Raw genomic sequence first — 57,671 nt, forward strand, 5'->3', positions numbered from 1 at the left:
AGGCAGTGCGTATTTAATGTCATCACGCAGCGTTTTATAGAAACTGATTGCCTCCTGCACCAGGTTAAAATTAGCCTCAGAAAGTTCAGCTAAATGCCCACTCTGATGTATGCGTAGCAACATCGCCGATACCTGATTAAAGATGACTTCCTGCTCATCACCATCGCGCATTGGATACGACCAAATAGCCGCCTGTTCAGGGGTAACTGCCGTTGGCGCATTGGCAGCAATCGTGGCGTATTTCAGATAATCTTCCTGGTCGCTGGTCGACTGAATTGAACAGCGGCTTAACAACGCGTAATCCATGCGTAACCCACCACTACCGCAGTTTTCAATTATCAGTTGTGGATGGCGGGCGAACACATCATCCAACCAGCTCAGATAAGCGCGATTGTGTTTCAGCAACCCATCACCAAAGCTGTCAGCTCCTTGCTCGGTACCAATTCCTGGCTCGATGTTGTAATCCATTTTGATGTAACCAACGCCATAAATATCCACCAGACGATTAATCACCTCATTGGCATGTGCAATAACCGCCGGGTTTGTGAAGTCGAGTTGATAGCGGCTTCGATCAAAGACCCTTTTCCCGTGGCGCATGAAGAACCAGCTATCATCAGTCTCCGCCAGTTTTGGCGACTTCACGCCCATGACTTCTAACTCTAACCACAATCCCGGGGTCATTCCTTTATCGCGAATATAGCTAATGACGAACTCAATACCTTCCGGGAAACGTTCTACGGACGGCAACCATTGGCCAACGCCGTTCCACCACTCACCTTTGTCATACCAGCCACAGTCAATACAGAAATATTCCGCACCAGCCGCAGCCGCAGCATCAATTAACGGTAATAATTTTTCGGTGGTCGGATCGCCAAACAGACAATTCATATAATCATTGAAAATAACGCCGAGTTTCTGGTTATCCTCGTTAATCCGACGAATGCGACGGCGATACTGCGTCAATACGCCCATTGCATGGTCAAAACCTTGAGCAGTCACCCCAATAGCAACAGGAACGGAGGTAAACGATTCGCCAGAGTTTAATTGCTTAAACCAGTGACTATAAAATTCGTTAGGCCCACCTAGTTGCAAATACAAGTGATCGGCCTGGTCACCTATTTCCCAGTGCCAGGATCCATTGTTTTCAATTTGCCAGAATAGTCCCGTGTTGTTATGACTATCATGCAAATAAGCCATTGGTAAATATTCTTTAGTGGACCATGCGCCGGTATTAGTAAAGTGCATTGGTTTTGACGAACGCTGCAATCCTTTTTGAATACACGGCGTAAAACCTAACTCATCAAAACTATATTTTCGCCATTGTAATTCTCTCGTCCAGCTATTGTGCGGAATGTGGAGTGAGAAATTCTTCTCCCACTCTGGAGAACTATCTTTTTCTATACCATTAAGGACAAAGCTTGATAAATACTCTAATGTTTGCGGGATGCTTCCTTTATTGGTAATAACCGTCCAGCTACGAATAATTGATAGCTCACTGTAAAATTGATAATGCACCTCAACGCTGATTTCACTGGCTGTATCTGTCAGTAAAAAAATAAGCTTGCGCCCTTGATCATTATGGTTATCACTAAAGGAATCGAACTGTAATGTATATCCCGGCGCTGTTGCTGTAAAACCTGCACCGTGACGTTCCAGTGGCTTATCAAGCCCGGACAAATTCACTTCCACCAGATTAAAGCGCGACTGAGCATCACTATTATCAGTAATGTTTTCTGGGTTAAAAAATTCAGTCGAAAAGTGTAATAAACGGGCGCGCTCCGCCAAGTCGAAAACCATAATAATACCGTTTTCGACGATAGTTAATAAGTCAGACATGAAAACCTCAATATAAATTAGTGTGCAGGAATAAGTGGCTGAACCCGTTTATGCGATAAAGTGAATACTGATATAACCGTAAATATCAGAGCGACAAGACCAAGGATAGTGTAAGACTCTTTAAAGCCCAGCACGTCATACATACCGCCAATAGTCGTGCTCATAAATATTTGGCTAAACTGTTTTGCAAACTGGAAGCCGATTAAATAGACCGTGGCAGATAATTTCCAGTCGAAGTTAGCAGAAATATATTTCAGGGTGGCAATAATAAGAATTGAACTTTCAAAACCATGCAAAAGTTTCATGGTTGAGATCAATACTGGTCCCGTTGCCATTGCGCTACCAATAATACGGAAAGTCATAATAAATCCGCAGTATAGTAAGGCATTTTTCGGGCCAATTCGGTTAACGATGGCTGGCGCAAAGAACATTGTCATGGCATCAAGGAAAATCTGCGCGGTATATAAATAACCAAAGACTTCAGCGCCACGCGCTTTGCTTTCAAAGAACGTGCTGTAGTAAACCGCAAATTGCTGATCATATGTTTCATAAACAGCACCGACACCCACCATATACAACACCAGAAACCAGAATCTTTTGGTGCACAGCAGATCGAAAATATCGCTCTTATTCACCTTCGCACGTTCAGAACTGACGTTACCAAGGAAATTTTTCCCCGGGCGAAACACCAGCAAGATCAACGCAAGACAAACACCTGCTGCGCTGGCCATAATAAAGATGTAATCCGGGTTGACGACAAATAATTTACCGGAGAGAAACGTACCTACGGCGGCACCAATCCCCCCCCACATACGCGCACGGCCAAATTCAAATCCATCGAGACGTGAAACTTTATCAATATAGGCTTCACAGACCCCGCAACCACATCCGAAAGCAAGGCCGATAAAGATACCGCCGGCGGCCGCTCCAGCAATTGCACTGACTTTCAGTAGTGGTGCAAAGACCCAAATCCACCACGGTGCGAATGCAATCATCAGGATGACCAGCATCCACATCAGATGTTTTCGAAAATGTAGTTTATCGGCAAGAATGCCAAATATCGGTTGGAAGACGACGGCGACGGTAGCAATGCAGGTATAGACCATACCAACTTCAGCAGAGTTGATACCGATTCTTTCAGTAAGCCATAAAGATAAATAGGGAAAGCAAGACCCCCAGCAGATAAAGAAGAACAGAAACCATAAGCTTGATAAAAGGTAGTTCTGTTTTTGTATCCCGTTTCCTGACGAAGACATAGACACCTCATTATTTTTTAGTAAACAAACCAAGGCCACCTTAGTGATTAAAATTAACCCTGCAAAGATCACTGTTTCTTGAAGCGTGACAAGCATCACACCCTCTGTTTTTTGAAGCCATTTAATGTGATCTACGCAATAAAAAAACAACAAAAGATATTGTGATATTCCTTAGGCACTCATAAATCAGTCATGGAAATGCTATTTTTAGTAATCAAAAAAAATAACACTGAAAAACATGTTGAGGAAAAATATGAAAAGATTAGGTCTGGATATTGGCGGAACCAAAATTGAAGCGGTGGTGCTTGATGAGCAAGGTAACGTTGTTTACCGTCAGCGGTACCCTACCTGTAAGGAAAACTATCCGGCTTTCCTGAACAGCATCAGTGGAATCATTCAGGAGGCAGAAAAGCATGTTTCGGAAACTCTTAGTATTGGCATCGGTTTACCCGGCACACCGGATCCGCAAACCCATCTGATCAAAAATTCGAATATTCAGATTATTAATAAACAACATTTTGTTATTGATATTACTGAATTAATTGGCAAACCTGTTGCTGTAGCAAATGATGCAAACTGCTTTGCCCTTTCCGAAGCTATCGATGGGAGTGGTGCGGGTTTTCATTCTGTGTTTGGTGTAATTCTGGGAACAGGCTGCGGAGGAGGTTTAGTCGTTGGGCAGCACTTACTGACTGGGCCAAATGCCTGTAGTGGAGAATGGGGCCACAACCCCCTGCCTCATTACAATCCGCAACGTGATGGCATTACATCTCGCTGCTACTGTGGTCAGGATAATTGTCTCGAATCATTTATTTCTGGTACCGGCCTTGAACGTCAATACCATCAAAATTATAGTAAACATGGTAAAGTCCCTGACATAATTTCTCTTGTCAGAGCTAACGATGTTACGGCGATGCAATGTTGGGACAACTTTCTTGATCAAGTTGCCCGGGCATTAGCCAGTGTGGTGAATTTGTTGGACCCTGATGTCATCGTTATTGGTGGCGGGGTATCAAATATTGCCGAGCTTTACACATCGTTACAGCAACGTATGGCAAAGTATGTATTTGGCAACAGCTGTTGCACCCCGCTGATTGCGGCGAAATACGGTGACAGCAGTGGTGTAAGAGGTGCTGCGTGGCTTGGCCATCAAAAGATTAACCAAGCTTTTCAACGCAACAAGGAAGATGCGAATGAACGCTACGGTGCATCAGGAAATTAAACGGGAGAGGCATGACTAAACCAGTAAGAATCAGAGATATTGCGCAGGCATGTGGGGTATCCGTCGGTGCAGTTTCACGTGCGCTAAAGGGCCAACCGGGCCTGAAAGAAGAGACACGACAGCGTATTGTGGCCATCGCCGAAGAGCAAGGATATGACTTTTCGCGACTGCACAGCGATAAGATAAAACGGGTTCTCTTCTTGCTACATCGTCAGCATGATATTGCGCGTGCTCTGCCCTTCTATTCGTCATTGCTACTTGGCGTCGAAGATAATTGCCGCGCGAAAGGAATTGCGATGAGTTTTTTGGCAATCGGTCCGGATGATGCGATTAATGATCAGGTTCTTCTGCATCACCCTGATGCGCTAATTTGTGCGGGATACTTTGAACCGCAACTCATTGCTACGCTCGCGCAGATGAAATTACCTATGGTGCTGGTCGACTTATGGTCACCTGGCCTGCCGTGTGTTAACCCTGATAATGTTCATGGTGGTTATTTAGCCACCCAACATTTGATTAAACTGGGTCGAAAACGTATCGCTTTTTTAGCCAGTACACTCTCCCATTACAGTATTCGTCAGCGTGAGAAAGGCTATCGCCAGGCGCTGTATGAAGCACAAATGTTGATGCCGCCTGAATATGAAGTGATTGCGTCCCCACTGGTTGATACAGAGCAATCGCTGATTTATGCGATGAACGAACTGTTAAACCTACCCACTCCCCCTGATGCTATTTTCGCTTACAACGACGTCACCGCGATGATTGCCATTAATATGTGCGAACAGCGTGGATTAAAGGTGCCTGAGGATGTGGCGATTGTTGGATTTGATAATATTGAAACCGCAGCTTGGGGACGTCCTTCATTAACAACAGTTGCCGTCGATAAACATAAATTAGGACATCAGGCAGTCAGCTTATTACTCTCTAATGCATTACAGGAGAAAAACCAGCTATTGCCAGTGAAGTTGGTTATTCGAGAAAGCAGCGGTAAAGAAAAGTAACGCTGAGCACACCAGCCTGACCAGGCTTTAATCATTAGGCTTGAGCGAAATATAAGGCTTCTTTAAATAATAAGAAGCCCTGACTTTGTTGTTACAACTCTAAAAATGGTAATCGCCTGCGCGCATTAGCTGCTGACTCAAATATCCCTTTTGCCATAGCTTCTCCAATTTCCGCACAGACAGTCAGCCCCTGAACGAAGGGTTGATCGTGCATCAGATATGGCAGCGCCCCAAAAGCAATGCGCCCACGAACAGATTCCGGTTGTAATAATATGTAGTCCTCACCGACATCCGGAATATCATCGCCGCCAGACTCGAGCTGTTTTCGTAGGCCAGGAAACGGTAGATCTTTAGTCTTAAGCGGCCTTTGCCCGCGGGCATCAATAAAAACGTCAAACTCATAAACATTTTGCCCGACGGAAATCGCCGTCTGTTTCTCTTTTACATCCATCTTATAATCCGGCCCGAGCGTAAGAATGCTGATTATCCCGGCCTCGCGTAACGCCAGTAAACGGCGAATAGATTGCGATGGTATTGCTGCGTAATTGTCGATAAACACTCGTGCAAGGCCCACGTTAAAGCGTTCCCGGTCCTGCTCGTCCAGATAAGGCACAATCAACTGGACGGCTTCATGTAACCGAAGGATCACGTAACGCCAGGGAACCGTTCGCTTGTCGCGCTTATTGCGTTCAACTTCATAAAGATTGGCTTCAGCCCAGTGAAACGGGTCGTTCATTTTCCTGTCAGCAAACCAGGCTTCAGCAAAACTATCCGCATCCAACGTATTGAGCGCCAGGTGTTTGCTCCATGCCGGGTCTGCACGTTCAATTTCCTCAACCATAAGGCCGAAAACCCGATTGAGAAGACCATCGGCCCCTGCTGAAATTTCGTGATTTATCGCCTCTTGCGTCACGACAGTTAGTGGCTCGTAAGGGATTGGGCAGTAGAAATCAGCTTCCGGCAGAATCCCCGATCGGGACATAAGCACAATGTTAAGCTTTTCACTCCCCTCATCGCGATTGAAATGGATTTGCTCTTGTTCCGATTCAACAAACTCTCCATGCTGGATGACCACTGCCATCGCGGCATCCAGAGCACTCAACGATGTCCCCATAATTCCGACCTTACACGCAGCAATTTTAGCCTCCATAAGCCCTGACCATGGGCTTGGGAAAAAGGTGCGGGTCGACTTATCCTCATCAGGCCATACGTGCCCGGTGGCAATCACGGCGAGATCAAACAATGCTGGGGAAGGTTCACCTTCTGCCCACAGTTTTACTCCCTCGGTAGTCGCCGCCAGATCGGTGACCTGGCAAGATTCATGAACCTCCACGCGGAATCCTTGCTCTTTTGCCTGAACAACCAGCTCCAGAAACTGATCGCGGAAGTACTCGCCAAGAAGGATACGCGGTAGAAACTGTCGGATATGAAGTGAGTCATGGCGAACACCATAACGCGCCAGATGATCTTCACTTTGGCTGCGCAACCAGTCGATGTAGGTCGAAAAAATAGGCGGGATTTCGATACTGGCAATATTGGCCAGCATCATTCGGGAGTTTTCTTCATCACTGTAAGGCATACCCACCCCTGCCTCACTGCCCTGCTCATAGATAGAAATGGACAGTGGCACTTGCTTCTTCAGAAGGGAGAAAAGAGTGTAAATGCCCGTAGGGCCTGCGCCGACAATAGCGATTCTTTTCATCAATCTGCACCCACCGTTGTTATAAAGTCTTCCATCTCTATGTTGAGATTAGGCTCATTCAACGGTTTCTGGCAATTTATCTGCCAAACAAACTCGTTTTACCTGGCATGGGTTACCCGCAGCAATAACCCCGGCAGGAATATCATGTTTCACCACGCTTCCTGCACCAATAGTGCTGCCTTTACCGATAGTTACACCTGGCAAAATAATAACTCCCCCACCGATCCATACATCATCGCCAATATTTATCGGGCGTGCGCTGCCAATATGTTGGTTTCGCGTATCAGGGTCCAGCGGATGCTGCGCGGTATAAATTTGTACGTCAGGAGCAATAAATACGTTATTACCAATAGTCACTGGCGCACAATCCAGTAGCACAAAGTTGAAATTAATAAATACATTATTCCCGATATGGGTATTACAGCCGTAATCAATACGCATCCCTTTTTCGAAATGAACATTTTCGCCAACGCGGCCAAATATTGTGCGAATTAACCTCTCTTTCTCGGTAACGGCACGGGCACTTAATGCATTAAATTCATCAACGATATCGCGTACCCGGTAACGGATTTCACGTAACTCTGGGTCATTAATATTATAATTTTCACCACTCACCATTTTGCTAAATTCGCGCATTCTTAACTCCTCACAGGCAATTGATGTTGTTAAATCATATTTTTTAGAACTGATAAATAACTACCTTTCGTAAACTGCATAGTCAGCACAAACGTCAATATATTCAGTTGTTTCTTACAACACCGAAAAGTAGAACAAAATTTATCCATATCAAATATTTGCATTGTTATGACCACACCTGATAAAAACCTCTAAAGTCTCAAGCTATCTGGTTGTTATTTATGTATTTATATTGTCATTCACTGAATTTATCAATTATGTCGCACTCATCACACAAATGATCACCACAGCAAAATAATCCATATATCTGCCTGCCTGGAGTCAGACGCTTTCTGGAAAGATCTTATAAAGTGCAGTCATTGGTTTTCGGAAACTACATTGAGCTTGCGGGATTTTGGAGATTTATTATGTCTAATGAAGTACTGCCTGGTTGCCCCAGTCACCTCAATACCAGAGCGCGCGACTCGCGCCGAATGACACTGTTTGTTTCCGTTTCTGCAGCGGTAGCGGGCCTGTTGTTTGGACTTGATATCGGAGTGATTTCTGGCGCATTACCCTTTATTACTCAGCATTTTACTTTAAGTAGCCAACAGCAAGAGTGGGTTGTGAGTACCATGATGTTAGGCGCAGCAATCGGTGCTCTTGCAAACGGCTGGCTCTCATCTGCGTTGGGTCGCAAATATAGTCTTATGGCAGGAGCGATATTATTTATTATCGGCTCACTCGGCTCTGCACTCGCGCCAACGGTAGAAATATTGATGGTCTCGCGCGTTGTCCTTGGGATGGCGGTGGGGATTGCTTCATACACCGCCCCTCTTTATCTGTCTGAAATGGCAACGGAAGATATTCGCGGGAAAATGATCAGCATGTATCAGCTGATGGTTACGCTGGGTATTTTGCTGGCATTCTTATCAGATACAGCCCTGAGCTACAGCGGCGACTGGCGAATGATGCTAGGCGTGCTGGCAATTCCTGCATTCCTGCTGCTGATACTGGTTGTCTTTTTGCCCAATAGCCCACGCTGGCTGGCGGCTAAAGGGCGCCATATTGAGGCAGAAGAAGTATTAAGTAAGTTGCGAGATACCTCGGAGAAAGCGCGCCAGGAATTGCAGGATATCCGTGAAAGCCTCAAGTTAAAACAGCACGGTTGGGAGCTGTTCAAAATGAACAGCAACGTGCGCCGTGCCGTATTCCTTGGCATGTTGTTGCAAGCGATGCAGCAGTTCACCGGCATGAATATCATTATGTATTACGCGCCAAAAATCTTTGAAATGGCGGGTTTCACGACCACGCATGAACAGATGATGGCAACCATTGTTGTCGGCCTGACGTTTATGCTCGCCACCTTCATTGCTATTTTCATGGTCGATAAAGCAGGACGTAAACCGGCACTGAAAATTGGCTTTAGCGTTATGGCTGTTGGCACGCTGGTGTTGGGCTATTGCCTGATGCAGTTTGATAATGGCAATGCTTCAGATGGTTTGTCTTACCTGTCTGTCGGTATGACTATGATGTGTATCGCAGGATATGCGATGAGTGCCGCACCTGTGGTTTGGATTCTGTGCTCTGAAATCCAACCGCTGAAAAGCCGTGATTTTGGGATTACCTGTTCAACCACCACGAACTGGGTGTCGAACATGATAATTGGTGCCACATTCCTGAGCCTGTTAGATGCAGTTGGCCCGGCAGCCACATTCTGGATGTATACCGCGCTTAATATTGCATTTATTGGCGTCACTTTCTGGCTAATTCCAGAAACGAAAAATGTCACACTGGAACACATCGAGAAGAAACTTATGGCGGGTGAAAAGCTACGTAATATTGGGCAGTAACTCTTCCAGTACAATAACCCCTGACCTCATCAGTCAGGGGTTATCTAATTGTTCTGGCAATTAAAGTGAGTTATCCATGCCGAATGGGTAACTCTCAATACAGTTGCGACCATTATTTTTTGCCTGATACAACATTTGGTCTGCTTTGTTAATAAGCCGCTGGTAATCAGGGTGGTTATCGAATTCGACCAAACCGGCACTGATGGTGACATTAAATGAGGTGTCTACATCGACTTCAATCATCTGGCTGGCAATATGGCTGCGCAGTCGCTCCGTCAGGACTTGAGCCTGAGACAGTGTCGTTTCCACCATCAACAACATAAATTCTTCACCACCGTAGCGGAAAACATAGTCACTACTGCGCACATACTCATGCAACCAGACCGCAATATTTTTTAGTGTGTTATCACCGACGGCGTGACCATAGTTATCATTGATTTTTTTGAAGTAATCTATGTCCAACAAAGCGATTGTAAAAGGTTTACCGGAGCTAATGGATAAACCAATCTCACGTCTCATAATCGTAGGGATAAAGCGACGAGTGAGTAGTTTGGTCATTGGATCTTTACCATTCTCACTTTTCACTATCTCTTCGAAGATAGAGCTAAGAATCATATTAACCTGTTCAATATCTTGCCTTAACAGGCGTAGCAAATGAATGCGACTTAACGTATTTGATGATTCTTTAGCAAACTCAGTGGTAATAAGCCTATCTATTTTTTGGATCAGTGCATCAACTTTCTTAATTAAATCTGGCTGCCTGAAAATATGCTGGCCTTTATGAGCAAACCATAGCCCGAATTCAGAATCACTAAGTAGCACACGTTCTTCAAATGGCAATTCAGTCGCAATATTATAAATAAACTGATTTTCCCAATCTTTTAATGCCCCTAACTGACGTTCACGTTCCACGCTCATATCGTCATAAACAGTTAGCAGGCGAAAATGTTCTTGATCGTGCATCATTTTTTGATGTGAAGGTGTAAAAGCAATAGTCATCACTTCAATTGCCGAATCTATTGCCATGCCACTAAAGAAGATAGCATCGTTAATTTCTTTTGCAGAGAGTTGTGTTTTATTTAATAGCAATTGAAAAAGTTCATACTTCAGCTTTCTGGCGCCACGGGCAACAAGATCGATAGGCAACCCAATCCGAGCATGAACCTCACCAACATTGCGCTGATGAGTAATTAACGCGGCTAAATCTTCACACGAACTCCCCAGCACTTTGCGCAACCAGTTATTCATACTGGCACTAAGTCTCTCTTCAACCTGGGTCGTGCTAAGGAATAATTTCGCCTTCTCATCCTGCAACATATATTGATAATACGCATCAACCAGCTGCCTGACCTCCTCATCACTAAGGCTCATAAGGGTCTGATGAGTTGCAGCATTTGTATTATTAATTAACAACTGCCACTCATTTTTAATAATGTCGTAATTAAGAGGTTGGATGTTTTTCATAAGTGTAACATTTATTCTTCGCGAGATATTATTTCTATTAAGGAATTCCCCTGTGAGTTGAATATTATCTCAACTGCTCTTTTTTGTATAACTTTATCATTTCCAGATATATATAATTCTCTTACTTAAAATTTCCACATTTAAATACATTCAACTGCTTTAAATACGTCAATACTTCTGCTATGCAACCCAATATTGCAGCAATAGCGAAAAACTTTGCGCCAGATAAAAAAGATTACTTTAAATTCCCCAATTGCTTGCGGATATGGTGCTGTAGCACCGCCAGCATGCTGGCACCGGACAACCCAATCATCAGCGCACCATTCACCGCTTCCAGTGGGCCGAGCAGCTTCCATTTTGTACTCATCACGATATCGCCATAACCCAACGTGGCAAAATTGACGCCAGAGTGATAAACAGCCTCTTGCAGTGAGGAAAACTCCCCCAGCCACAAAAACAAGATCCCCCACAGCATTATTTGCAGCAGATTACCCACCAATACAATGATGATGATGCCGAACAATGCCAATACGCCATAAAACATCCCTTCCTTCTGGTGAAAGCGCTTGATGTAAAAGCGAATGCACCAAACAGACATAAGTGATTGCAGCAACATATTGCACAGGATGACAGGCATCCCAGTTATCAAGACCAGCAACATTTTAACCCCCTTAATCGGTTTCGGCTGCTGGACGACCAGCCAGATGCCAGCGTTCAAGAACCACCACACACGCCCAGCCATACAGGGCAACAGCAACATATAGAGAACAGCGCATCAGCGATGCCAGCCAGACATCTTTACCGGAAGCACTGTCCTGAATTGCTGGGCCAAACAGAATCAGGCAGGTGACCCAGGCATTATTCCAGAAAGAGGGGGTGAATCGGCTAGTCGCCAGTCGCACCAAACGGCGCGCAACCCAAAGGCTAACGAGAGCCATCCACAGCACCAGCATCAGGAATGAAGGCCAGATGCTAAGCCCAAACCACAGCACTACCGCCAACAGCGCCCCCATCAAAGTCGATAGCACCAACTCTTTCCCGACCTGTTTTGCCGCAAGCGTGTTGGTTTGCTTTGCCAGCATCACGGTTTTCATCACTGCCGGGATATAAAACGCAGGGTTGCTTAATGCTAACAACCACACCGGCAATACAATAAGCACTGCACGTAAAGCCAGCTGGTGTGGAGATTCAGGAGGCAGTAGAGCCTTAGCTGCTGAGGCAGGTGTGGCCTGCGGCGGGAACAGTACTAACGCAAACCGGTTAACCACCGTACCAATGATGATGCCAAGCCCCATCATTTGAGCAATACCAATAGCTAGTGACTGCTCGATGAGTCCGGCAATCGGAATGATGGTAATGGCCGTCGTCAGTAGCATGGCCTGGGTTCCCTTCCCTCTAAGCCCCATCAGCATCAGCAGATAAAGCAGCAGCGCCGTAAACAGCAATGCAGATAACGGGTAGTGCGTCAGTAAAGGCACCATCAGCACGCCACCAATCATGGTCATCGTTAGCACTAAGCCAACAATAATCCCCTTTTTGACGGGCAAAGGTTTCCCCTGACACAACACAATCCAGGCCATAATGCAGCCCAAATGCGGCATCGGTAGTGCAAGACCGTAGCAGACCAGCGCCGCAATGGCCGATCCCACTCCAATTCTCAGTACCGCACGATCCCCGTTATGCATGGCCTACCTCAGTAGATATACGAGAACCAGCTCATCAGTCGTATGTAGATGCTACCGAAGAAGCTCATTACGCCAGCGCCATTGGCATAGACCAATACATCCGCCTGCCCACCGACCCGCAAGTTTTTAACCGGAGGGAAATCGTCTTTAACAAAGGCTATTTTCACCGGGAACCGCTGCGCCTGACGTAGCCAGTCACGGCTATTATCGACCGTAGGCAGAACACCTGCGGGCTGGCTTTGTGTAGCACTTACGCCATAACTGATGCTGCGCACCTGGCCTTTGAAAATATGCCCCGGCATGCTGTCGAGCAAAATGGCGACTTCATCACCGATATTCACGTTGCCAATGTTATTTTCGGTCATATCCGCGCTAATCCAGACATCGTTTATCGCCACCAGCGTCATAACTGGTGCCCCTGCGCCAAGAAACTGGCCGATATCAGTCCGCAGATCCGTCACCAGCCCGCGGTTGGTCGCAACAACTAGGGTATTTTTCCGGTCCAGCTCGGCCTTTTGCACCGCTGAACGAGCGCTCAGCAGTTGTGAGTTTTTTTCCCCGGATACGCCCGCAGCTTCCGTCGCTCGGCGCACATCAGCGGTGGCGGCTGCCATCTGGCTACGCGCGGTTTCCCGCGTGGCTTGTGCCACTTCGAGGCGACGAACTGAGATGGTGCCAGGATCTTCACGATACAAACGCTCCTGACGTTCAGCGTCTTTAGCCGCATTTTGATAAGCGGCTGTTGCCGCCTGTAAACCCGCTTTGGCCGCGGCAATGGTTTCATTATTGGCTTTGACCGAACTAAGCACTGTTTCATAGTCCGAGCGAGCCTTAGCCAACGCGATGTCATAAGGCTCAGGATCAAGCTCAAACAGCTTATCGCCCGGCGAGACCTCCTGATTATCGCGGACATAGACCTTTTGGATTTGCCCTCCCACTTCCGCAGCAATGGGGATAACAAATGCCTGAATCCTTGCCTGAGAGGTATAAGGCGTGAGGCGGTCCGCCGCCAGATACCAGCAAAGCAATAAAATGATGACCACGAGGAGACCTATCACTCCACGTCGACTGGCTTGCCCCGCCGGAGATGAGGATTCTGTCATTGCTGTTTACCTTCTTTGGGTAACGTTGCTGATGGCAAAGGGGCATCCAATAAAGGCACCCAGTTATCACGCTGGCGTAAATGAGCATCGGTTTGCTTATCAACCAGTGGGCGCTCACGCCCTTTCTCCCAACCGCCGCCCAGAGCTTTATAGAGCGTAATCAAGTCACGCATCAGGGCACCCCGGCTATTCACTAGTCGTTCCTGCTGATTGAACAAGGCTCTTTGTGAATCCAGTACACGCTGGAAGTCAGCCATACCCTCACGATATTGGGTGTTGGCGATATCCAAAGAACGGTTTGCCGCCTGCCCGGTTTGGGTCAGCAGATCGATCTCTTGTTTATCATTGGCGTAAGCAACGGCTGCATCATCCACTTCACGTGCGGCCTGAAATACCGTATCCCGGTAGCGTTCATGCATTTGCAGGAACCGCGCATCTTGTACCAACACCTGGTTACCCAGCCGCCCTTGATCAAGCAAGTTCCAGCTAAATGTCGGCCCCGCCGCCCAGGACAGCGTGCTACTTCCGCCGTTTCGGGCGCTAATTCCCACGCTGCCGATAAGAGAAATAGACGGATAGAGTTCAGTTTCTGCCACGCCTATCAAGGCTGACTGCGCCGCTAATTGCCTTTCAGCCGCTCGCACATCAGGTCGGCGGCGCAGCAAATCTGCCGGTAGTTCCGACACCAGCTCGAGGTTGCCCTTCGGAAGGACCCCTGTGTTATCGACCATTTCGGGTAACGGGCCAGGTTTTCGCGCCAGCAGCACGCTCAATGCGTTCTGGCTCTGACGCAGACTTGTTTCCAGTTGAGGAAGACTTGAAAGAGTTGATAGGTATTGGGTTCTCGCCTGCTGTACATCCAGCTCAGCACTGTTGCCACTGAGGAATAAACGTTCTGTGATTTGCAGGCTACGCTGCTGAATTTTGGCGTTACTGCGGGTAATTTGCAGGCGCGCTTCAAGCGTACGGATATTCACATACAGCTGGGCGACTTGTGCCGCCATCAGCACCTGAATATCGTCATATTGCGCAAGTGTTGCGAAGTAACTCGCATCGGCAGATTCGACACCACGTTTGAACTTGCCCCAGAAATCTATCTCCCATCCCAGGTTAAAGCCCGCGCCATAGTTGGTGCTAGCGATGTAACGGTCATTATGTTGTTGACCGCCAGTAATGACTTGCCCATCGCCAATGGTTGCCTGAGGTGAGAGTAAGCTTTCTGCAATCCCCAACTGTGCTCGTGATTCAAGCAGGCGCAGACCGGCAATTTTGACGTCAGGATTTTTCCGTAAGGCCTCGTTGACGAGCAAGGTAAGCGTCGGGTCATTAAGCTGTATCCACCACTGGTCATAACTGCTCTGAGATACGCCAGATGCCATACTCTTCGTCGCTGGCTGCCATTGCGCCAGCTCCGGAACTTGTGGAGTTTTATAGTCAGGCCCCAGAGTGGTACACGCGCTCAAGACCAGGCTTGCGCCCCCCGTTATCAGGAGGCGCCTGAATCTGTCTTCACAGAGCATCTTGCCCGCTCAACGTCGGGCCTGACGGACCTTCTTTAACCCAGGCCATGAAGATTCGGTAACCAATAGATAGCAAGGTCGCGCCAATAAACATGCCGAGAATACCGTTGGTCGCCATACCTCCCAGCGCCCCCAATAGCACCACAGGCATTGGCACATCTACACCACGCCCCAACAACAAAGGTTTCAGCACATTGTCCGCCATACCGGCGACAATCAGCAGAATGGTGAAAATGATATTCATCACGGTTCCGTTGTCGCCTGTCATCCACATAATCGCGATAGCCGGGGCGGTAACCAGTATCACCGGAACCTGGGCAATACCCAGAATCAGAGCCAGAACGAAGAAAATCCCCACGGCAGGAATACCAGCGAACGCCATCACAATACCGGCCAGCAACGCCTGAATGAAGGCAACACCAATAACCCCCATCGCTACGGCACGAATGGTATTGGTGCAAAGTTTAGTCAGGGCCGGGCCTTTTCTTTCATCGGTGATGCGTGTGGCGATACTCGTAGCACTTGCCGCACCTGAAGCACCCCAGGCCATCATGATACCGGCGACGATAAAGGAGAATACAAAGCCAATCAAACCGCCACTCATGCTAGCCAGAATGGTAATAACCTGGCGGGTAATCTCACCTAGTTGCGGGCCATAACTTTTAACTAAACCCGGTAAATCTGTCGCGGCCCTCATCCACACAACATAGATTTTTTCACCCACAATCGGTATTGCCACCAGGCGATTCGAAGGTTGCGGAATGACCAGGCTATCACTGGTGACTTTTGAAATAAGTGCACTGACGCTATCACCCAGGGAGCTAATCATCGCGATGGTAGGTACAACGATTAGCAACACCCCCAGCAACACCAGCAAGGTCGCAGCCCATCCCTGTTTATTCCCCATACGCGCAGCAAAACGTTGATGAAGCGGATAGAGAGTCACCGCCAGAATAAGTGCCCACAGCAGCATATTCATAAAAGGCGAGATGACAGTAAAACAGAAGGAGGCTAGTGCGAGGATGAGACCAAATTTGATGAACATATCCAGAAATCTGGCAACCAGTCTTTTCTCAGCTAAGGGAGTATCATTAATTTCCATGATGCGGTTATTCCAGGTGATAGTGACTACGTAACTATCCAGATCTCGAGCATTAATGACCGGGACAGCAGATCGCTGGCATTGCATTTTAAAAAATTAGATTGAGCCCAGTAATATAAACCCGTTGGTTTTTATTAACTATTTTGATAATAGAACAAACAGACATTACTGCAAAAATGGCACAAAGAGTGTGGTCGCCAGACTTACCATCTAAAAACAAAGATAAAAAATTTAATCTATACAACGGCATTCTATTTTCGATAGCATTTTCCGTATAAATACAAATAAAAAATCAGAACTAAGCTCTGTAAAAAACAACCCGTACAATCGAAAATATCACAACGGCGTTCGTAACACCTCACTCACTGATGAATACATCACCAGAAACGAATGAAATGACAATACCCCCCAACATCATTTCGGGTGATGTTCTTTCTGCAGAATAATTATTTCAGGCTATACCCAAGTATTAAACCAGCCTTATTAGCACACAACAAAACGGTTTTTTGTTTATTTTTAACAAACACTAATCAACTCAATGAGAATAATTGCGGCATTAAGGTATCAAAGTGTTAATAATTAATTGCAAGCCATTAATAATACAAGGTCATATCTAAAAACAAGGCGACTGTTAGCACGCAAACCATAAAACCTCAGTTGAACTCAGGCTGATCCCACAACAAATGATTTTTGTGGTACAAAGTACCAGCAATTTTTAACCATTTTCAGGGACGCGCCATGTCTGTTTCCATCGATATTATTTCCTGCATCACCGATCGTTTTGTGGAGCTGACCACGACAGAAAAGCGTATTGCACAATTTATTCTCGATGATGTGCAATCAGCTACGACTTTATCAATTTCAGAAATGGCGCGGCTTACAGATACCAGTCAGGCATCGATTACCCGTTTTGCACGCGCGATTGGCTGCAAAGATGTGCGCGAGCTAAAAGTGAAACTCGCACAGTCGCTGGCGGTAGGGCAACGTTTTATTCTGGATGTACCTGACCTCGAAGGCGTGCAAGGTATCTACGAAACTATCATTAATGTGCTGGATATTAATCGCCGGGCACTCGATACCGACTCGCTTAACAAAGCGGTGGAATGGTTGGGCCAAAGCCGACAAATTCTCGCTATCGGCATGGGCGGTGGCTCCACAATTTGTGCCCAGGAAGTACAATTTCGCCTGTTCCGTCTTGGCCTTCCGGTGGTCAGCCAAAGTGATGGTCTGCTGGTCAGAATGATGTGTTCGGCTGTGTCACCCAACGATGTGGTACTGGCATTATCGCTGGGAGGATACACACCAGAGGTGATTGAAAGTGCGGCTATCGCCCGGCAGTACGGTGCAAAAGTGATTGCCATCACCCCGCAAGACTCACCGCTGGCGCAAAACGCTGATATTGTGCTGCCGCTGATAGTGCGGGAAAACGACTATATTTTTAAGCCCAGCACCTCGCGCTATGCGATGTTAGCAATGGTAGATGTGTTGGCGACGGAGCTGGCTATGGCCAATAAAAACCAGACCAAAGACCGCCTGCGCCGCATCAAACTTGCCCTGGATAGCCATCGGGGTGGTGCGGACAGACAGCCTCTGGGGGATTAGCGGCTTGCCGGGTGCCTCCCTCAAGAAGAGGGAGGAGCGAACTAACCCTTAACGGTCTGCCCGATAACAGGTCAAATCCACTTCGACTTTACAATCCACCACCAGGTCAGCCACACAACAGACGCGAGCTGGCGGATGCTCGGCAAAGAACTCAGCGAACACTTTGTTAAACGACTGGAAATAGCGCGCGTCGGTAAGATAAACCTTCACATGCACCACATCGGCCAGGGTGTAGCCCGCACTTTCCATGATGTCCACGCAGTTCTGAATCGCCAGGCGCGACTGCTCAATAATGCCACCTTCAACGACTTCACCATCTTTCATTGGCGTTTGCCCGGAAACATAAAGCCAACCACCCGCTTCTACCGCTTTTGCAAAGGGTAAGTGCTGCCCGCCTGTTCCAGTGCTGCCACCGACTCCGTAACGTTTAATGCTCATTGTTGTTCCTTATTGATTTTCATTCTCTCAGGAGAGGGGCGAAATGAAGATGCGATTTAGCGACGTAAGAACCGCCCGGCACGCCCGATAACTTGTTGATCCCGACCATAACTCATCACACCGTTAACCATTACCGCTTCGATACCAGCAGCCGGTTGTTGCGGATCGCTAAAGCTTGCCACATCGCGCACGGTTTCAGCATCAAACATCACTAAATCAGCATAATAGCCGCACTTCACCAGTCCGCGCCCATCAAGCTGGAAACGAGCAGCCGACATTCCCGTCATCTTATGCACTGCAACAGTCAGCGGAAATAGCTTCTCATCACGGCTGTAGTGACCAAGCACACGCGGGAAGGCTCCCCACAAACGCGGATGCGGCATCGGATCGTTTGGCAAACCGTCTGAGCCGACCATGGTGACCGGGTAGCTCAACACGCGTCGCACGTCCTGCTCGTCCATGTTGTAGTAAATCGCCCCGGCTGGCATCAGCAATTTCCCCGCCTCAGTCAACGTCATCGACCAGTTTTGCGCGATCTGTTTTAGCGACTGCCCGGCAATTTCAGGATGCGGTTCCGACCAGGTAATCACAATGTCGAATTCGTCGGTAATTTGTTTCAGGTCCAGCGTAGAAGAGCTCGCAGAGTAGGGATAACAGTCGCAGGACACATCCTGCTGCTGGCGCACCTTGTCGAATAGTTTCAATGTTTCAACCGTCCGCCCCCAGTTCTTTGCCCCGGCGCACTTATGATGTGAAACAACGACAGGCACTTTGCCATGACGACCAATGCGAAAGGCCTCATCGAGCGCCTCAAGAATCGGCTCAAATTCCGAGCGCAGATGGGTGGTGTAAATTCCTTTCCCCGCCGCCAACTCTTCCGCCAACGCCATCACCTCTTCTGTTGTGGAATGGAACGCGCTGCCATAGGCAAGACCAGTACTTAACCCTAGACCGCCCTGCTGCAACGCCTCACGAAGCTGCGCGCGCATGGCGCTAATTTCTTCGCTTGTGGCGGCGCGGAACAAGTCATCCATATGATTATTACGCAGCGCCGTGTGGCCAATTAATGTGCCGACGTTAACCGCCGGCTTAGCTTGCTCTACGGCTTGCGCGTAGGCGGCAACCGTTGGGTAGATGAAGTGTTCCACTTCACCGAGCAAATTCATCGGGTCAGGCACATTACCCTTCATGGTCGCCGTGGCGGCACTGATTCCGCAATTGCCGACGATCACTGTCGTAATACCCTGGCTAATTTTTGGCAGGTACTCCGGCATCCGGATAACGTTAATGTCATCGTGGGTATGAACATCAATAAAACCAGGAGCCAACACCCGGCCTTTTCCATCAATTTCTTCATGTGCCGAACCACTGATCATTGGCGCGATTTCCACAATGCGATCGCCCTGCACCGCAACATCAGCACGATATTGCGCTCCACCGCTTCCATCGATAACCGTGACATTCCTGAACAAGTAATCGAACTTCATGTCTTCCTAACCCCCGTTATGTTCTGGATTAAAGTTAACCATTTACAAGCGTAAAAAACAGTGGAAGACTACTCAAAACCCCTATGAAATTATGATACTTTTATTCAATTAAGCACATTATTTTTAATAAAAAATATATTTTTCATTAAATTACAAATGATACATTGTCTGAAAGAAATGAAAATCACAAAGGAATAACGTTATGAAATACCAGAACGCTAACCTCGTCCTACACAAATCAGCCTTGATGTTTACCCCTGCTAATATCCTCAACGAAGACATTTGTTTACCCGCAGCCGTTATCAAAAAAGGCGCGCTGGAGAACAATATTCAGTGGATGCAGCGCTACGCAGATACGCGCGGTGTCTCCCTGGCCCCTCACGGGAAAACCACCATGACACCGTGGATTTTTCAACAACAGCAGCAAGCGGGGGCCTGGGCGGTAGGTGTCGGCAGCGCCTGGCAAGCAAGCATTGCGATGGTTAGCGGTATCAAACGAGTGTTGATGGTTAACCAGTTGGTCGGCAAAGCAAATATGCAGCTGGTCTCACAGCTAAAAGCTCATTACCCGGATGTCGATTACCTATGCTGTGTTGACAGTCTTGCCAATGCAAAAGCGCTTTCTGCTTTCTTTAGCGCGAATAACCAGCGGCTTGATGTTTTGATTGAACTGGGGGTACCTGGTGGGCGCTGTGGTTGCCGCACGACTGAACAGGCACAAACCCTGGCCGAGGGAATTTCTATACTCCCGGGTCTGCGCTTACGCGGTCTGGAACTGTATGAAGGCGTGCTGCACGGCGAAAACCCGCAACCGAAAGTGGAAGCATTGCTGCGCGACGCCGCGGCACTCGCCTGCCAGCTAGAGCAATATGTTGACGGGGAATTTATCCTCACGGGTGCGGGTTCTGTTTGGTATGACGTGGTATGTAATGTCTGGCTGGTCGCGCAAAAACCGGCAAACTGCCGCATTGTTATCCGCCCTGGTTGTTACATCACGCACGATGCCGGTATTTACCAGCAAGCACAGGACGAGCTTATGGCGCGCGATAAAGTCGCCTGTGATCTTGGGGGAGATTTAGTCTCGGCTCTGGAGCTGGTTGCAATGGTGCAATCCGTACCGGAAAGCGACCGCGCGATTGTGAATTTTGGCAAACGAGACAGCGCTTTTGACGCAGGTTTACCGCAGCCTGTTGCGCATTACCGAGCGGGAAAATCACTGGAACTGGTAGCTAATGCCATCGAAACCACCGGCATCATGGATCAACATGCCATGCTGAAACTCAAAGCCGGTGCTGATGTGCAGGTGGGGGATATTCTGGTCTTCAGCACTTCCCATCCGTGCCTGACATTCGACAAATGGAAAGCGCTCTTACTGGTTGATGAGCAGTACAACGTTCTCGAAACGTTGGAAACAGCCTTTTGATCAAATAGTTTGCCGGTCGGGTTAGCATTCGCGACACCCGACATTTATGCCATCGGCTCAGCTATCAATCCCTTCACAAAGCAAATCAATAATTAACAACGAACCGTAGCGCACTTCTGTTAGCGGTAAAAGAATATCGTCGCTGTGAATAAATGAGCCGCTATCCCGGCCAATGAAAATGATTTCAGCACCCAGCCGACGCGCCTGATGCGCCGCCGCAATCAGTGCATTTTCCGGTGCAGAGCCTGCAAAAACTACCAACACTTGTCCGGCACCAAGCATCGATGCAGTAATACTCATCAGCGCTGGGTCCTGACAAATATTGGCCGGATAGCCCTGAGTCAGCAGGCGATATTGCAACAGGCTCGCAAAAGGCGTATCTGCCGCACTGGCACTGAAAATATGCACCGCTTTCGCCTGTTTTAAACGAACAACTGCCTGATTGATGACTGCGGGTTGCAGTTCGCAGAACTGTGAATTTAGTGCATTTTGCAGCTTGTTCAGTTTTTCACGCCATGGCAAAGCCATATCACCACCGGCTACCGGTGTACTGGCTTGCGCCAGTTTCATACGCAAATCACGGATATCGTCACACCCCGAAGCTCTGGCAAATCGGGTAATAGTTGCCGGGCTAACCCCAGCAGCCGTCGCAAGCTGGTCGATGGTGGCCGAGGCAGCAAAAGAGACATCATCAAGAATGGTCTGCGCCACGCGTGATTCTTGCTGGCTGAAGTCATTCAGGCGGTTGCGGATCTGGCCGAGAATATCCCCGTTATTCTCACGCCCTATTGAGTGCGAAAACCTGTCGAGTATTTCGCTACCAATACCAGCGTTAAGGGCCAGCGCTTTCAGTGCACCCGGATCTACCCAGGCAGCATCGCCCAGCATAGGGGCTGCGGGAACTTGCAGATTGTTCTCCTGCTGTTGATGGCGCACCTGGCCGATAAAATCATTGATATCGTCACAGCCAATGCTGCGCGCAAAGTGCTGCAACGTGGCAGGGCTCACCCCTGCCTTTGTCGCTAACTCTTCCATCGTTGCTTCGGGTATTTGCGCGAAGTTATCGAGGAAAAAGCGTGCCAGACGAGATTCTTGCGCAGGCAGGCCAGATAACCCGTGTACCAGTTGGTAAACAATATCCATAACAGGGGGCGTCCTAATGTCGGCATTAACTGCTCGTTAAAAGCATCATAAATGTTTGAAATTATTTTTCAATCCATCTCATTCACGTACACATTATTCTCTACAACGCTCGCCATCCATATCCATTTTCCTATAGAGATCACATATTCATCCGGCCTCAGTGCCATCGGGAAATAATCCAACAGTGATCACACTCATGAAAATAATTTTCATACATGCTAATTAAAACAGCTAATGTATGAAATATGTTTTCAAATGAGGGGAAGGTTGTAATGAAAAAAATCATGTTGTGCTGTGCTGCGGGGATGTCCACCAGCATGCTGGTACAAAAAATGCGTACCGAAGCGACGAAGCGTTCTCTGGAAATCGAAATTGACGCCATCCCGGTATCCGAAATTGAAGGCCAATTGCGCCATGCCGACGTGGTATTGCTTGGCCCGCAAGTACAGTACGAATTACAGCGCCTGACTGAGCTTTCCACACCGCTGGGGAAACCTGTCGCGGTGATAGATATGATGGATTACGGCACCATGCGCGGCGATCGCGTGCTGGATAAAGCCCTCGCCCTAATGGCCTGAGACAGGCGGAGAACAAGATGAAAATTACCGTTATTGGCGGGGGAAGCAGTTATACCCCGGAGTTGATTGAAGGATTGATTGAACGCCATGCTTCACTGCCAATGGCGGAACTGGCATTGGTGGATGTAGAAGCGGGTCGCGAGAAAGTCGATATTATTGCCGCCCTCGCCCGTCGCATGCTCGACAGAAATGGTCTGGAGTCCGTCAAGGTATCCGTACATTTTGACGCTGACGAAGCCATCAAAGGTTCCAGTTTTGTCTTAACGCAGCTGCGCGTGGGGCAACTTCCCGCCCGCGCCGCCGATGAACGCCTGGGTTTAAGCCACAAGCTTCTCGGCCAGGAAACCACGGGGGTTGGCGGTTTTGCGAAAGCGTTGCGCACCATTCCCGTGATGCTCGATATTGCCCACCGCGTGGAGCGTCTCGCCCCGGATGCGTGGATTATCAACTTCACCAATCCGGCCGGCATTGTGACCGAAGCGGTATCACGTTATAGCAAAGCAAAAATCATCGGTCTGTGTAATGTGCCGGTGACAATGCACCATATGATTGCCGACATGCTAAAACTGCCTCATGACAAAGTTTCGCTCCGTTTTGTGGGCCTGAATCATATGGTTTGGGTGCATAAAGTGTTGGCAAACGGACGCGATGCCACCGACGAAGTTATTGAAATGCTGTGCGATGGCGAGCAGCTTTCCATGAACAACATTAAAGCGATTCCGTGGCCTGCGGATTTGCTGCGCGCACTAGGCGCCATTCCCTGCCCTTACCACCGTTACTTCTGGCAAACGCGCACCATGCTGGAAGATGAACTCTCTGATGCCGCTACTAAAGGCACTCGTGCCGAGCTGGTCATGAAGGTGGAAGAGTCACTGTTTAAGCTCTATGCCGATCCAAACCTCGATAAAAAACCGGAAGAACTTAGCCAGCGTGGTGGTTCGTTCTACTCCGAGGTCGCGGTGCAATTGATTAACGCCTTACACAACAATCTCGGTATGGAAATGGTGGTGAATACCGCTAACAACGGTGCCATTCAGGGGTTACCAGACGACGCAGTGATTGAAACCAACTGCCTGATTGACGCCCTTGGCGCACATCCGCTGGCCTTTGGGAAATTACCGCTGCTGATGAACGGCCTGACTCAGCAAGTTAAAGATTTTGAACGTTTGACCATTGAAGCGGCGGTTCACGGCGATAAGCAAAAAGCGTTACTGGCATTGGTGGCCAATCCACTGGTCGCTGATGTCAATCTGGCGTCTGCGCTGGTCGATGAAGTGCTAAGTATCAATAAAGCGTGGCTGCCGCAGTTTAACGTTTAAACCAGCGTTGTCGGATGTCGCTACGCTAATCCGACCTACGACTAAATAAAATTATAATTCTACCCAAAATAATTCGAGTTGCAGGAAGGCGGCCAGCCCGTAAGTCCCCAGGAGCATAGCTAACTATGTGACTGGGGCGCGCGGGTGCAGCCAACGCACCTGCGGCTTGAAGTATGAAGGGTATCCGGGTAGGGGGTGTCTATGAACAAATCTATTATTGAAAAATACGTGCTGCCAACCGCGCTAAAAATTGCCGGGCAAAAGCATGTGCTATCGGTGCGTGACGGTATCATTCTGAACATGCCATTTATGTTGATTGGCTCGTTCTTCCTTATTTTTGCTTATCTGCCGATACCGGGTTATGCCCAAATGATGAGCGACTTTTTCGGCCCAACCTGGCAGGAAAAAGTGCTCTATCCGGTTAAGGCGACCTACGACATCATGGCGATTATCTCCGCCTTTGGTATCGCTTATCGCTTGGCAGAAAAGTACCGCACTATCGATCCGTTGACTGCCGGTGCCGTGTCTCTGGTTGCGTTTATCATGACCATTCCGCAGCACATCATGTTTACACCCGCTACGGGCGGTGCGGCACAGTTAGTGAAAGGCGTAATGCCGATGGGGCAAATTGGCAGCCAGGGATTGTTCGTTGCCATCCTTATCGCACTGCTTTCAACCGAAATTTACCGCTTTATCAACAACCGCAATCTGGTTATCCGTATGCCGGAAGGCGTGCCGCCAGCGGTAGCTAAATCCTTCCTTGCGTTGATCCCAGGCTTCTGCGTTTTAGCGGTAGTGTTGGCGCTGCGACTGTTGGTTGAGGCGACACCATTTGGCGACATCAATACGATGATTACCGAACTGGTTGGTATCCCTATGAGTCATGTCGGCGGTTCACTGCCAGGTATGATTATCTCGGTATTGCTGATTGGTATTCTGTGGATGCTGGGCCTGCATGGCGACACTATCGTACTGGTATTTATCCGTCCGGTCTGGTTGAGCAATATGTCGGAGAACCTCGAAGCATTCCAGAACGGTTTGCCTATTCCGCATATCATCACTCAACAATTTTATGACTTGTGGATTGCCCCTGGCGGCACCGGTGCCCTGCTCGGACTGGTGATATTTATGCTGATCCGCAGTCGCAGTGCGCAGATGAAACAATTGGGTAAAATCGCCGCCCCCGGTAGCCTGTTTAACATCAGCGAACCGATGGTATTTGGCATTCCCATTGTGATGAACCCATATCTGGTCGTACCGTTTATTCTTACCCCTGTTGTATTAGTGATTGTTTCTTATATAGCAATGACCACCGGGCTTGTCGCCAAACCTGCGGGTATTGCCTTGCCGTTCACTACACCGATCGTGGTCAGCGGATACCTGGCAACCGGCGGGCATATTTCAGGTTCCGTGCTGCAAATCGTCAATCTCGGGATTTCGCTGGTGATGTATTACCCGTTCTTCCGCATCTGGGATAACCTGAAATATCGTGAAGAACAGGCCAGTAAATCGCAAAAAGAGGCTTCAGTAGCGCCTGTAACAGAGCAAGTAACGTCGTAAACCCGGCGAAGGGTGAATGGCGCCCATTCACCCTTTATCTGCTGTTCTCAGATAAGGTTAGCAACAATCATACTTTTCAATACTGAACAATCTCTTATGCATCTATTTTTGAACAAAATTTTTCTTTGCCAAAGCTGGCGAGAAATACAGTTCTGAACCATAGTCTAGAAGTAGGGAAAACAATTTATCTACCATAAGCAAAGATGAGGTTCGTCATGAAGATAGCTAAGGGTGTATTGGTAGCGTTAACTTTGGGTGCAGTATCATTCAGTGCATTGTCAGCAGAACTGTTGACGAAAGAAGCCTATAACGACCATAAAGATCAGTATGTAAAAGTAGGTACCATCACCACCAGTGGTGAAATGTCACCATCTGATGCCAAAGCAGAACTCTCCAAGAAAGCCGATGAGCTGGGTGGTCAGTTTTATGTTGTAACTTCTGCAGATACCGAGAATAAAATTCACGGCACCGCAGACGTATACAAGAAGAAATAACCTGTCTTCTAAATGGGCAACCCAAGGGTTGCCCATTTAACAACGCTTCCCTTCACAATAAAGCCAGATAACCTTTCCTACCCAAAATACCCTATACTTTGCCATCCGTACCTGATTGATATACCTGAATAACACAGGTATCTGGGTTTCTCTGATGTATATATCAACCCGTTTTAGAATTGTGATTCATCTGTGCGCTTTTTTAGTTGTTCTCTACAGCCTGACGATGATCCCGCCAATGTTGCTGGCTTTAATTGAAAAAGAACGCAGCCTGTTCGGTTTTCTTTATACCTTTCTCATCACTTTTACACTGGGAAGCCTGGCCTGGGTGATGACTGGCCGGTCTAATATTCAACTCGAAACCCGCGATGGCTTTATTATCATCGTTTTGTTTTGGCTGCTTTTTTCAGTAATCAGCGCCATGCCGCTGTGGCTGGATGACAGCTATAACGTATCTTTAGCTGATGCCATGTTTGAGGGGGTTTCGGGGATAACGACTACCGGAGCCACTGTTTTTAACGATGTCTCCCTATTACCAAAATCAATCCTCTATTACCGCGCCCAGCTCAACTTTATCGGCGGCCTCGGTGTCATCGTGCTTGCTGTGGCAGTATTGCCGCTTCTGGGTATTGGGGGAATGAAGCTTTATCAATCCGAAATGCCCGGGCCATTTAAAGAAGAGCGCCTTACGCCACGTCTTGCTGATACTGCCAAAAGTTTGTGGCTGACTTACTTGCTGCTGGGTGCTGCCTGCACAATTGCCTACAAACTTGCCGGAATGCCGTTCTTTGATGCGCTTTGTCATGGCCTTTCCACCGTCTCATTAGGTGGCTTTTCTACACGCACCGAAAGTATCGGCTTTTACAACAGCTATGCTATTGAGCTTGTCGCCGGGGCTTTTTCATTGCTCTCAGCCATCAACTTCACCCTCTATTTTGTCGCCCTGGCACGTCGCAGTATTAAGCCGTTTCTCAAGAGTGCGGAGTTGCGATTCTTCCTGATGGTGGCAAGCATTGTGATTTTAATCATCACTCTGGAAGTCTGGCGCGCAGGAATGTACGCCCTACCCGCCTCGTTCGTTCATGCCTTTTTCCTGACCAGTTCAATGATTACCGATAACGGCCTTTCAACCAGCGATTACGCTTCCTGGCCGGTACACACTATTGTTCTGCTGCTGTCCGCCAGTTTCTTTGGCGGATGCGTAGGGTCAACCTGCGGCGGGATTAAAGCGCTGCGTTTCCTGGTGTTATTTAAGCAAACCCGCCATGAAGTACATCAACTGGCTCACCCGCGCGCCATCATGAGTATTCGGATTGGTAACTCGCCCGTTAACGACAGAGTGCTGCGTTCCGTGTGGAGTTTTTTCTTCCTCTATGTCGTGTGCACCTGCTTTTTTATCTGGATGCTGAACTTGCAGGGATATGACCTGTTAACCTCATTCGCCACCGTAGCGGCCTGTATTAACAACATGGGCTTAGGGTTTGGCGAAACTGCCGCAGGATTTGGTACGTTGAGCGATAGTGCAAAATACTTAATGTGTGCGGCTATGTTATTGGGCCGACTGGAGATCTATCCGGTGTTGATTCTGTTTTCGAGGACATTCTGGAGGAGCTAATATTCACGTCGCCGCTCATAGAGCGGCTTCTTATTTACATCTCACGCAGTCAATCTGACAGCGTGAGATCAGTAAGCCTAGCTCACTACACGCTAAGTTCACCCCAAACCAGATTCCCTTTATGGAATGTCGCGGTTCGTGGAGAGATACGTGCCACGGCTTCGGCAGAACATGAGGCATCCACCAGCACAAAGCTGGCTTCATCCTGCGCTTTTGGCCACACACGCTCGCCTTTGTCATTAAGCGGCAGCACATTTCCGGTGGCAATCGCCAGCGAGCGCGAAAGGTTTAGCTCACTCACACGCATATAAAGCTGCGCATATAAATTCGCTTTCTCCAACATGTCGCCCAGGCCATACGGCGACCAGTGGTCGATAACGCTGTCGGTGCCGGTCATCACAAACACACCCTTCTCTTGTAGCTGCTTGAGTGGCATATGCATGGTGCCAATCGGTACCGTTGACGCGATAGTAATTTGTTGCGCTGCCATACGCGTAGCAATCGCATCAACTTCTTGTTCGTTCATCATCGCCAGTGCAAAACCGTGGCTGATGGTCAATTTGCCTTTCAGCTCAGGAGTTTTCTCCACCGTTTCAACCATGTAATTCACCGCCGCAATGCCCGCCGGACTGGTTTCATGCAGGTGAATATCGACGCCCTTTTTGTAGTCGATGGCTATCTGGAACATGGCATCTAAGGATTTTTCCATCGCCCCATCGACGTTAGTCGGGTCAAGCCCACCCACGTAGTGAGCGCCCGCTTGCATTGCATCGCGCATCAACGCAACGGAGTTCGAGTGCAGCAAACCATGCTGAGGAAACGCGACAATTTCACAGCTAAAACCAGACTTACGGCGTTCCAGAACCGCTTGCAGATTCTCGAGGTTTTTCAGCCCGGAAACTGGCTCAACGTTGCAATGGCTACGAGCTATGGTCGAGCCTTTCGACTGAATCAAATCAATCAGCTTTTCCGCGCGTTCCTGTGTGACCGGTTGCAGTTCCGGCAAGAGTTTTTGCTCGAGGGCAATCATGTCCAGAATGGTGGTTCCCGCCGGGCGGTTGTGTACACGCCATGGGCCACCGTAGAAGGTTTTATCAAGATGGATGTGCATATCGCGCATCGCTGGCAGCAGCAGTTTCCCTGACGCATCGTAATGGGCAAGGGTGGCATCGGGATGCTGTTTATTTGCGAGCAGTGCCGCAATTTTGCCGTCTTTAATTTCCAGCGTTTTCAACTCGGTTTGCGTGCCAACAATAGTCTGTCCGTCGCGGCTAAAACCCGCCTCCAGCAGCACGTTGTCGAGGTAGTAATGGGATTCTTTAATGGCGCTCATGCGGTTGTCCGTTTCACAGGCGATGGAGGCTGGTTTCGCAGCATACGCCATCGAGCCGGTCGCGCCAAAGAGCGCACAGGCCGCCACCACTTTGCCGCCGCCGCTTAAAAATTCACGGCGGCTTTTTTCTGCATTATTCATTGAGTTCTCCCACTCTTAATCATTCACAATATGCGTGCCCGTTTCGCCACGCAGGGCGACGGATAATTTTTCCGAGGTGGTGATAATCACGCGCTTGCCGCCGTTGCGCAGGAACGCAAGGCTGGCGGTAATTTTTGGCAGCATGCTGCCAGGCGGGAAGTGGCCTTCATCGCTAAAACGCGCCATCTGTTCAACCGTGACTTCATCGAGTGCTCGTTGTTCTGGTTTGCCAAAGTGAACACACACTTTCTCCACGCCAGTGGTGATCACCAGAATGTCAGCGTTCACTTCGCGGGCCAGCAGCGCCGTTGACAGGTCTTTGTCGATAACCGCATCAACGCTTTGGTAATCCCCCTGCTCGCTGCGAACAACCGGAATGCCACCGCCGCCCGCGCCAATCACCACAAAGCCTTGTTTAATCAGCGCGCTAATCGCATCGGCTTCGACAATCCGTTTCGGTTCCGGCGAGGCCACCACGCGGCGGTATCCGCGCCCGGAATCTTCCACAAACTGCCAGTCGGGATGCGTGATTTTCAGCGCTTCGCACTGCTCTGCGCTAAAGAACGCGCCAATCGGCTTGGTCGGATGGGCGAAGTTTGGGTCGTTTTTGTCCACTTCCACTTGAGTTATCACGGTGACCGCTTTTTTGTCTCCGTGTTTCCCCAACTGGTTATTCAGAGCCTGCTGTATCAGATAGCCGATGCCGCCCTGGGTATCTGCCACACAGTTAGCCAGTGGCGTGAGCGGTAATCCCTCTTTCTCATGGGCGATTTCCGCTCGGCGCAGATCCAGCCCCACCTGTGGGCCGTTGCCGTGCGTCAGCACGATGTCGTAATCCGACGAAAGCATTTCCAGCACCGTCTGGGCCACTTCTTTAACCGCGACTTGCTGATGTTCAACCGACTGGCTGGCGTTATCTTTGATGATGCTGTTGCCGCCAATTGCCACAACCACGAGCTGTTTCATTGTTTTTATCCTTGTAGGGCAAAGGCCGGTGGATGCCGCCTGAGGCTTATCCACCCTACAAAACCGTAGGGCGGATAAGTACGCGTCATCCGCCATTTTTTATACCGAGGTCACAACCTCAGAAGCCGCTTCACGGCGGTCGAGCACGTGCTTCACCACAAACATCGCGCCCATCATCAAATACGCGGTGACAAACATCAGCGAACTGCCCTGCGCAAGGCCGACCATCGGCGCGTGAATCACGCCAAACAGTGCCAGCAACGCGCCGACTGCCGCAGCCACCGCACCGCGTAACGGCTTGTTGATAATCGCGAAGATTGCCACGCAACCCCACAACATGCTGGCGAGCGGTGCACCGTTGCCCAAATGCACCAGTCCCTGGTAAAACACCCCTTTATGCGCCAGCGCTTCCGGGCCGATTTTCGCAGCCGACGTCCCGGCCGCGGCCATCACGCTATTCACCATGGTCAGCGCCCAGTTAGCTATCCACGGGAACAAGCAGATGAAGATAACCGGCACCTCTATTTTCGGTGTCTCTCGCACCACCTGGTTTGCCGTCACCACGCCGATAAACACCAGAATTGGCACAATGGCAGTCATCGGAATAATGGCGAGCATGAATGCACCGAGGCCAAACAACGGCACGATAAACATCGTCACACCGGACGCCAGCGTGTAGCCGATACTCGCACCCATCGCTTTCCATCCCGCATGGCCAACGTACACCGTCACCGGGAACGGGTTCCCCATCAGGCAACCGAGCGTGGAGGCAAGGCCGTTGGTTAGCATCACTTTGCGGGTGTTGTATTCATCACCCGCTGCGTGGGCACTCTCAATGTTTTCCAGGTCGAAAATGTAGTTAGCAAGCCCCAACGGAACTGCCGATGCCAGATAAGGCAGCGCGTGCGGCAAGCCTTGCAGGAAGCTATCGACATGAATCGATGGCGGGTTAAAGCCGAATGATGACATCGAGGCTTTGATGGCTTCCGGGCTTTGCAGGCCAGAAACCCACGCCAGTGCCGTACCGGCAACCAGCAGTAATAAGCCGGTCGGAATACGGGCAAAAATCGGCTTTTTACCAAACCAGTTGATGAAAATAAGCAGCAGCACGATGAAGGAAACCGTCGGCGCTTCAAATGCCTGAAGCATCGGGTTCATCGCCAGCAGCAATAAACCTAAGCCCGACAAACACGACAGCAGAACGGTACGCGGGATCATCTTGCGGATGGTTTCGCCAAGGAACGAACCACCCACCAGAATCATCGCTTCAACAAAACACCACACCAGGCCAATCTGAATTGCAAATTCGGCATCACCCGTTTGCTGGTATACCGGCATCAGCACCAAAAACGTCACGGTAAAGATAGACGGCGCACTTGGCCCGGAAGGCAGTGCGGTTACATCTTTTCGCCCTGTCTCTTTCGCCAGTTGCAAACCAAACCAGGCGTAGCAAATGCTCGCTACCAGCACCGCCAGCCCGAAGGCTGGCGCAATGCGCCCGTAAACAATCTCAGTCGGAATACCCACTACAAAAATGAGTAACCCCATCATGGTCAGCAAGTTGGTCAAGTTGTTGGTCATCAACCCGAAATATGCCGCCCAGTCACCGCGTTTCCACTCAAGCTTAACGTTTGTCATCGGGGTATCCCTCACAAAGAGTAACGCTCACCAAAGGCGAGCAGAGCCTTCTCAAAACATTCAAACGGCGGATGCACAATCCCGGCGCCAATCATGCCAATACCCGCATCTTTGTGGGCGATGGCGGTGTTGATCACCGGCAGAATGCCGCTGTTGCCGACGCGCGTGATATCAATGGCGGTCGGAATGCCCATAAACGACAGCAGCGGAATGGTGACGTTCGGGTTTTCGCCCAACGTGATTTCGCGCATCTGGCGTGAGAAATCGATCGCTTCATCCACGGTGCCGCCGACAAGCGCGACAATCGCCGGAGCCGTTGCCATAGCAAAACCACCGATGCCGTAGGTTTCGGTGATTGCGCTGTCGCCGATATCCAGCCCGGAATCTGCCGGTTTGTAGCCAGCAAACATCGGGCCGATCACCTGCTGCGCCGGGCCGGTAAACCACTGCCCCGGCAAGCCGCTCACGCGCAGGCCAAACTCCACGCCGTTACGCGCCATAGTGGTAACCACGGTGCTGTATTCGATACCGTGCGCCGCGTCCATTGCCGCTTTGCACATCGCCATCCACGTCGGGCCGGAGAAGTAATCGCTGCTGGCGACAAAATCGAACACTTCTTTCTGCTGCGCCACGGTGAAGCTGGTCTGAATAATCCACGGCGTCAGCGCCTGAATTAGTAGCGTGGTGCCCGCGTTGTTGCGGTTGTGGCACTCGTCGCCCATATGCAGCGCCTGCGCCAGCATCAAACGCAGGTCGATTTCACCCGCCAGTTTCATCGCATCGCGCAGCATGGGGCCAAGCACATCACGCATCCAGACAAGGCGGTCGATCACGCTCTGGTCGTTTGCGCCCATGCGCAGGATTTTCGCCATTTGCTCGCTGAGGTTGGTATAAGCGCGGTTGCCGTAGGTTTTGTTTTCGACGATATGCATAAACATCGAGGCGGACGTGACGCCCGCCATGGAACCCACGCAGTCGTGTTCGTGGCATGGCGAGAAGATGATTTCGCCGGAAGCGGCAAGCTGCGCGGCCTCATCAATATTTGCCGCCAGCCCTTCAAACACCAGTGCGCCCGTTACCGCGCCTTTCATCGCGCCACACATGTTTTCCCAGTCGACAGGCGGCCCAGCGTGAAGAATGGTGTTGCGCGTCATGCCCGGAACCACGTTAATCGCCTGGTCGTAACCCACCAGAACAGGCTGTGACTGGATGATGCGCTCAACGGCCAGTTTGTTTGCTGCTGCTACTTTCTCGGCAAGTGCCGGCGCGGCGATGGAATCGAGCGCTTTAACGACAGCTAAATTACCCTGCCCCGGTGGCGTCCAGTCCAGTTGCGTCACAGGAACGCTCTGCTTTTTCAAATCATCGCTGAACATTGCAATGCCGACGTTAATCACATTTAGCGGTTGGTTGAATAAACTCATTGTGCTTTCTCCTTGCAAACAAACTCACGTGCAAGCAAACCGGTGTTGGTGCTACTACTTGCCCAGATAACGCCCGCATCCGTCAGCATTTGGCACTGCTTTTCAAGCGATGGCGTGTCCAAATCGGTGCCCAACACGTAGCCCAGGATTTCCAGGTTACGTTCTTCACGGGCAGCAATGGCTTTCGCTTCTTTGATGGCGTCCAGCATCACACCAACAGGGTCTTCATGGGAGCCAAAGCCCAAGACGAAGTCCATTACGATCACGCCCACTTCCGGGTCACGTGCTTCCTGCAACAGGCGGCTAATACGGTTGGTTGGGTCAATCATCGGATGTGGTTTGCCGTTGGTGAAATCGTCATCGCCAAAATCGAGGAAGGTGTGGGCGACGCTGACATTGACATCTTTGAGGCGGTATTCAGGGTTCGGCTGGATATTGCTGTAGACGTCCGGGTACTTTTCCAGTGCTGCAAACATCGCTTCGTCACACAGCGTGCCGCCGCAGAACAGCGCACGAATATACTTTTGCTCAGGTTTCATGCGCGCACGGACTTCTTCAATCAGCGGCCAGTTGAGCGGGTGTAAGTCGAGCGACTCTTTTTTGATTCCGGTCAGCAGAACGGCCTTGAGAGCCGCTTCTTTGGTGGCACGGGCAAACTGCAAGCCCGGTTCGTCGGCACGCGTTTCGCCGTTCCCGAGGAAACAGACAACCACAGGTTTGCGGCAGGCCTGCGCGCGCTCCAGCACTTTACGGGCTACCGCTTCAGCAGGCGGTTTGGAAACCAGAACAATCACTTCAGTTTGCGCGTCACCTTCCAGCATCTGGATTGCATCGAGCATCATGATGCCGCCGATTTTCTCGCTTAAATCACGCCCACCGGTGCCGATAAGTTGTGAAATTCCACCGCCAAACTCATGGATACGTACGCTCAACTCCTGGCTGCCAGTACCGGACGCACCAATAATGCCAATTGAGCCACGGCGTACCGCGTTACCAAAGCACAGCGCTGCACCGTTGATAATCGCAGTGCCGCAGTCTGGCCCCATCATCAGCAGCCCTTTGCTGTGTGCAAGCTGCTTGAGTGCCAGTTCGTCATCAAGGGAAACGTTGTCGGAAAAGAGCATCACGTTGAGGTCGTTTTCCAGCGCCTGACGTGCTTCACGGGCAGCAAACGCACCATTGACCGAAATCACCGCGAGGTTACTTTCAGGGATATTTTGATGCGCGCTGGAAAGTGTTGCGTAACGAGATTCGTGGCGTGAATTGCCGCTGTCTTTGCGGGTGAAGAGCCCTTCAATGGCTTCAAGAGTGGCGTCGTTCGCCGTATCGCTCGCGCCTTTAATCACAATCATCAGGTCGCCATTTTTGGCCTGTTCGAGTTCGTCGTTTAACAGACCGAGGTTTTTCAGCACCCCTTTGTTCATCTCGGTCGCCATCGCGACAAACGCCTGTTCCACACCGTTAAGCTGGTTGGCTTTGGTTGAAATAGACATCAGTGAGACAGAATCAAAATAGGTGTTCTTTTTAATTACAATCCTGGTCGACATAATTTCCTCCGTTAATTTTGGTCAAAGCGAAGGCATCCGCCATGCCGCAAAGCATGTCGCATCCTGAACTCGATCCTATTTTTTTAATTTCGTTAATAGACTGCTGAATATTTTCTAAATCACCATTGACCACCTGATAAATAAAACCATAAATAGTTTCACGATAACGTTGGTCAATAGCTTCACGCAGCGTAATAGCGCTTAGCTGCGTGGTTTTATGTTTTTCTCTCTCGATAGCGACAATAAAAACATCTCTATATTTCCGCGCTGGATGCCCGGTAATAAATAAAACAGCACTCAGGCCCGCCAGATAATCATCACCGGATGGTGTTAGTCCAATACCTAAACCCAGCAATCCACTTATTCCTTTTTCAATCCCAGCGCAATTCCCTGTATTTAGCGCTGATATAAGCTGCTTTTGGTGTAATTGCAGCAGGCGGCTCATTTCCTGGTAGAAAATATTATCGCCATGAAAATAAAATAGTGACGAACTTTGTATGACACTGGCCTGTGTCATTTGCGCAAGATGTTGCCAATCAATCTGTTTTATTCGTGTGTGGCTTAGAAAAAACGCTTCCGGTTGCCAGCGTGTACAGCGCGAGAAATCGATACGTTTATCTGTGCCAATATCAATGCCGTTACTGTGAAAACTTACCCGTTCACCAGGCTTAAAGTGGTTCTGACAATGCTCTACTGCTAAACGACAGCTATTTGGTGCGTTATCACAATCAGTACTGAGCAAAGTGAAGATCTGTTGCCTTCCAGGGAGGTGAATATTCACCGCCCGGTCAAACACCTGCTCAACATAACCTGTTGTATCACCGTATAAATCCGGGGCGAAAAAAGCGCTATCTGCCGTTTGTGCAAAAAGGCACTGCCGCTGAAGATATCCGGCGATAGTGCATCTCCTGTGTTTTACGCGCCGGCATTTACCAGCAGTTCGGCAATCTCGTGATAGCCTTTTTCACGCGCAAGAGACAATGGGGATTTGCCATATTTATCGGTCATGTGCGGGTTGGCACCGTGATCCAGCAGTAGTTTGACGATCTCTTGCTGTTTCGCCCCGCCATCATTGAGCACGATAGCTTCAAGCAATGGCGTCCAACCAACAAAATTAGTGTGGTTAACGTTAATTTCGGTGCGTGTAACTAATTCGCGGACAATTTCAACGTGTCCTTTTTCGCTGGCAGGGGTAATTCCCACACCACCAAAGCGGGATAAACAATTCAGATCGGGATTTGCCGGTAATATCAAACGTAATAATGTCAGGTCGTTATTAAGACAACTCAGTAAGAAGGGGTTGAAACAGGTTTGGTCTTGCTTATTAATATCGGCACCGGCGGCAATTAAATATTCCACACAGTCATATTTTTTGTGCAGGCTGGCGAGGGTAATTGCCGTACGCCCCTGACGATTAGTGGAGTTAATATCCACGCCATCGCTAAGGCATTGTTTTAGATTTTCCAGATGCCCCTGCTCTGCTGCACTTAGAAATTCTGCAATAAGTTCTTTCTGAGACATATCCATACTCCCATACTTTGCTATTTCTGATGAATTGAGAATAGCAACACTATGGCCGCTTTAACATCCGTTTAAAAATCATTCATCGTTAATGACAGCATTGTTGAATAGTATTCAACAATGTGAGAAAAATGTGGTTCAGCGCAATCTTTTACCTATGATAAAACGGCTTTCGACAACCGTTAGCCTCAACTGGCAGTAACCACGTGAAGCCTTGTCAAAAGCGGGTTAAAGCGGATTCGAGAAGTGTGATGCTCTTCAAATTAGTTGTAACGGCAGTGTTAAATATGGTTCAAGGCAAAAGTGTGGATCATAAGGAATACAAATACATTCAACAATCGAGTTGGATGGGCGTCGGATGGTGCTGCGCTTATCCGGCATACGGGAGAGACACATGAATTCCATTTTTACCGAAGAGAACCTGCTGGCGTTCACCACCGCCGCGCGGCTTTCAAGTTTCAGCAAGGCTGCGGTCGAACTGGATGTCACGACTTCTGCCATCAGCTACACCATTAAGCGGATTGAGACGTACCTTGATGTGGTGCTGTTTGTGCGCAATACCCGCAGTATTGAACTGACCGAATCTGGCTTCTATTTCTATCGCAAAGCAACCGAACTGCTTAACGATTTCCACGCTATCAAACGCGGTGTCGATACCATCTCGCAAGGAATCGAGGTTAAGGTACGCATCTGTATCAACCAACTGCTTTACACCCCGCGCCACACAGCAAAGCTGCTGCAAATACTGAAAAAGCAGTTCCCCACCTGCCTGATAACCGTCACCACCGAGGTATATAACGGCGTGTGGGACGCCATTATTAATAACCAGGCCAACATCGCCATTGGTGCGCCGGATACATTGCTCGACGGTGGTGGGATTGATTACACGGAGATCGGCGCGATTCACTGGCAGTTTGCTATCGCCCCAACCCACCCGCTGGCATTTATGCCGGAACCCATTTCTGAAAGCCAGCTGCGCCTGTACCCCAATATCATGGTGGAAGACACGGCATCAACACTGAATAAAAAGGTGGGATGGCTGCTGCATGGGCAAGAAGCGATTCTGGTGCCAGACTTCAACACCAAGTGCCAGTGCCAGATTCTGGGAGAAGGTGTTGGTTTTTTACCAAGCTACATGGTGCGCGAGGCTCAGGATAGCGGCCTGCTGGTGACACGCCAGATTAACAACCCGCGCCAGGATTCACGCATGCTGCTGGCGACCCAACACGCCGCCACCGGGCAAGTCACCCGGTGGATCAAAAAGCAGTTTGCGCCAGGCGGGGTGCTGGCTGAGATTTATGGGGATTTGTTGCACCGGGAGTAAAAGGGATAAATCCACAAACTAATAATGGTTACTGATTTCCCCTTCCTTCTACTCCTTAAGTAGCGGTTCGCTACCCAATGATTAGCGAATTGATTTTGCTCAATATCCGCTCTGCCTCAGTTGCTATTTTCGCCGCCATTCATACGTCATAACAATGAGGTTACGATGGACGTCAGTCGCAGAAAATTTTTTAAAATCTGTGCCGGCGGGATGGCAGGGACTACCGCCGCAGTTCTGGGATTTTCTCCCAAAGCGGCACTTGCCGAGGTGCGCAACTTTAAGCTTTTGCGCGCCAAAGAAACCCGCAATACCTGTACATACTGCTCAGTAGGCTGTGGTTTGCTGATGTATAGCCTGGGCGATGGCGCGAAAAACGCCAAATCCAGCATTTTCCATATTGAAGGTGACCCGGATCACCCGGTCAACCGTGGGGCGTTATGCCCGAAAGGCGCGGGACTGCTGGATTACATCCACAGCGAAAGCCGCCTGCGTTACCCGGAATACCGCGCGCCAGGCTCTGATAAATGGCAGCGTATTAGCTGGGACGATGCATTCTCACGCATTGCCCGCCTGATGAAGGACGACCGCGACGCCAATTTCGTTGAGAAGAATGAGCAAAACGTGACGGTCAACCGTTGGCTCTCCACCGGCATGTTATGCGCGTCGGCGGCCAGCAACGAAACCGGAATGCTGACACAAAAATTTGTCCGTTCGCTGGGCATGTTAGCGGTAGATAACCAGGCGCGCGTCTGACACGGACCAACGGTAGCAAGTCTTGCTCCAACATTTGGTCGCGGTGCGATGACCAACCACTGGGTTGATATCAAAAACGCCAACGTGGTGATGGTGATGGGCGGCAACGCCGCTGAAGCGCATCCGGTGGGTTTCCGCTGGGCGATGGAAGCCAAAAACAACAACGACGCCACGCTGATTGTGGTCGATCCGCGCTTTACCCGCACAGCATCTGTTGCGGATATTTACGCGCCAATCCGCTCCGGCACCGACATTACTTTCCTGTCGGGCGTTCTGCTGTACCTGATTTCCAATAACAAAATCAACGCCGAATACGTTAAGCATTACACCAACGCCAGCCTGCTGGTGCGCGATGATTTTAGCTTTGATGACGGCCTGTTTAGCGGCTACATTGAGTCCAAACGCCAGTACGACAAAACCAGCTGGAACTATCAGTTCGACGAAAACGGCTATGCCAAACGCGACGATACGCTCAGTGACCCGCGCTGCGTGTGGAACCTGCTCAAAGAGCACGTTTCCCGCTACACGCCGGAAATGGTCGAGCATATTTGCGGCACGCCGCAGGCCGATTTCCTGAAAGTGTGCGAAGTGCTGGCCTCAACTAGCGCCGCCGATCGCACCACCACGTTCCTGTACGCGTTGGGCTGGACGCAACACACCGTCGGGGCGCAGAACATCCGCACCATGGCGATGATCCAGTTGCTGCTCGGCAATATGGGCATGGCGGGCGGCGGCGTGAACGCCCTGCGCGGGCACTCCAATATTCAGGGTTTGACCGATCTCGGCCTGCTATCCACCAGTCTGCCGGGTTACCTGACGCTGCCGTCAGAAAAACACACCGACCTGCAAACGTATCTCACTGCCAACACGCCAAAAGCCACGTTGCCGGACCAGGTGAACTATTGGGGCAACTATCCGAAGTTCTTCGTCAGCCTGATGAAAGCGTTCTATGGCGACGATGCGCGCAAAGATAACAACTGGGGCTTTGACTGGTTGCCGAAGTGGGACCAGGCGTACGACGTGTTGAAGTATTTCGACATGATGGACCGCAACAAAGTCACCGGTTACATCTGCCAGGGCTTTAATCCGGTGGCATCTTTCCCGGATAAAAACAAAATTGTCGCAAGCCTTAGCAAGCTGAAATATCTGGTGATTATCGACCCGCTGGTTACTGAAACATCCAATTTCTGGCAAAACCACGGCGAGATGAACGACGTGAACCCGGCGGCGATTCAGACCGAAGTGTTCCGCCTGCCATCCACTTGCTTTGCCGAAGAAGACGGTTCAATTGCCAACTCCGGACGCTGGTTGCAGTGGCACTGGAAAGGGGCAGATGCGCCGGGTGAAGCGCGTAACGACGGTGAAATTCTGGCCGGGATTTACCACCAGATCCGCGAGCTTTATCGCTCAGAAGGCGGCAAAGGTGCGGAACCATTGTTAAAAATGGGCTGGCATTACGAGCTGCCAGACCATCCTGAATCCGAAGAAGTTGCCAAAGAGAACAACGGTTACGCGCTGGAAGATTTGTTCGATGCCAACGGTAATTTGCTGGCGAAGAAAGGCCAGCTTCTGGACTCGTTTGCACTGATGCGCGACGACGGCACCACGTCCTCTGCCTGCTGGATTTACGCCGGGAGCTGGACGGCGAAAGGCAACCAGATGGCGAACCGCGATAATGCCGATCCATCAGGCCTGGGCAACACGCTGGGCTGGGCCTGGGCGTGGCCGCTCAACCGCCGCATTATCTACAACCGCGCGTCTGCCGATCCGCAGGGCAAACCGTGGGACCCGAAACGCATGTTGATCAAGTGGAACGGCGCGAAGTGGGTTGGCAACGATATCCCGGACTACAACACTGCCCCACCGGGCAGCGGCGTGGGGCCGTTTATCATGCAGCCAGAAGGTTTAGGCCGCCTGTTTGCCATCGACAAAATGGCGGAAGGCCCATTCCCTGAGCATTACGAACCGTTTGAAACGCCGCTGGGTACTAACCCGCTGCACCCAAATGTAGTCTCGAACCCGGCGGCACGCCTGTATGAAGCAGACGCTAAACGCATGGGCAAACGCGAGCAGTTCCCGTATGTCGGCACCACTTATCGTCTGACCGAGCACTTCCACACCTGGACCAAGCACTCACGGCTTAACGCGATTGCGCAGCCCGAGCAGTTTGTGGAAATCAGCGAGAAGCTGGCGAAAGCCAAAGGCATTGCCAACGGCGAGCATGTGAAAGTCAGCAGCAAGCGCGGGTTTATTCGCGCCGTTGCGGTGGTCACGCAGCGCCTGCAAACGCTGAACGCGGGCGGGCAGGAAGTGGAAACCGTCGGTATTCCGCTGCACTGGGGCTTTGAAGGTGCGGCGCGTAAAGGCTATCTCGCCAACACGCTAACGCCGTCCGTCGGTGACGCTAACTCGCAAACGCCAGAGTACAAGGCGTTTCTGGTCAACATTGAGAAGGCGTAAGGAGCGAACTCATGTCCATGCAATCTCAGGATATTATTAAGCGTTCGGCTACCAACGGTTTTACGCCGCCGCCGCAGGCTCGCGACTTCAAAGAGGAAGTCGCCAAGCTGATTGACGTCTCAAGCTGTATCGGCTGCAAAGCCTGCCAGGTAGCCTGTTCGGAGTGGAACGACATCCGCGATGAAGTCGGTCATTGCGTCGGGGTTTACGATAATCCCGCCGATTTGAGCGCCAAATCCTGGATGTTAATGCGCTTTAGCGAAACCACGCAAAACGGCAAGCTGGAGTGGCTTATCCGCAAGGATGGCTGCATGCACTGCGAAGATCCGGGTTGCCTGAAAGCCTGCCCGTCAGCCGGTGCCATCATCCAGTACGCTAACGGGATCGTCGATTTTCAGTCGGAACACTGTATTGGCTGCGGCTATTGCATCGCCGGGTGCCCGTTCAATATTCCGCGCCTGAATAAAGACGATAACCGCGTCTACAAATGCACGCTGTGTGTCGATCGCGTCAGCGTGGGCCAGGAGCCGGCCTGCGTGAAAACCTGCCCGACGGGTGCCATTCATTTTGGCACCAAAAAGGAGATGTTGGACGTAGCCGACGAGCGCGTGGCGAAGCTGCAAAAACGCGGCTATCCGCACGCGGGCGTTTACAACCCGCAGGGCGTCGGCGGTACACACGTGATGTACGTGCTGCACCACGCCGACCAGCCGGAGCTGTACCACAATCTGCCGAAAGATCCGCAAATCGACGTGCCGATTAACCTGTGGAAAGGGATCCTCAAACCGCTGTCGGCGGCGGGCTTTATCGCCACCTTCGCCGGGCTGATTTTCCATTACATCGGCATTGGGCCGAACGAAGAGGTGGATGAAGACGAGGAGGAACATCATGATTAAGCAGAGCAAATCGATTGTCAGGACGAAATTTATCGACCGCGCCTGTCACTGGACGGTGGTAATTTGCTTCTTCCTGGTGTCGCTTTCCGGCATCGCGCTGTTCTTCCCGACGCTGCAATGGCTGACGGAAACCTTCGGCACGCCGCAGATGGGGCGCATCCTGCACCCGTTCTTTGGGGTGCTGATTTTCGTGGCGCTGATGTTTATGTTTGTGCGTTTCGTGCATCACAATATCCCGGAAAAGCAGGACTGGCCGTGGGTGAAAAATATTGTCGAAGTGCTGAAGGGCAACGAGCATAAAGTCGCGGATGTCGGCAAATATAACGCCGGGCAGAAGATGATGTTCTGGACCATTATGAGCATGATTTTCGTGCTGCTGGTAACCGGTGTAATTATCTGGCGGCCTTATTTCGCCTCGTACTTTCCCATCAAACTGGTGCGTTACAGCCTGCTGATTCACGCCACCGTCGCCATCATATTGATCCACGCCATTTTGATTCATATGTATATGGCTTTCTGGGTGAAAGGGTCGATTAAAGGGATGATCGTCGGCAAAGTCAGCCGCCGCTGGGCACAGAAGCACCATCCACGCTGGTATCGTGCGGTTCTGGCGAAAGAAGCGAAGAAAGAGAGTACTGAAGGGTTGTAGTGCTCTGCCCTGATTTCCCCGGTGCATTTGTGCCGGGGATTTGAATCAGCGGTTATTTTCCCGGACAATGCGCTTTTGGCTCTGTTTAAACCTTATCCGGCATAATCATAATGATGAAACACCCTCTCGAAACCTTGATAAGCGCTGGCAGTATTTTGCTGCTGGCGTTTTTTTCCTGCCTGCTGCTTCCGGCCCCGGCGCTGACCATTGAACTGGCGCAAAAGCTCATCACGATGTTCCATCTGCTGGATATGAACCAGCTTTACACCATTATTTTCTGCCTGTGGTTCCTGGCTTTGGGTGCAATTGAATACTTCGTGATTCGCTCTATCTGGAAGCGCTGGTTTTCGATTGACCGGGAAGCGTAGCGTCGCTGTTGTAGGGTGGATTAGCGCAAGCGACATCCACCATTTACACCAGAATTGTCGGATGGCGCTACGCTAATCCGACCTACAACGAGGTGGGTAACACAATCGAACGAATATCATTACCCGTCGGTGCTTGATGAATCCGCAGCCCAAACTGATCAACCACGGCAAATATATGCTCGAAAATATCAGCCTGAATGGCTTCATATTCCAGCCATGCTACGGTGTTAGTAAACGCATAAATCTCTATCGGCAAGCCTTCAGCCCCTGGTGCTAACTGGCGCACCATTAGCGTCATATCCTTACGAATACGTGGATGGTTTTGCAGATATTCGGTGAGATAAACCCGGAATGTCCCGACGTTGGTCATGCTACGGGCATTGAGCACTGAAACCCCGTCGCTATTATGGGTTCGATTATATTCTTCAATTTCTTTGCTGCGCGAGTCGATATAGGGCTTCAATAATCTCGCATTCATTAAGCGCTGTATTTCATCGGTGGAAAGAAAATGAATACTGGTGGTGTCAATATTAATACTGCGCTTAATGCGGCGACCACCGGACTGCGACATGCCACTCCAGTTTTTAAAGGCATCAGAAACCAGAGCATAAGTTGGAATAGTGGTAATAGTATTATCCCAGTTACGCACCTTCACGGTAGTCAGACCAATATCAGTCACCGCACCATCAGCACCAAACTTAGGCATTTCCAGCCAGTCACCCAGCTTTAACATACGGTTTGCCGAGAGCTGTATACCGGCCACCAGCCCAAGAATCGGATCTTTAAATACCAACATTAATACCGCAGCCATTGCACCCAGGCCGCTGATAAGAATCGCAGGAGATTGGCCGATAATTCTGGAAATCATCATGATGCCAATCACCAGGGAGCTAATGAGCTTCACACCCTGGAATATTCCTTTTAGTGGAATATCCGACGTAATAGTAAATTTCTGTGAGAAATTATAAATAACATCCAGCAAGGAGAATAACGACAGTAAGGAATAGAGCATAATCCAAAGCTGTGCGCCGATAATTAATATCTCGCTGGCGTCACTGCCTTTTTGCAGCCACAGCACCGCCTGAATATTAACGATAATCCCTTGCAGGGTTGAAGCAAGCCTATGAAATAGCTTGTTTTCTGTGATGATTTGCAGCCACAAATGCTGACTGGATTGCGCACGTTTCTCAAAAGTGCGCAGTACAACGCGGTGTAGAATAAAATGTACAATTAATGCAAATACAAAAATAATACCCAGAACGACTAATATCGAAGTTGTTGGATCAAGCACAACACCAAAAGTACTTAGAAATGAAACCAAATCTTTCATAATAACTCCTTCCTGAACAACGCATATAATGGAGGGAGATGATTCTTAGTGCAACTTTCAAGGCATTTTAATTCACTGAACATTCTTTACAATATTATCATTGCATTTATGAGTAGCAGCTAATTACCAGTGATAATAATGAGATAAAAACAGTATCTACGCCCGATCATTTCCAGACGGCTGGCTATACTCAATTCAATAATTGTCAGAACAATGAGAGTCCAGCATGCCACTAAGTGATTTTAATCATTCTGACCCATACACCCTCGGCATCGAGCTGGAATTGCAAATCATCAATCCACCAGCCAACGATCTCAGCCAGGACTCATCGCTGCTGATTGACTCTCTGAAAGGCCTGGTGACAGAAGGCGAAGTCAAACATGACATCACCGAAAGCATGCTGGAAATCGCCACTGGGGTGTGTGGCGATATCGCGCAGGCTCAGGCGCAGCTTTCAAGTTTGCGCCAGCATGTGCTGCAATCAGCAAGTAAACATCATCTGGCAATTTGCGGTGGCGGTACGCATCCATTTCAAAAATGGCAGCGCCAGGAGGTGTGCCAGAGCGAACGCTATAACAAAACGCTCGAGCTATATGGCTATTTAATGAAGCAGGCGACAGTATTTGGCCAGCATGTGCATGTCGGCTGTGAGAACGAAGAGGACGCTATTTATTTGCTGCATGGCCTGTCGCGCTTTGTTCCACACGTCATCGTGCTCTCGGCTTCATCGCCGTATATTCAGGGGGCAGATACAACCTATGCCTCGTCACGTTTGAATATCTTCTCGGCATTCCCGGATAACGGGCCTGCGCCTTTCGTCGGCGACTGGAACGAGTTTAAGTGGATGTACCAACGCCTTGAGTCCAGCAGCATCGTTCAATCGATGAAAGACCTGCACTGGGATATTCGTCCAAGTCCAAAATTTGGCACCATTGAAGTACGTGTAATGGACACGCCGCTGACTATTACACGTGCGGTCCATATCGCCGGATTTATTCAGGCGTTGGCGCTGTGGCTGCTGACCGAGCGCCCGTTCGTCCCGCGCTCGGAAGATTACCTGCTCTACCGTTTCAACCGTTTCCAGGCATGCCGCTTTGGGCTGGAAGGCGTGCTGACGGATGTGCGCAGTGGCGAGCAACGCACAATGGCGGAAGATATTTTGCCATTGCTGGATACTCTTGCGCCTTATGCGGCACAACTCCGGGCATCATCAGCTTTAGAAGCCGTTGAAGGTTATGTGCGTAATAACGACAGTGATACGCGCCGCATTCGGCAGTTTATTGCTGAGGGAGGTCTTCTAACCGAGTTGATGCGAGAACATTGTGAAATTTGGGCAACTGAGTGAATTTATTCTCTGCCAGGTGGCCTATTTGAAATAGGCCAATGCGATTTCTGAAAAACTTCTCTTTTTGCTGAATATTAACCACAGCTAAATATCGATTAACGCTTAAACCTTAGCGCCTCAACAAATAAAGAAAATGCGGTGGTATGTTGTTTACGGCTTGGGTAATACAGGTAATAACCGGGGAATGGAGTGCACCACTCTTTAAGTACCGTGACCAGCTCGCCACGCTCAACGGCTGCTGCTACCGAATCCTCCGGGACATAGGCCAGGCCAAGACCGACTGTTGCGGCATCAATCCGCTGGCGCAAGCTGTTAAACGTCAATTGCCCGTCAACGCGCACGCGTAATTCCCGCCCCTCTTTTTCAAATTCCCAGGCATACAAGCCACCCATAGTTGGCAGACGCATATTGATGCAATTATGGCTTTGTAATTCTTGCGGTGAATGCGGTGTGCCTTGCTTTGCGAGGTAATCAGGGGAACCAACTACCGCCATACGCATGTCAGGGCCAATGCGTACCGCAATCATATCTTTGGCAACTTGTTCACCGAGACGAATTCCGGCATCAAATCGCCCGGTAACAATATCCGTCAGGGTGTTATCGACAGTAATTTCCACTTTTATATCCGGGTAATCCCCCAGAAAAGATTTCAGTACAGGCCACAGCACCGAATCTACCGCGTGTTCTCCTGCAGTTATGCGGATATTGCCCGCTGGGTTTTCACGCATTTCAATCAGCGCTTCCAGCTCGCCTTCAATTTCTGCGAAACGAGGCCCAAGGCTCTCCACCAGCTTTTCACCGGCTTCAGTTGGGGCAACGCTGCGTGTTGTGCGCGTCAGTAAGCGTAATTCGAGGCGCTCTTCCAGAGCGCGAATAGCGTGGCTTAACGCCGACTGAGATACGCCTAATTTGGCGGCAGCTTTGGTGAAGCTACGTTCACGGGCAACCACCAGGAATGAAATCAGGTCGTTAAAGTTCTCTTTTAACATATGCAAATCTGCCATCGCTGCATTAACTGGTTATCAGTATACGCCGATTCATGAATTCAACTCATAGCTCCTTGCGTATTTACCGGGCTAATCAGCAGTAATAACAGGCGCTAACATAGCTTTTTCGCTCCTCGTAACGAAGCGTGGGCACTCAAACCACGACCAACTTATCTGCCAGTCGCGCTCAGTTACCTATACTTCTGACTGGTGTTATCTCTGTTAACCCCGGCATTGAATGCCGAAGTAGAGGAAAAAATGGAAGAAAAGCTGAAAATCATCCAGGCTGGATCACAGCCTTCTCAAACGGGTCCGGAAAGTTACTTCACAGGTAGAGTCCGTATTGATGCACCTTTCCAGACCACGCCCCCCGCTCGTACCGGTGGCGCTACCGTCACCTTTGAACCTGGCGCACGTACCGCCTGGCATACGCACCCACTTGGGCAAACTCTGATTGTCACCCATGGGCACGGCTGGTTGCAGGAATGGGGTGGTGAAATCCGCCAAATGAATCAAGGTGATATCGTCTGGATCCCTGAAGGGGTGAAGCATTGGCATGGCGCGACGCCAGACAACGCTATGACGCATATCGCCATTGCTGAGTCACTCAATGGCACCCCTGTCGAGTGGCTGGAACACGTCAGCGACGATCAATACAAAAAAGATACCCTTCATTCTTGAAGTTGCTTCGGCGTTGGCTGCACTCACCCCAGTCACTTACTTGAGTAAGCTCCCGGGGATTCTCGAGTTTGCCGCCTTGAAGCAACTTCAATTATTTTGGGTATAGCCTCTCAACCCGGAGAACAACCATGACGATGAAAGTGCTCGGTTATGCGGCACAGTCCGCAGATGTTCCACTTGCTCCATTCGAATTTATGCGACGCGCACCGCGTCCTGATGACGTGGTGATCGAAGTGATGTACTGCGGCGTTTGCCACTCAGACCTACACCAGGCGCGTAATGACTGGGGTTTTAGTCAATATCCTGTGGTGCCCGGCCATGAAGTCGTTGGGCGCGTGGCCTCCGTTGGCAGTGACGTGACAAAATTCAAGCCAGGCGATTACGCGGGTATCGGCTGTATGGTGGACTCGTGTCGTATCTGCCATCCGTGTAAAGAGGGCCTTGAGCAGTACTGTGAAGAGGGCAACGTGCAGACCTACAATGGCGTTGATCGCCATGATCATCTGCCAACCTACGGTGGTTACTCGCAGGCGATTGTCGCCTCAGAAGATTTTGTGCTGAAAATGCCTGAGGGCATGGATCTCAAAGGTGCGGCCCCATTGCTGTGCGCGGGTATTACCACGTGGTCGCCACTGCGCCACTGGAATGTAGGCGAAGGTAGCAATGTGGCTGTTATCGGGCTGGGTGGCTTAGGCCATATGGCACTGAAACTGGCAAACGCGATGGGGGCGGAAGTCACTCTGTTCACCCGTTCTGCGAGCAAAGAGGAAGACGCACGCCGTCTGGGGGCGCATCACATTGTACTTTCCACCGATGATGAGCAGATGGCATCGGTTAGAAATCAGTTCGACCTGATTATCGACACCGTACCTTATGACCACGATATCAACCCGTATATGCCAACTCTGACGCTGGATGGCACGCTGGTGTATGTCGGTTTGCTGGGCAACATTGAACCGCCAGTTAGCACCTTGCCGATGATTCTGGGTCGCCGTTCAGTTGCCGGATCCTGTATTGGCGGCATCAAAGAAACCCAGGAAATGCTGGATTTCTGCGGTGAACACGGGATTGTTTCAGATATTGAGATGATCAACATGCCGGATATCAACGCAGCCTATGAGCGGATGCTGAAAAGTGATGTGAAGTACCGTTTCGTGATTGATATGGCGACGCTGAAAGCCTGATTGCACAAACCCTCTCTGTAAAAAAGGGAGGGTTTTTCTGGTTATAGCCTCCCTTCCAACATCACATTTCATATACAATCGCGCAACACTTGCTGTATTTGGTAGATAGCCCGGTTGCCGTCACTCTTCTCCCTTTCACGTCATAAATGGCCTTTTGCTCTCGCTTTACTGGCGATGGCGATGCTTTTTATCGCCCCGGTGATTTCAAAATCACTGGAACAGCGGCGTGCGGCGGCGAATGGTGACCATCATGTGATGAGCCATTCAGGCGGCATGATGATGGAGATGGGCAATATGGAAATGCCTACCACATCCCATTTGATGCCGGGCGCGGGCGCTTCCTTGATGGATGATATCGCCTGCGGGTATTGCCAACTTCTGCTGCATATCCCACTGATCGTCTGGCTATTTATTCCCTTTGTCTGGTTGGCGTGGCGTATTTCGCGTGCGCCACCTCCTCCGGTTATCGCAGCGCGTCTGCCCCAGCATGACGATGCCGAAGCGCTGCCACGCGCGCCTCCTGTCGAACTGTCTCGTTAATACAAACATCATTTAACGTCACAGTTGTACTGGAGATAACCATGTCTGTGAATCAATCTCAGCTCGCCCGCCGTGGCGCGCTGCTGACGCTTTTGCGTCGCCTGCATTTCTATATTGGCTTGTTTGTTGGTCCGTTTATTTTTATCGCAGCACTTACCGGCACCCTATATGTGTTGACGCCACAAATTGAGAATGCGCTTTATCATGAAGCCTTGCGCACGCCAGATACCGGCCCAAACCAATCGCTTTCGCAGCAAATAGGCGCTGCACGCCATTATATTGGCAACGATGCCAGCATCTCAGCCGTACGGCCTGCCCCTTATCCAGGCGACACCACCCGTGTGCAGTTTGTTGACTCGACGCTTGGTGAGTCCGAATCTCGTGCCATTTTTGTCTCGCCTGCAACACTTGCCATTCAGGGTGATATGACGGTGTATGGCACCAGCGGTGTGCTGCCACTGCGTACCTGGATTGATCAATTCCATCGCGCATTGCTGTTGGGTGATACCGGCAGAATTTACAGTGAGCTTGCTGCGTCCTGGCTATGGGTTGCAGCACTTGGCGGCGTGGTGTTGTGGCTGACCTCACGGCCAAAAAGAAAGTTAAAAGTACGGCAAACCCCGCAAAGAAAAGCGCGCCACTGGCACATTACGCTGGGTGCTGCGTTGCTGCTCGGCCTGCTGTTTTTCTCTGCCACCGGGCTGACATGGTCGCAGTGGGCAGGCGGCAATATCGACAAAATGCGCAGCACGCTCGGTTGGATGACGCCGCAGGTAAATACCTCGCTGGCACCAAAAACCGGGCATCAGCACCACGATCCCCACGCCGAACATCATGCCATGATGCCGGGAATGGTAATGCCGCAAACAGACGACAGTGTCTGGGATCAGGTACTTGCAGCCGCTCGTGGCGCCGGAATTGAATCGAGTAAAATCGAAATTCGCTCAGCCCGTTCGGCAGATAAGGCCTGGACCGTGACCGAAATTGACCGCGCCTGGCCGACGCATGTTGATACCGCAGCAGTCGATCCAACCAGTTTTAAGGTGATTGACCGCACCTGGTTTGCTGATTTCCCGCTGGTTGCCAAACTGACGCGCTGGGGAATTGATGCTCATATGGGTGTGCTTTTCGGGCTGGCAAACCAGCTATTGCTGGCAGCGTTTGGCATTGGTCTGTGCGCGATGGTGATTCTCGGTTACCGGATGTGGTGGTTAAAACGCCCGGCGGCTTCTGCGAGCAACCCCGCACAAACGCTAAGTGAAGCGTGGCTTGCACTGCCAGGTGCGTGGCGTGCAGGAGTGGTGATTGTCGCGCTGCTCTTTGGCTACTGCCTGCCGGTAATGGGTGCCAGCCTGTTGCTGTTTATCGTTGCTGATATTGGCCGCTGGCGCAAAAACGCGTTGAAATTGCAGACTTCGTAATTCCCTTCCCCCTCTCTTTCTGGCGAGGGGGAAATCGTATTCTCCAGCCCTCCCCTCTACAAATATTGGTCCTACCAATCCCGCCAAAAACGTGACCTCTTTGTGCATAACGACAAAAAAGCGCAACACCAATATTGCCATTAATTAACAAAAGATTAACCTTTACGCATTATCTACCCTACATCGCAATATTGGTCCTACCAATTAAGCGAAAAATAATAAGCACATCACGTTCTGGAGAGTCCTGCATGCAAGCCTGGCAACAAGTCTATGACCCCGCAGGTAACATATGGCTATCAAGCCTCATCGCCGCTATTCCGATTATTTTCTTCTTCTTCGCACTGATTAAACTGCGTATGAAGGGCTACACCGCCGCCACCATTACCGTGGTCCTGGCGCTATTAGTGGCGTTACTTTTCTACCGTATGCCGGTTGACCGCGCATTGTCGTCAGTTGTGTACGGCTTCTTCTACGGACTCTGGCCGATTGCCTGGATTATTATCGCCGCGGTTTTTGTCTATAAAATCTCAGTAAAAACCGGGCAGTTCGACATTATCCGTTCGTCGATTCTTTCCATTACGCCTGACCAGCGCCTGCAAATGCTGATCGTCGGTTTTTCCTTCGGCGCGTTTCTTGAAGGGGCTGCGGGTTTCGGTGCGCCAGTGGCGATTACCGCCGCATTACTGGTTGGCCTCGGCTTTAACCCGCTATACGCCGCTGGTCTTTGCCTGATAGTGAACACCGCACCAGTAGCGTTTGGTGCGATGGGGATTCCCATTATTGTCGCAGGCCAGGTTACCGGACTCGATAGCTTTGAGATCGGCCAAATGGTGGGCCGCCAGTTGCCGTTCCTGACCATGATTGTACTGTTCTGGATTATGGCGATTATGGACGGCTGGCGCGGTATTAAGGAGACGTGGCCTGCGGTAATTGTGGCGGGTGGTTCATTCGCCATAGCGCAATTCCTCAGCTCAAACTTCTTAGGGCCAGAGCTTCCTGACATTATCTCTTCGCTGGTTTCACTGGTTTGCTTGACCGCTTTCTTACGCGTCTGGAAGCCGGTTCGCATCTTCCGTTTTGGCGATATTGGCGCATCGGTCACCGATCAGACGCTGGCTCGCAAAAACTACACCGCCGGCCAGGTGGTTCGCGCCTGGATGCCGTTTATCTTCCTGACAGCAACCGTCACACTCTGGAGCATCCCGCCGTTTAAAGCGCTGTTTGCACCAGGTGGTGCCATGGCTGATTGGGTATTGAACGTCTCGGTGCCATTCCTCGACAAAATGGTCGCCAAAATGCCACCGGTTGTCGCCGAAAGCATGGCCTACGCGGCGGTGTATAAATTTGACTGGTTCTCAGCAACCGGCACCGCGATTCTGGTTGCAGCACTCATCTCCATCGTTTATCTGCGCATGAAACCGAAAGCGGCCATCGAAACCTTCGGTGAAACGCTCAAGGAGCTGGCGCTGCCGATTTACTCCATCGGCATGGTGTTGGCATTCGCGTTTATCTCCAACTACTCCGGCCTTTCGGCAACGCTCGCTCTGGCGTTGGCGCATACTGGCCACGCATTTACTTTCTTCTCGCCTTTCCTTGGCTGGCTGGGTGTGTTCCTGACGGGTTCAGATACGTCATCAAACGCCTTGTTCGCCGCGTTGCAGGCCACGACCGCACAACAGATTGGCGTGTCGGACTTGCTGCTGGTTGCCGCCAACACCACGGGTGGCGTCACCGGGAAGATGATTTCGCCGCAATCTATCGCCATCGCCTGTGCAGCAGTAGGGCTTGTGGGTAGAGAGTCGGATCTGTTCCGCTTCACCGTTAAACACAGCCTGATTTTCACCTGCATGGTTGGCGTAATTACTACACTACAGGCCTATGTCTTAACCTGGATGATCCCTTAATGACGACGCACCTGCGCCTGGCCGACCATCTGGTCGAGCGCGTAAAAGCACTGATTAGCGAACGTAATCTGGAGGCGGGCATGCGGTTGCCCGCCGAACGCCAGCTTGCGGCTGAAATGGGCGTCTCACGCTCATCAATTCGCGAGGCGATTCAAAAGCTAATTAGCGAAGGCATTCTGATTAGCCGTCGCGGCGGCGGCACCTTTGTGCGCTATGAAGTTCAGGCGTGGTCTGAACAACGAATCGTACAGCCACTGAAAACGCTGGTGGAAGATGACCCCAACTACCGCTACGACATTTTAGAAGCGCGCCACGCGATAGAAGCCAGCACTGCGTGGTACGCCGCTCAGCGGGCCACACCTGCCGATAAAGAGAAGCTCATCGCCTGCTTTGATGCGACGGTGAAATTTAAAGAGAGCGATGACCCGGATCTCGCAGCCCAGGCCGACGTGCGCTTTCACCTGGCAATTGCCGAAGCCTCTCACAACATCGTATTGCTCCAGACGATGCGCGGTTTTTTTGACCTGCTGCAATCCTCAGTAATGCATAGCCGCCAGCGCATGTACACCGTACCGGCAATTTTTGCCGGGCTAACTGAACAGCATAACGAACTGTTGCAGGCCATTCTGGCAGGCGACCCGGAACGTGCGCGCACTGCCGCAAAAACACACCTTGGGTTTGTCCATACCACGATTAAAACCCTGCATGAAGATGAAGCCCGACAGGCGCGAATCACCCGCCTGCCCGATGAAGATACCGACGTAACAAGGGACGAAAATCCATGATTATTTCAGCTGCATCAGACTACCGCGCCGCGGCAAAACGCATTTTGCCGCCATTCCTGTTCCATTATATTGACGGTGGGGCTTATGCCGAACACACGCTGCGTCGCAACGTTGATGACCTGGCGCAGGTGGCGTTAAAGCAGCGCGTATTGAAAAACATGTCGGCATTGAGCCTTGAGACCAAACTGTTTAATGAAACCCTATCGATGCCGGTAGCGCTCGCACCGGTTGGTTTGTGCGGAATGTATGCCCGCCGTGGTGAAGTTCAGGCGGCAAAAGCGGCAGCCGCAAAAGGCATTCCGTTTACGCTTTCTACCGTTTCTGTCTGCCCGATCGAAGAAGTGGCACCCGCCATTGACCGACCAATGTGGTTCCAGCTGTATGTTTTAAAAGACCGTGGTTTTATGCGCAATGCGCTGGAGCGCGCCAAAGCCGCTGGCTGCTCGACGCTGGTGTTTACCGTTGATATGCCGACCCCAGGTGCGCGTTATCGCGATGCGCATTCCGGTATGAGCGGGCAACATGCCGCGCTTCGTCGTTACTGGCAGGCCGTGACGCATCCGCAATGGGCGTGGGATGTCGGCCTGAACGGTCGCCCCCATGATTTAGGGAATATCTCAACTTATCTGGGTAAACCGACCGGGCTTGAAGATTATATTGGCTGGCTTGCAAATAACTTCGACCCGTCGATTTCCTGGAGTGACCTGGAGTGGATTCGTGAGTTCTGGGATGGCCCGATGATCATCAAGGGCATTCTCGACCCGCAAGATGCCAAAGATGCGGTACGTTTCGGGGCTGATGGGATTGTGGTGTCAAACCACGGGGGCCGCCAGCTCGACGGCGTGCTGTCATCGTGTCGCGCCCTACCCGCCATTGCTGACGCTGTCAAAGGTGATATCGCGATTCTTGCCGATAGCGGCATCCGCAGTGGGCTGGACGTGGTGCGCATGATTGCGCTCGGAGCCGATACTTGCCTGTTAGGCCGCGCTTATCTGTATGCGCTGGCAACTCACGGCCAGGCAGGTGTCACCAACTTGCTGAACTTAATCGAGAAAGAGATGCGCGTGGCGATGACGCTGACCGGTGCTAAATCTATCTCTGAAATCAGCCCTGAGTTGCTGGTGCGCGAAGGGCTTAAAGATATTCTTTCGCCACAAAGCATGGCGGTTGGGTTTTAAATAAACTGATGCTCGCCAGGTTGTAAGTGGCGAGCATTTCCACTTAATTCGTCAGCTCCGCAAAACTGATACCAGCAGCATTAATGATTTTTTTAGTAGTGCTAATGGTCGGGTTGCCGCGTGAGGAAAGCGTTCTGTAGAGCGTTTCGCGGTTCAGTTTGGTTTCGGCTGCAATTTTGCTCACCCCGCCCCGAGCTTCAACAAGGCGGCGTAAAGCGAGCAGGAATAACACTTCACCGTTTTCTTCATCCAGACCCGCAAATGCCCCTTTTATATATTCAACGGCAAAGGCGGGATCTTCTTGAAGCATTTCAATAACAGTTTGGTCAAACTCGTTAAATTTCATTTTCTGACTCCCGATGTTCTTGCCACCACGCCACTGCCTGGTCGATATCTGCTTGCTGCTTGCGTTTGTCACCACCGAGCAGTAACAGATAAGTATTCTTGCCTTCATGGGCGTAATAAATTCTGTAGCCCGGCCATTCATCAATGCGCATTTCCCAAACGCCTTGCCTGCAAGGCTTATGGTCACCTGGGTTATTGAGCGCTAACTGGTCAATTCGTTGTACGATCTTTGTTTTAGCGCGTACATCCCTTAACACCCTTAACCACTCATCAAATGGAACCCTGCCATTTTGCAGCCTGAAATACTTAATGATGTTCATCCCTGAAGCCCCTCAATTGTAGCTTAAATACCACAGCGATCAATGAATAAATTTTGCGCGAAAAAGCTTATTGCGCAGCAGGCTACAGCAGGACCAATGAATACAGCGAGAGAAGTTCGAAGGGGTGTTTCAGCTTTGCGGCATATCTTCCAGGATGGAAATAAATGGAGCAACGCTGCCGCCGAAATTCATCGGGACAGCGTTTGTAGAACGTTAATTGAGTTTGTAATCGAGGGTAATTTCAGCTTTCATCAATTGTGAAACCGGACAACCGGCTTTGGCTTTCTGAATGATTTTGTCGAACTTCGCGCTATCTGCATTCGGCACTTTTACCGTGCTGGTTAACGCTATTTTGGTGATAGCAAAACCACCATCGGTTTTATCCAGTGAAACATCGGCTACTGTATCAATGCTTTCTGCTGTGTAGCCCTCTTCGCCAAGCATCAGCGAGAGCGCCATCGAGAAACAGGCTGCATGTGCGGCACCAATTAGCTCTTCTGGATTGGTACCGGCTGCGCCTTCAAAGCGGGTATTAAAACCATATGGCTGTTCTTTCAATGCGCCGCTCTCGGTAGAGACGGTGCCTTTACCGCGTTTAATGTCACCTTCCCAGTGAGCCTGCCCTTTCTTATGAATCGTCATCTTTGTGCTCCTGTTTTATTTACGCAAAGCATAAGTATAGAAGTTGAATACAGGTCTGCCTGGCAACTAAGAGCAATCCTTACCGCGTAAAAATAAATCGAATAAATCCTCACCCTCAAGTGTTCACTGCATACCGAACACCACGAGGGCTTTACCATGAACCGTTTTTCTCCCTGGTTGTTACCTGCTATTGCGAGCAGCTTCTTATTACTTTCAGGCTATGCCCAGGCGATGGGTGGCAGCAGTGACGAACCCACCCCGCCAACCTGTCCGAAAGGGCAAATTTATGACTCGAAAACCAAAACCTGCATGGTCGATAAAGGCGGGATGATTGGCGATGAAGCGCGTACCGATTACGCCTACGCGCTGGCAAAAGCGGGTCGTTATCAAGAAGCTCTGGATATGCTCAACACGCTAAAAGATCCCAACACTGCCGAAGCGCTAAACTATCGAGGCTACGCCACTCGCAAGCTTGGCCGCACCGATGAAGGCATCAGCTATTATTTAAAATCTGTAGCGCTCGATCCCAAATATCCAAAGGTTCGTGAATATCTGGGCGAAGCCTACATGATCAAAAATCGTCCTGATTTAGCACGTGAGCAGCTTGCGACTATCAAAACGCTGTGCGGTGTCGGTTGCGAAGAATATCGTGACCTTGCAGCAGCCATCGACGGTCATCCGGAATCCTGATATTCGCCTGTGGAGGCAAAAATCAGCAGCGAGACAATACGCAACGAAATAGCCCACTACCTCTCCCGTTTGTGGCGTTACGCCCTGGTGCTTTCACATAAGCGGGATGTGGCGGACGATCTCGTTCAGGCTACCTGTGTGCGGGCACTGGAACGCGCCTCACAATACGTTGCTGGCAGTCGGATGGACCGCTGGCTGTTCTCTATTTTGCATTCGATCTGGATTAATGAAGTGCGGGCCCAGCAAATTCGCCGCGGGCAAGGTTTTGTTGATGTGGATGAACTGCCCGGAACTGAAAACAGTGATGACCCTATTTGGTCAAACGATGTGATGAAACGAGTTAATCGCCTACCCGAAGCCCAGCGAAATACCGTTTTTTTGGTATACGTAGAGGAGTTGTCATACCAGGAAGCAGCAGTAGTGTTGAATGTGCCTGTTGGAACGGTAATGAGCCGCCTTTCCACGGCGCGTCTCACGCTTGCAAGAGACAGCGCACTCCAGCCAAATTCGCCGCAAATCAAAGGAGAGAAATCATGAGACTTCCGCTGGGTTCGGACGAAATGCTGGTGGCGTATCTGGATAATGAGCTCAGTGATGCACAGCGCAAAGTTCTGGAAAGCAGGCTGTTTGAGGACGACGCTCTTGCTCAGCGCCTGGCTCTACTGGAGCGAAGCAATCTGCCTTTTAAAACGGCTTTTGAACCACTACTGGAGATGGCCCCAGCTAAGCGATTACAACAGCGGCTCCCTCCTGAAATTCGCAAAACCTCAGGGGTTTCGCGACGCCATTTGATCGCGGCCGCAGTCGGTTTCCTGGCACTTGGCGTGATTGGCGATCGGGTGATTATTCATTTAACGCAACCCGAAGATAACTGGCGCGAATTAGTGGCGCAGTATATGGCGCTTTATACGCCGGAAACACTGGCAGAAACGCCATCAAACCAGGCTATGGATGCGCAATTGCAGACAACAGGCGAACAGCTAGGCCTTGTTCTTTCCTCTTCGAGTCTGTCGTTACCAGGTGCAGTATTAAAGAACGCGCGAGTGCTGGCTTATGACGACCAGAAAATTGCGCAAATTACCTGGCTTGATGAAGTGCATGGCCCAATGGCGTTATGCATTACAAAAAATACTGGCCGCGGGATGCAAAAGATGAACGAACAACGGCTCGGCATGAATATTGTTTATTGGGCAAGTGCGAACCACCAGTTTATGGTGATTGGGCATGGTACTGAGGAACAAGTTAGTCAAGTTGCTGAGCGGTTACAAAGTACAATTGGTGC

General features: G+C 50.3%; 50 protein-coding genes and 1 pseudogene (2 of these 51 running past the window's edge). 26 read left to right on the plus strand and 25 right to left on the minus strand.

The window, feature by feature from the left end:
- Together LVQ77_RS07395 and LVQ77_RS07400 are read right to left on the minus strand one after the other, a co-directional pair.
- On the minus strand, positions 1-1,836 hold the 5' portion of the coding sequence (locus tag LVQ77_RS07395; RefSeq protein WP_232864225.1) for a glycoside hydrolase family 36 protein. The gene continues 279 nt to the left of window position 1, outside the view; 1,836 of the gene's 2,115 nt are visible here — the first part of the coding sequence; its start codon is at positions 1,834-1,836; the stop codon falls past the left edge of the window.
- A 17-nt stretch (positions 1,837-1,853) separates the two neighbouring features.
- Positions 1,854-3,092 (minus strand): oligosaccharide MFS transporter, encoded by a 1,239-nt coding sequence (locus LVQ77_RS07400; RefSeq protein WP_232904219.1) that lies wholly within the window; start codon positions 3,090-3,092, stop codon positions 1,854-1,856.
- Between the two features lie 253 nt (positions 3,093-3,345).
- Here LVQ77_RS07400 and LVQ77_RS07405 point away from each other — a divergent pair, with 253 nt between their 5' ends.
- Entirely contained in the window at positions 3,346-4,314 is a 969-nt protein-coding gene (locus LVQ77_RS07405; protein WP_232864291.1) for an ROK family protein, read from the plus strand.
- An 11-nt stretch (positions 4,315-4,325) separates the two neighbouring features.
- Positions 4,326-5,315 carry a LacI family DNA-binding transcriptional regulator gene (locus LVQ77_RS07410; protein ID WP_151994870.1) on the plus strand — a complete coding sequence of 330 codons (990 nt, stop codon included), beginning with the start codon at positions 4,326-4,328 and terminating at the stop codon, positions 5,313-5,315.
- A 91-nt stretch (positions 5,316-5,406) separates the two neighbouring features.
- Here LVQ77_RS07410 and LVQ77_RS07415 read toward each other — a convergent pair whose 3' ends face one another.
- Both LVQ77_RS07415 and LVQ77_RS07420 read right to left on the minus strand, forming a co-directional pair.
- Complete coding sequence (locus tag LVQ77_RS07415) at positions 5,407-7,017, minus strand: FAD-NAD(P)-binding protein (RefSeq protein ID WP_232904082.1); 1,611 nt, start codon at positions 7,015-7,017, stop codon at positions 5,407-5,409.
- A gap of 54 nt (positions 7,018-7,071) precedes the next feature.
- A complete protein-coding gene (locus LVQ77_RS07420; RefSeq protein WP_232904083.1) occupies positions 7,072-7,653 on the minus strand; it encodes a sugar O-acetyltransferase in 582 nt (193 codons plus the stop codon).
- Positions 7,654-8,060: 407 nt separating this feature from the next.
- Here LVQ77_RS07420 and LVQ77_RS07425 point away from each other — a divergent pair, with 407 nt between their 5' ends.
- Positions 8,061-9,485, plus strand: coding sequence for a sugar porter family MFS transporter (locus LVQ77_RS07425; protein ID WP_151994867.1), 1,425 nt, complete (start codon positions 8,061-8,063; stop codon positions 9,483-9,485).
- Positions 9,486-9,545: 60 nt separating this feature from the next.
- Here LVQ77_RS07425 and LVQ77_RS07430 read toward each other — a convergent pair whose 3' ends face one another.
- The 6 genes from LVQ77_RS07430 to LVQ77_RS07455 all read right to left on the minus strand — a co-directional run bounded on the left by LVQ77_RS07430 (position 9,546) and on the right by LVQ77_RS07455 (position 16,359).
- Complete coding sequence (locus LVQ77_RS07430; protein WP_232904084.1) at positions 9,546-10,949, minus strand: diguanylate cyclase; 1,404 nt, start codon at positions 10,947-10,949, stop codon at positions 9,546-9,548.
- A gap of 235 nt (positions 10,950-11,184) precedes the next feature.
- Complete coding sequence (locus LVQ77_RS07435; protein ID WP_232904085.1) at positions 11,185-11,610, minus strand: ion channel; 426 nt, start codon at positions 11,608-11,610, stop codon at positions 11,185-11,187.
- Positions 11,611-11,620: 10 nt separating this feature from the next.
- Complete coding sequence (locus LVQ77_RS07440) at positions 11,621-12,634, minus strand: DUF2955 domain-containing protein (protein WP_232904086.1); 1,014 nt, start codon at positions 12,632-12,634, stop codon at positions 11,621-11,623.
- Between the two features lie 8 nt (positions 12,635-12,642).
- Positions 12,643-13,737 (minus strand): HlyD family secretion protein, encoded by a 1,095-nt coding sequence (locus tag LVQ77_RS07445; RefSeq protein ID WP_232904087.1) that lies wholly within the window; start codon positions 13,735-13,737, stop codon positions 12,643-12,645.
- The gene (locus tag LVQ77_RS07450) at positions 13,734-15,200 is read right to left on the minus strand and encodes an efflux transporter outer membrane subunit (protein WP_232904088.1); all 1,467 of its coding nucleotides are present in this window, start codon (positions 15,198-15,200) and stop codon (positions 13,734-13,736) included. The genes LVQ77_RS07445 and LVQ77_RS07450 overlap by 4 nt, the downstream gene beginning before the upstream one ends.
- Positions 15,201-15,246: 46 nt before the next feature.
- The gene (locus LVQ77_RS07455; RefSeq protein ID WP_151994861.1) at positions 15,247-16,359 is read right to left on the minus strand and encodes an AI-2E family transporter; all 1,113 of its coding nucleotides are present in this window, start codon (positions 16,357-16,359) and stop codon (positions 15,247-15,249) included.
- Between the two features lie 738 nt (positions 16,360-17,097).
- Between LVQ77_RS07455 and LVQ77_RS07460 the strand changes: the two genes are divergently transcribed.
- Positions 17,098-17,961 (plus strand): MurR/RpiR family transcriptional regulator, encoded by an 864-nt coding sequence (locus tag LVQ77_RS07460; RefSeq protein ID WP_232864217.1) that lies wholly within the window; start codon positions 17,098-17,100, stop codon positions 17,959-17,961.
- 48 nt (positions 17,962-18,009) lie between these two features.
- Here the strand turns inward: LVQ77_RS07460 and LVQ77_RS07465 are convergent, their stop codons facing one another.
- Positions 18,010-18,399 (minus strand): RidA family protein, encoded by a 390-nt coding sequence (locus tag LVQ77_RS07465; RefSeq protein WP_232864216.1) that lies wholly within the window; start codon positions 18,397-18,399, stop codon positions 18,010-18,012.
- Positions 18,400-18,455: 56 nt separating this feature from the next.
- A complete protein-coding gene (locus LVQ77_RS07470; protein ID WP_232864215.1) occupies positions 18,456-19,886 on the minus strand; it encodes an N-acyl-D-amino-acid deacylase family protein in 1,431 nt (476 codons plus the stop codon).
- A 202-nt stretch (positions 19,887-20,088) separates the two neighbouring features.
- Here LVQ77_RS07470 and LVQ77_RS07475 point away from each other — a divergent pair, with 202 nt between their 5' ends.
- Complete coding sequence (locus LVQ77_RS07475) at positions 20,089-21,309, plus strand: amino acid deaminase (protein WP_232864214.1); 1,221 nt, start codon at positions 20,089-20,091, stop codon at positions 21,307-21,309.
- Between the two features lie 57 nt (positions 21,310-21,366).
- Here LVQ77_RS07475 and LVQ77_RS07480 read toward each other — a convergent pair whose 3' ends face one another.
- Positions 21,367-22,452, minus strand: coding sequence for a MurR/RpiR family transcriptional regulator (locus LVQ77_RS07480; protein WP_232864213.1), 1,086 nt, complete (start codon positions 22,450-22,452; stop codon positions 21,367-21,369).
- Between the two features lie 272 nt (positions 22,453-22,724).
- On the opposite strand from LVQ77_RS07480, the gene LVQ77_RS07485 reads away from it, so the two are divergent.
- The 5 genes from LVQ77_RS07485 to LVQ77_RS07505 all read left to right on the plus strand — a co-directional run bounded on the left by LVQ77_RS07485 (position 22,725) and on the right by LVQ77_RS07505 (position 28,018).
- The gene (locus LVQ77_RS07485; protein WP_064516930.1) at positions 22,725-23,030 is read left to right on the plus strand and encodes a PTS sugar transporter subunit IIB; all 306 of its coding nucleotides are present in this window, start codon (positions 22,725-22,727) and stop codon (positions 23,028-23,030) included.
- A 17-nt stretch (positions 23,031-23,047) separates the two neighbouring features.
- The gene (locus LVQ77_RS07490; RefSeq protein WP_232864212.1) at positions 23,048-24,349 is read left to right on the plus strand and encodes a 6-phospho-beta-glucosidase; all 1,302 of its coding nucleotides are present in this window, start codon (positions 23,048-23,050) and stop codon (positions 24,347-24,349) included.
- A gap of 201 nt (positions 24,350-24,550) precedes the next feature.
- Positions 24,551-25,909, plus strand: coding sequence for a PTS cellobiose transporter subunit IIC (gene celB, locus LVQ77_RS07495; RefSeq protein WP_154155287.1), 1,359 nt, complete (start codon positions 24,551-24,553; stop codon positions 25,907-25,909).
- Positions 25,910-26,124: 215 nt separating this feature from the next.
- Positions 26,125-26,403 carry a DUF1471 family periplasmic protein YahO gene (yahO, locus tag LVQ77_RS07500; RefSeq protein WP_151994860.1) on the plus strand — a complete coding sequence of 93 codons (279 nt, stop codon included), beginning with the start codon at positions 26,125-26,127 and terminating at the stop codon, positions 26,401-26,403.
- Between the two features lie 154 nt (positions 26,404-26,557).
- Complete coding sequence (locus tag LVQ77_RS07505) at positions 26,558-28,018, plus strand: TrkH family potassium uptake protein (RefSeq protein ID WP_154155285.1); 1,461 nt, start codon at positions 26,558-26,560, stop codon at positions 28,016-28,018.
- 85 nt (positions 28,019-28,103) lie between these two features.
- Here LVQ77_RS07505 and LVQ77_RS07510 read toward each other — a convergent pair whose 3' ends face one another.
- From LVQ77_RS07510 to LVQ77_RS07540, 7 genes are all read right to left on the minus strand, one after another.
- A complete protein-coding gene (locus tag LVQ77_RS07510; RefSeq protein ID WP_232904089.1) occupies positions 28,104-29,492 on the minus strand; it encodes an amidohydrolase family protein in 1,389 nt (462 codons plus the stop codon).
- Positions 29,493-29,507: 15 nt separating this feature from the next.
- A complete protein-coding gene (locus tag LVQ77_RS07515; RefSeq protein ID WP_232904090.1) occupies positions 29,508-30,458 on the minus strand; it encodes a carbamate kinase family protein in 951 nt (316 codons plus the stop codon).
- 99 nt (positions 30,459-30,557) lie between these two features.
- A complete protein-coding gene (locus tag LVQ77_RS07520) occupies positions 30,558-32,096 on the minus strand; it encodes a xanthine permease (protein ID WP_232904091.1) in 1,539 nt (512 codons plus the stop codon).
- Between the two features lie 11 nt (positions 32,097-32,107).
- Positions 32,108-33,520, minus strand: a complete 1,413-nt coding sequence (locus tag LVQ77_RS07525; RefSeq protein WP_232904092.1) for a YlbE family protein — start codon at positions 33,518-33,520, stop codon at positions 32,108-32,110.
- Positions 33,517-35,067: an acyl-CoA synthetase FdrA gene (gene fdrA / locus LVQ77_RS07530; protein ID WP_232904093.1), complete on the minus strand. Its 1,551-nt coding sequence runs from the start codon at positions 35,065-35,067 to the stop codon at positions 33,517-33,519. The genes LVQ77_RS07525 and fdrA overlap by 4 nt, the downstream gene beginning before the upstream one ends.
- A complete protein-coding gene (locus LVQ77_RS07535) occupies positions 35,045-35,965 on the minus strand; it encodes an oxamate carbamoyltransferase subunit AllH family protein (RefSeq protein ID WP_503489111.1) in 921 nt (306 codons plus the stop codon). Before LVQ77_RS07535 ends, fdrA begins: the two co-directional genes overlap by 23 nt.
- A gap of 17 nt (positions 35,966-35,982) precedes the next feature.
- Complete coding sequence (locus tag LVQ77_RS07540; protein WP_232904095.1) at positions 35,983-36,588, minus strand: ankyrin repeat domain-containing protein; 606 nt, start codon at positions 36,586-36,588, stop codon at positions 35,983-35,985.
- A gap of 394 nt (positions 36,589-36,982) precedes the next feature.
- Here LVQ77_RS07540 and LVQ77_RS07545 point away from each other — a divergent pair, with 394 nt between their 5' ends.
- The 5 genes from LVQ77_RS07545 to LVQ77_RS07565 all read left to right on the plus strand — a co-directional run bounded on the left by LVQ77_RS07545 (position 36,983) and on the right by LVQ77_RS07565 (position 43,038).
- Complete coding sequence (locus LVQ77_RS07545) at positions 36,983-37,912, plus strand: LysR substrate-binding domain-containing protein (RefSeq protein ID WP_232904096.1); 930 nt, start codon at positions 36,983-36,985, stop codon at positions 37,910-37,912.
- Positions 37,913-38,077: 165 nt separating this feature from the next.
- A complete protein-coding gene (gene fdnG / locus LVQ77_RS07550) occupies positions 38,078-41,125 on the plus strand; it encodes a formate dehydrogenase-N subunit alpha (RefSeq protein ID WP_232904097.1) in 3,048 nt (1,015 codons plus the stop codon).
- An 11-nt stretch (positions 41,126-41,136) separates the two neighbouring features.
- Positions 41,137-42,021: a formate dehydrogenase subunit beta gene (gene fdxH / locus LVQ77_RS07555; protein ID WP_232904098.1), complete on the plus strand. Its 885-nt coding sequence runs from the start codon at positions 41,137-41,139 to the stop codon at positions 42,019-42,021.
- Entirely contained in the window at positions 42,017-42,670 is a 654-nt protein-coding gene (gene fdnI, locus LVQ77_RS07560) for a formate dehydrogenase-N subunit gamma (protein ID WP_232904220.1), read from the plus strand. Before fdxH ends, fdnI begins: the two co-directional genes overlap by 5 nt.
- Before the next feature lie 113 nt (positions 42,671-42,783).
- Positions 42,784-43,038 carry a DUF1158 domain-containing protein gene (locus LVQ77_RS07565; RefSeq protein WP_232904221.1) on the plus strand — a complete coding sequence of 85 codons (255 nt, stop codon included), beginning with the start codon at positions 42,784-42,786 and terminating at the stop codon, positions 43,036-43,038.
- Between the two features lie 82 nt (positions 43,039-43,120).
- On the opposite strand, the gene LVQ77_RS07570 is transcribed toward LVQ77_RS07565, so the two are convergent.
- Complete coding sequence (locus tag LVQ77_RS07570) at positions 43,121-44,368, minus strand: mechanosensitive ion channel family protein (RefSeq protein ID WP_232904099.1); 1,248 nt, start codon at positions 44,366-44,368, stop codon at positions 43,121-43,123.
- Between the two features lie 226 nt (positions 44,369-44,594).
- Here LVQ77_RS07570 and LVQ77_RS07575 point away from each other — a divergent pair, with 226 nt between their 5' ends.
- Entirely contained in the window at positions 44,595-45,713 is a 1,119-nt protein-coding gene (locus tag LVQ77_RS07575; RefSeq protein ID WP_232904100.1) for a YbdK family carboxylate-amine ligase, read from the plus strand.
- A gap of 95 nt (positions 45,714-45,808) precedes the next feature.
- On the opposite strand, the gene LVQ77_RS07580 is transcribed toward LVQ77_RS07575, so the two are convergent.
- Complete coding sequence (locus LVQ77_RS07580; protein WP_232904101.1) at positions 45,809-46,702, minus strand: LysR family transcriptional regulator; 894 nt, start codon at positions 46,700-46,702, stop codon at positions 45,809-45,811.
- Between the two features lie 255 nt (positions 46,703-46,957).
- On the opposite strand from LVQ77_RS07580, the gene LVQ77_RS07585 reads away from it, so the two are divergent.
- The 7 genes and pseudogenes from LVQ77_RS07585 (at position 46,958) to lldD (ending at position 54,392) form a co-directional block, all read left to right on the plus strand.
- Entirely contained in the window at positions 46,958-47,380 is a 423-nt protein-coding gene (locus LVQ77_RS07585; RefSeq protein WP_154155248.1) for a (R)-mandelonitrile lyase, read from the plus strand.
- 128 nt (positions 47,381-47,508) lie between these two features.
- Positions 47,509-48,564 carry an NAD(P)-dependent alcohol dehydrogenase gene (locus tag LVQ77_RS07590; protein WP_304502992.1) on the plus strand — a complete coding sequence of 352 codons (1,056 nt, stop codon included), beginning with the start codon at positions 47,509-47,511 and terminating at the stop codon, positions 48,562-48,564.
- Positions 48,565-48,678: 114 nt separating this feature from the next.
- Positions 48,679-49,104: a DUF2946 domain-containing protein gene (locus tag LVQ77_RS07595; protein WP_255666841.1), complete on the plus strand. Its 426-nt coding sequence runs from the start codon at positions 48,679-48,681 to the stop codon at positions 49,102-49,104.
- A gap of 41 nt (positions 49,105-49,145) precedes the next feature.
- Positions 49,146-50,498 (plus strand): annotated as a pseudogene (locus LVQ77_RS07600) (PepSY-associated TM helix domain-containing protein); the annotation flags it as partial.
- A gap of 275 nt (positions 50,499-50,773) precedes the next feature.
- Complete coding sequence (lldP, locus tag LVQ77_RS07605; RefSeq protein ID WP_232904103.1) at positions 50,774-52,429, plus strand: L-lactate permease; 1,656 nt, start codon at positions 50,774-50,776, stop codon at positions 52,427-52,429.
- On the plus strand, positions 52,429-53,214 hold the full coding sequence (gene lldR, locus LVQ77_RS07610; RefSeq protein ID WP_151994840.1) for a transcriptional regulator LldR: 786 nt from the start codon (positions 52,429-52,431) through the stop codon (positions 53,212-53,214). The genes lldP and lldR overlap by 1 nt, the downstream gene beginning before the upstream one ends.
- Positions 53,211-54,392, plus strand: a complete 1,182-nt coding sequence (gene lldD, locus LVQ77_RS07615; RefSeq protein WP_151994839.1) for an FMN-dependent L-lactate dehydrogenase LldD — start codon at positions 53,211-53,213, stop codon at positions 54,390-54,392. The genes lldR and lldD overlap by 4 nt, the downstream gene beginning before the upstream one ends.
- Positions 54,393-54,435: 43 nt before the next feature.
- On the opposite strand, the gene LVQ77_RS07620 is transcribed toward lldD, so the two are convergent.
- The 3 genes from LVQ77_RS07620 to LVQ77_RS07630 all read right to left on the minus strand — a co-directional run bounded on the left by LVQ77_RS07620 (position 54,436) and on the right by LVQ77_RS07630 (position 55,699).
- Entirely contained in the window at positions 54,436-54,738 is a 303-nt protein-coding gene (locus LVQ77_RS07620; protein ID WP_232864197.1) for a helix-turn-helix domain-containing transcriptional regulator, read from the minus strand.
- On the minus strand, positions 54,728-55,057 hold the full coding sequence (locus LVQ77_RS07625) for a type II toxin-antitoxin system RelE/ParE family toxin (RefSeq protein WP_232904104.1): 330 nt from the start codon (positions 55,055-55,057) through the stop codon (positions 54,728-54,730). Before LVQ77_RS07625 ends, LVQ77_RS07620 begins: the two co-directional genes overlap by 11 nt.
- A gap of 213 nt (positions 55,058-55,270) precedes the next feature.
- Positions 55,271-55,699 (minus strand): OsmC family protein, encoded by a 429-nt coding sequence (locus LVQ77_RS07630; RefSeq protein WP_034456864.1) that lies wholly within the window; start codon positions 55,697-55,699, stop codon positions 55,271-55,273.
- 156 nt (positions 55,700-55,855) lie between these two features.
- Here LVQ77_RS07630 and LVQ77_RS07635 point away from each other — a divergent pair, with 156 nt between their 5' ends.
- From LVQ77_RS07635 to LVQ77_RS07645, 3 genes are all read left to right on the plus strand, one after another.
- A complete protein-coding gene (locus LVQ77_RS07635; protein ID WP_232904105.1) occupies positions 55,856-56,389 on the plus strand; it encodes a tetratricopeptide repeat protein in 534 nt (177 codons plus the stop codon).
- Positions 56,390-56,476: 87 nt separating this feature from the next.
- Positions 56,477-56,926, plus strand: a complete 450-nt coding sequence (locus LVQ77_RS07640; RefSeq protein ID WP_232864287.1) for an RNA polymerase sigma factor — start codon at positions 56,477-56,479, stop codon at positions 56,924-56,926.
- Positions 56,923-57,671 carry the 5' portion of an anti-sigma factor family protein gene (locus LVQ77_RS07645; RefSeq protein WP_232904106.1) on the plus strand. It continues 4 nt past the right edge of the window, so only the first 749 of its 753 coding nucleotides appear in the window; it begins with the start codon at positions 56,923-56,925; its stop codon lies off the right edge, out of view. The genes LVQ77_RS07640 and LVQ77_RS07645 overlap by 4 nt, the downstream gene beginning before the upstream one ends.

The sequence above is a fragment of the Buttiauxella cochleicola genome, from assembly GCF_021282435.1.
GTDB lineage: Bacteria > Pseudomonadota > Gammaproteobacteria > Enterobacterales > Enterobacteriaceae > Buttiauxella > Buttiauxella massiliensis.

Bases quoted from the DNA above. Each gene is read 5' to 3' on its own strand.
- LVQ77_RS07400 (WP_232904219.1), bottom strand. From the start codon at position 3,092: ATGTCTTCGTCAGGAAACGGGATACAAAAACAGAACTACCTTTTATCA.
- LVQ77_RS07545 (WP_232904096.1), top strand. From the start codon at position 36,983: ATGAATTCCATTTTTACCGAAGAGAACCTGCTGGCGTTCACCACCGCC.
- LVQ77_RS07620 (WP_232864197.1), bottom strand. From the start codon at position 54,738: ATGAAATTTAACGAGTTTGACCAAACTGTTATTGAAATGCTTCAAGAA.
- LVQ77_RS07475 (WP_232864214.1), top strand. From the start codon at position 20,089: ATGAAATACCAGAACGCTAACCTCGTCCTACACAAATCAGCCTTGATG.
- LVQ77_RS07590 (WP_304502992.1), top strand. From the start codon at position 47,509: ATGACGATGAAAGTGCTCGGTTATGCGGCACAGTCCGCAGATGTTCCA.
- LVQ77_RS07485 (WP_064516930.1), top strand. From the start codon at position 22,725: ATGAAAAAAATCATGTTGTGCTGTGCTGCGGGGATGTCCACCAGCATG.
- LVQ77_RS07540 (WP_232904095.1), bottom strand. From the start codon at position 36,588: ATGTCTCAGAAAGAACTTATTGCAGAATTTCTAAGTGCAGCAGAGCAG.
- LVQ77_RS07630 (WP_034456864.1), bottom strand. From the start codon at position 55,699: ATGACGATTCATAAGAAAGGGCAGGCTCACTGGGAAGGTGACATTAAA.
- LVQ77_RS07410 (WP_151994870.1), top strand. From the start codon at position 4,326: ATGACTAAACCAGTAAGAATCAGAGATATTGCGCAGGCATGTGGGGTA.
- celB (WP_154155287.1), top strand. From the start codon at position 24,551: ATGAACAAATCTATTATTGAAAAATACGTGCTGCCAACCGCGCTAAAA.
- LVQ77_RS07520 (WP_232904091.1), bottom strand. From the start codon at position 32,096: ATGACAAACGTTAAGCTTGAGTGGAAACGCGGTGACTGGGCGGCATAT.
- LVQ77_RS07635 (WP_232904105.1), top strand. From the start codon at position 55,856: ATGAACCGTTTTTCTCCCTGGTTGTTACCTGCTATTGCGAGCAGCTTC.
- LVQ77_RS07575 (WP_232904100.1), top strand. From the start codon at position 44,595: ATGCCACTAAGTGATTTTAATCATTCTGACCCATACACCCTCGGCATC.
- LVQ77_RS07565 (WP_232904221.1), top strand. From the start codon at position 42,784: ATGAAACACCCTCTCGAAACCTTGATAAGCGCTGGCAGTATTTTGCTG.
- lldP (WP_232904103.1), top strand. From the start codon at position 50,774: ATGCAAGCCTGGCAACAAGTCTATGACCCCGCAGGTAACATATGGCTA.
- LVQ77_RS07625 (WP_232904104.1), bottom strand. From the start codon at position 55,057: ATGAACATCATTAAGTATTTCAGGCTGCAAAATGGCAGGGTTCCATTT.
- LVQ77_RS07465 (WP_232864216.1), bottom strand. From the start codon at position 18,399: ATGAGCATTAAACGTTACGGAGTCGGTGGCAGCACTGGAACAGGCGGG.
- LVQ77_RS07505 (WP_154155285.1), top strand. From the start codon at position 26,558: ATGTATATATCAACCCGTTTTAGAATTGTGATTCATCTGTGCGCTTTT.
- LVQ77_RS07525 (WP_232904092.1), bottom strand. From the start codon at position 33,520: ATGAGTTTATTCAACCAACCGCTAAATGTGATTAACGTCGGCATTGCA.
- LVQ77_RS07515 (WP_232904090.1), bottom strand. From the start codon at position 30,458: ATGAAACAGCTCGTGGTTGTGGCAATTGGCGGCAACAGCATCATCAAA.
- LVQ77_RS07490 (WP_232864212.1), top strand. From the start codon at position 23,048: ATGAAAATTACCGTTATTGGCGGGGGAAGCAGTTATACCCCGGAGTTG.
- LVQ77_RS07580 (WP_232904101.1), bottom strand. From the start codon at position 46,702: ATGTTAAAAGAGAACTTTAACGACCTGATTTCATTCCTGGTGGTTGCC.
- LVQ77_RS07510 (WP_232904089.1), bottom strand. From the start codon at position 29,492: ATGAATAATGCAGAAAAAAGCCGCCGTGAATTTTTAAGCGGCGGCGGC.
- LVQ77_RS07420 (WP_232904083.1), bottom strand. From the start codon at position 7,653: ATGCGCGAATTTAGCAAAATGGTGAGTGGTGAAAATTATAATATTAAT.
- LVQ77_RS07470 (WP_232864215.1), bottom strand. From the start codon at position 19,886: ATGAAGTTCGATTACTTGTTCAGGAATGTCACGGTTATCGATGGAAGC.
- fdrA (WP_232904093.1), bottom strand. From the start codon at position 35,067: ATGTCGACCAGGATTGTAATTAAAAAGAACACCTATTTTGATTCTGTC.
- lldD (WP_151994839.1), top strand. From the start codon at position 53,211: ATGATTATTTCAGCTGCATCAGACTACCGCGCCGCGGCAAAACGCATT.
- LVQ77_RS07425 (WP_151994867.1), top strand. From the start codon at position 8,061: ATGTCTAATGAAGTACTGCCTGGTTGCCCCAGTCACCTCAATACCAGA.
- LVQ77_RS07415 (WP_232904082.1), bottom strand. From the start codon at position 7,017: ATGAAAAGAATCGCTATTGTCGGCGCAGGCCCTACGGGCATTTACACT.
- LVQ77_RS07585 (WP_154155248.1), top strand. From the start codon at position 46,958: ATGGAAGAAAAGCTGAAAATCATCCAGGCTGGATCACAGCCTTCTCAA.
- LVQ77_RS07430 (WP_232904084.1), bottom strand. From the start codon at position 10,949: ATGAAAAACATCCAACCTCTTAATTACGACATTATTAAAAATGAGTGG.
- LVQ77_RS07460 (WP_232864217.1), top strand. From the start codon at position 17,098: ATGTCTGTTTCCATCGATATTATTTCCTGCATCACCGATCGTTTTGTG.
- LVQ77_RS07435 (WP_232904085.1), bottom strand. From the start codon at position 11,610: ATGTTGCTGGTCTTGATAACTGGGATGCCTGTCATCCTGTGCAATATG.
- lldR (WP_151994840.1), top strand. From the start codon at position 52,429: ATGACGACGCACCTGCGCCTGGCCGACCATCTGGTCGAGCGCGTAAAA.
- yahO (WP_151994860.1), top strand. From the start codon at position 26,125: ATGAAGATAGCTAAGGGTGTATTGGTAGCGTTAACTTTGGGTGCAGTA.
- fdxH (WP_232904098.1), top strand. From the start codon at position 41,137: ATGTCCATGCAATCTCAGGATATTATTAAGCGTTCGGCTACCAACGGT.
- LVQ77_RS07570 (WP_232904099.1), bottom strand. From the start codon at position 44,368: ATGAAAGATTTGGTTTCATTTCTAAGTACTTTTGGTGTTGTGCTTGAT.
- LVQ77_RS07480 (WP_232864213.1), bottom strand. From the start codon at position 22,452: ATGGATATTGTTTACCAACTGGTACACGGGTTATCTGGCCTGCCTGCG.
- LVQ77_RS07445 (WP_232904087.1), bottom strand. From the start codon at position 13,737: ATGACAGAATCCTCATCTCCGGCGGGGCAAGCCAGTCGACGTGGAGTG.
- LVQ77_RS07455 (WP_151994861.1), bottom strand. From the start codon at position 16,359: ATGGAAATTAATGATACTCCCTTAGCTGAGAAAAGACTGGTTGCCAGA.
- LVQ77_RS07405 (WP_232864291.1), top strand. From the start codon at position 3,346: ATGAAAAGATTAGGTCTGGATATTGGCGGAACCAAAATTGAAGCGGTG.
- LVQ77_RS07440 (WP_232904086.1), bottom strand. From the start codon at position 12,634: ATGCATAACGGGGATCGTGCGGTACTGAGAATTGGAGTGGGATCGGCC.